Annotated in this window: 58 protein-coding genes (2 of these 58 cut by a window edge); 26 read left to right on the top strand and 32 right to left on the bottom strand. The window is 70.5% G+C overall.

Annotated features, from left to right (window positions below):
* The 3 genes in view from ACWEGE_RS05670 to ACWEGE_RS05660 are tightly spaced (at most 18 nt apart) and all read left to right on the top strand, a layout consistent with a single transcriptional unit that may run on beyond the window.
* A protein-coding gene (locus ACWEGE_RS05670; RefSeq protein ID WP_449659249.1) for an FAD-dependent monooxygenase crosses the window boundary here: on the top strand, nt 1–759 show its 3' portion. 399 nt of this gene lie to the left of the window's left edge; the window shows 759 of its 1158 coding nt (coding positions 400–1158); its start codon lies beyond the left edge, outside the window; the stop codon is at nt 757–759.
* An 18-nt stretch (nt 760–777) separates the two neighbouring features.
* Entirely contained in the window at nt 778–1800 is a 1023-nt protein-coding gene (locus tag ACWEGE_RS05665) for a VOC family protein (RefSeq protein ID WP_449659248.1), read from the top strand.
* 14 nt (nt 1801–1814) lie between these two features.
* On the top strand, nt 1815–2594 hold the full coding sequence (locus ACWEGE_RS05660; RefSeq protein ID WP_449659247.1) for an IclR family transcriptional regulator: 780 nt from the start codon (nt 1815–1817) through the stop codon (nt 2592–2594).
* A 7-nt stretch (nt 2595–2601) separates the two neighbouring features.
* Here the strand turns inward: ACWEGE_RS05660 and ACWEGE_RS05655 are convergent, their stop codons facing one another.
* A complete protein-coding gene (locus tag ACWEGE_RS05655) occupies nt 2602–2979 on the bottom strand; it encodes a winged helix-turn-helix transcriptional regulator (RefSeq protein WP_449659246.1) in 378 nt (125 codons plus the stop codon).
* A gap of 81 nt (nt 2980–3060) precedes the next feature.
* On the opposite strand from ACWEGE_RS05655, the gene ACWEGE_RS05650 reads away from it, so the two are divergent.
* From ACWEGE_RS05650 to ACWEGE_RS05640, 3 genes are read left to right on the top strand one after another with little or no spacing between them, the layout of a single operon-like run.
* The gene (locus tag ACWEGE_RS05650; RefSeq protein WP_449659245.1) at nt 3061–3696 is read left to right on the top strand and encodes an isochorismatase family protein; all 636 of its coding nucleotides are present in this window, start codon (nt 3061–3063) and stop codon (nt 3694–3696) included.
* Between the two features lie 26 nt (nt 3697–3722).
* Entirely contained in the window at nt 3723–4622 is a 900-nt protein-coding gene (locus ACWEGE_RS05645; RefSeq protein WP_449659244.1) for an LLM class flavin-dependent oxidoreductase, read from the top strand.
* Nucleotides 4623–4624: 2 nt separating this feature from the next.
* Entirely contained in the window at nt 4625–5710 is a 1086-nt protein-coding gene (locus ACWEGE_RS05640; RefSeq protein ID WP_449659243.1) for an LLM class flavin-dependent oxidoreductase, read from the top strand.
* A 12-nt stretch (nt 5711–5722) separates the two neighbouring features.
* Here ACWEGE_RS05640 and ACWEGE_RS05635 read toward each other — a convergent pair whose 3' ends face one another.
* The 8 genes from ACWEGE_RS05635 to ACWEGE_RS05600 form a co-directional block, all read right to left on the bottom strand.
* Nucleotides 5723–5953, bottom strand: coding sequence for a hypothetical protein (locus ACWEGE_RS05635; RefSeq protein ID WP_449659242.1), 231 nt, complete (start codon nt 5951–5953; stop codon nt 5723–5725).
* Nucleotides 5954–6159: 206 nt separating this feature from the next.
* Entirely contained in the window at nt 6160–6357 is a 198-nt protein-coding gene (locus ACWEGE_RS05630; protein WP_449659241.1) for a hypothetical protein, read from the bottom strand.
* A gap of 88 nt (nt 6358–6445) precedes the next feature.
* Nucleotides 6446–6649 (bottom strand): tautomerase family protein, encoded by a 204-nt coding sequence (locus ACWEGE_RS05625; protein WP_449659240.1) that lies wholly within the window; start codon nt 6647–6649, stop codon nt 6446–6448.
* Nucleotides 6650–6671: 22 nt separating this feature from the next.
* The gene (locus tag ACWEGE_RS05620; RefSeq protein ID WP_449659239.1) at nt 6672–7433 is read right to left on the bottom strand and encodes a 2-keto-4-pentenoate hydratase; all 762 of its coding nucleotides are present in this window, start codon (nt 7431–7433) and stop codon (nt 6672–6674) included.
* Complete coding sequence (locus ACWEGE_RS05615) at nt 7430–8209, bottom strand: 2-keto-4-pentenoate hydratase (protein WP_449659238.1); 780 nt, start codon at nt 8207–8209, stop codon at nt 7430–7432. Before ACWEGE_RS05615 ends, ACWEGE_RS05620 begins: the two co-directional genes overlap by 4 nt.
* The gene (locus tag ACWEGE_RS05610) at nt 8206–9636 is read right to left on the bottom strand and encodes an aldehyde dehydrogenase (protein WP_449659237.1); all 1431 of its coding nucleotides are present in this window, start codon (nt 9634–9636) and stop codon (nt 8206–8208) included. The genes ACWEGE_RS05615 and ACWEGE_RS05610 overlap by 4 nt, the downstream gene beginning before the upstream one ends.
* Nucleotides 9633–10658 (bottom strand): 4-hydroxy-2-oxovalerate aldolase, encoded by a 1026-nt coding sequence (dmpG, locus tag ACWEGE_RS05605; protein ID WP_449659236.1) that lies wholly within the window; start codon nt 10656–10658, stop codon nt 9633–9635. Before dmpG ends, ACWEGE_RS05610 begins: the two co-directional genes overlap by 4 nt.
* Entirely contained in the window at nt 10655–11560 is a 906-nt protein-coding gene (locus tag ACWEGE_RS05600; RefSeq protein WP_449659235.1) for an acetaldehyde dehydrogenase (acetylating), read from the bottom strand. The genes dmpG and ACWEGE_RS05600 overlap by 4 nt, the downstream gene beginning before the upstream one ends.
* Nucleotides 11561–11696: 136 nt before the next feature.
* On the opposite strand from ACWEGE_RS05600, the gene ACWEGE_RS05595 reads away from it, so the two are divergent.
* Complete coding sequence (locus tag ACWEGE_RS05595) at nt 11697–12767, top strand: DODA-type extradiol aromatic ring-opening family dioxygenase (RefSeq protein ID WP_449659234.1); 1071 nt, start codon at nt 11697–11699, stop codon at nt 12765–12767.
* Between the two features lie 418 nt (nt 12768–13185).
* On the opposite strand, the gene ACWEGE_RS05590 is transcribed toward ACWEGE_RS05595, so the two are convergent.
* From ACWEGE_RS05590 to ACWEGE_RS05580, 3 genes are read right to left on the bottom strand one after another with little or no spacing between them, the layout of a single operon-like run.
* Entirely contained in the window at nt 13186–15633 is a 2448-nt protein-coding gene (locus ACWEGE_RS05590; protein WP_449659233.1) for an excinuclease ABC subunit UvrA, read from the bottom strand.
* 11 nt (nt 15634–15644) lie between these two features.
* Complete coding sequence (locus ACWEGE_RS05585) at nt 15645–16490, bottom strand: NmrA/HSCARG family protein (RefSeq protein WP_449659232.1); 846 nt, start codon at nt 16488–16490, stop codon at nt 15645–15647.
* Nucleotides 16487–17311 (bottom strand): alpha/beta fold hydrolase, encoded by an 825-nt coding sequence (locus ACWEGE_RS05580; protein WP_449659231.1) that lies wholly within the window; start codon nt 17309–17311, stop codon nt 16487–16489. Before ACWEGE_RS05580 ends, ACWEGE_RS05585 begins: the two co-directional genes overlap by 4 nt.
* 161 nt (nt 17312–17472) lie before the next feature.
* Here ACWEGE_RS05580 and ACWEGE_RS05575 point away from each other — a divergent pair, with 161 nt between their 5' ends.
* A complete protein-coding gene (locus ACWEGE_RS05575) occupies nt 17473–18330 on the top strand; it encodes an oxidoreductase (protein ID WP_449659230.1) in 858 nt (285 codons plus the stop codon).
* Here the strand turns inward: ACWEGE_RS05575 and ACWEGE_RS05570 are convergent.
* On the bottom strand, nt 18278–19564 hold the full coding sequence (locus ACWEGE_RS05570) for an MFS transporter (RefSeq protein ID WP_449659229.1): 1287 nt from the start codon (nt 19562–19564) through the stop codon (nt 18278–18280). The genes ACWEGE_RS05575 and ACWEGE_RS05570 overlap by 53 nt on opposite strands.
* Before the next feature lie 132 nt (nt 19565–19696).
* Nucleotides 19697–20608, bottom strand: coding sequence for an ABC transporter substrate-binding protein (locus ACWEGE_RS05565; RefSeq protein WP_449659228.1), 912 nt, complete (start codon nt 20606–20608; stop codon nt 19697–19699).
* Nucleotides 20609–20731: 123 nt separating this feature from the next.
* On the opposite strand from ACWEGE_RS05565, the gene ACWEGE_RS05560 reads away from it, so the two are divergent.
* The 4 genes from ACWEGE_RS05560 to ACWEGE_RS05545 are packed head-to-tail and all read left to right on the top strand — an operon-like array spanning nt 20732 to nt 25407.
* Nucleotides 20732–21682 (top strand): NAD(P)-dependent oxidoreductase, encoded by a 951-nt coding sequence (locus tag ACWEGE_RS05560; protein ID WP_449659227.1) that lies wholly within the window; start codon nt 20732–20734, stop codon nt 21680–21682.
* Entirely contained in the window at nt 21675–22919 is a 1245-nt protein-coding gene (locus ACWEGE_RS05555; protein ID WP_449659226.1) for a M24 family metallopeptidase, read from the top strand. Before ACWEGE_RS05560 ends, ACWEGE_RS05555 begins: the two co-directional genes overlap by 8 nt.
* 9 nt (nt 22920–22928) lie before the next feature.
* Nucleotides 22929–24362, top strand: a complete 1434-nt coding sequence (locus ACWEGE_RS05550; protein ID WP_449659225.1) for an NAD-dependent succinate-semialdehyde dehydrogenase — start codon at nt 22929–22931, stop codon at nt 24360–24362.
* 25 nt (nt 24363–24387) lie between these two features.
* Complete coding sequence (locus ACWEGE_RS05545; protein ID WP_449659224.1) at nt 24388–25407, top strand: LacI family DNA-binding transcriptional regulator; 1020 nt, start codon at nt 24388–24390, stop codon at nt 25405–25407.
* A 24-nt stretch (nt 25408–25431) separates the two neighbouring features.
* On the opposite strand, the gene ACWEGE_RS05540 is transcribed toward ACWEGE_RS05545, so the two are convergent.
* Together ACWEGE_RS05540 and ACWEGE_RS05535 are read right to left on the bottom strand one after the other, a co-directional pair.
* On the bottom strand, nt 25432–26094 hold the full coding sequence (locus tag ACWEGE_RS05540) for a GntR family transcriptional regulator (protein WP_449659223.1): 663 nt from the start codon (nt 26092–26094) through the stop codon (nt 25432–25434).
* Nucleotides 26095–26112: 18 nt separating this feature from the next.
* Complete coding sequence (locus tag ACWEGE_RS05535) at nt 26113–26613, bottom strand: VOC family protein (protein WP_449659222.1); 501 nt, start codon at nt 26611–26613, stop codon at nt 26113–26115.
* Between the two features lie 98 nt (nt 26614–26711).
* Here ACWEGE_RS05535 and ACWEGE_RS05530 point away from each other — a divergent pair, with 98 nt between their 5' ends.
* Together ACWEGE_RS05530 and ACWEGE_RS05525 are read left to right on the top strand one after the other, a co-directional pair.
* The gene (locus tag ACWEGE_RS05530; RefSeq protein WP_449659221.1) at nt 26712–28895 is read left to right on the top strand and encodes an alpha-ketoacid dehydrogenase subunit alpha/beta; all 2184 of its coding nucleotides are present in this window, start codon (nt 26712–26714) and stop codon (nt 28893–28895) included.
* Between the two features lie 3 nt (nt 28896–28898).
* Nucleotides 28899–30065, top strand: a complete 1167-nt coding sequence (locus ACWEGE_RS05525; protein WP_449659220.1) for a dihydrolipoamide acetyltransferase family protein — start codon at nt 28899–28901, stop codon at nt 30063–30065.
* A 59-nt stretch (nt 30066–30124) separates the two neighbouring features.
* On the opposite strand, the gene ACWEGE_RS05520 is transcribed toward ACWEGE_RS05525, so the two are convergent.
* A complete protein-coding gene (locus tag ACWEGE_RS05520) occupies nt 30125–31489 on the bottom strand; it encodes an amidohydrolase family protein (protein WP_449659219.1) in 1365 nt (454 codons plus the stop codon).
* Nucleotides 31490–31620: 131 nt separating this feature from the next.
* On the opposite strand from ACWEGE_RS05520, the gene ACWEGE_RS05515 reads away from it, so the two are divergent.
* Both ACWEGE_RS05515 and ACWEGE_RS05510 read left to right on the top strand, forming a co-directional pair.
* Nucleotides 31621–33144, top strand: coding sequence for an aldehyde dehydrogenase family protein (locus ACWEGE_RS05515; protein WP_449659218.1), 1524 nt, complete (start codon nt 31621–31623; stop codon nt 33142–33144).
* Between the two features lie 181 nt (nt 33145–33325).
* Complete coding sequence (locus tag ACWEGE_RS05510) at nt 33326–33568, top strand: DUF2630 family protein (protein WP_449659217.1); 243 nt, start codon at nt 33326–33328, stop codon at nt 33566–33568.
* A gap of 56 nt (nt 33569–33624) precedes the next feature.
* On the opposite strand, the gene ACWEGE_RS05505 is transcribed toward ACWEGE_RS05510, so the two are convergent.
* From ACWEGE_RS05505 to ACWEGE_RS05485, 5 genes are all read right to left on the bottom strand, one after another.
* Nucleotides 33625–35331 (bottom strand): alpha/beta fold hydrolase, encoded by a 1707-nt coding sequence (locus ACWEGE_RS05505; protein WP_449659216.1) that lies wholly within the window; start codon nt 35329–35331, stop codon nt 33625–33627.
* Between the two features lie 46 nt (nt 35332–35377).
* The gene (locus ACWEGE_RS05500) at nt 35378–36265 is read right to left on the bottom strand and encodes a nuclear transport factor 2 family protein (RefSeq protein WP_449659215.1); all 888 of its coding nucleotides are present in this window, start codon (nt 36263–36265) and stop codon (nt 35378–35380) included.
* Between the two features lie 117 nt (nt 36266–36382).
* Nucleotides 36383–36859, bottom strand: a complete 477-nt coding sequence (locus tag ACWEGE_RS05495) for a MarR family winged helix-turn-helix transcriptional regulator (protein WP_176177403.1) — start codon at nt 36857–36859, stop codon at nt 36383–36385.
* 68 nt (nt 36860–36927) lie between these two features.
* On the bottom strand, nt 36928–37401 hold the full coding sequence (locus tag ACWEGE_RS05490) for a MarR family winged helix-turn-helix transcriptional regulator (RefSeq protein WP_449659214.1): 474 nt from the start codon (nt 37399–37401) through the stop codon (nt 36928–36930).
* Nucleotides 37398–38549 carry an alpha/beta hydrolase gene (locus tag ACWEGE_RS05485; protein WP_449659213.1) on the bottom strand — a complete coding sequence of 384 codons (1152 nt, stop codon included), beginning with the start codon at nt 38547–38549 and terminating at the stop codon, nt 37398–37400. Before ACWEGE_RS05485 ends, ACWEGE_RS05490 begins: the two co-directional genes overlap by 4 nt.
* A gap of 58 nt (nt 38550–38607) precedes the next feature.
* Here ACWEGE_RS05485 and ACWEGE_RS05480 point away from each other — a divergent pair, with 58 nt between their 5' ends.
* Both ACWEGE_RS05480 and ACWEGE_RS05475 read left to right on the top strand, forming a co-directional pair.
* The gene (locus ACWEGE_RS05480; protein WP_449659212.1) at nt 38608–38862 is read left to right on the top strand and encodes a hypothetical protein; all 255 of its coding nucleotides are present in this window, start codon (nt 38608–38610) and stop codon (nt 38860–38862) included.
* 301 nt (nt 38863–39163) lie between these two features.
* On the top strand, nt 39164–40309 hold the full coding sequence (locus ACWEGE_RS05475) for an FAD-dependent oxidoreductase (protein ID WP_449659211.1): 1146 nt from the start codon (nt 39164–39166) through the stop codon (nt 40307–40309).
* 1 nt (nt 40310) lies between these two features.
* Here ACWEGE_RS05475 and ACWEGE_RS05470 read toward each other — a convergent pair whose 3' ends face one another.
* From ACWEGE_RS05470 to ACWEGE_RS05445, 6 genes are all read right to left on the bottom strand, one after another.
* Nucleotides 40311–41189 carry a patatin-like phospholipase family protein gene (locus tag ACWEGE_RS05470; RefSeq protein WP_449659210.1) on the bottom strand — a complete coding sequence of 293 codons (879 nt, stop codon included), beginning with the start codon at nt 41187–41189 and terminating at the stop codon, nt 40311–40313.
* A complete protein-coding gene (locus tag ACWEGE_RS05465; protein WP_449659209.1) occupies nt 41186–43093 on the bottom strand; it encodes an FAD-dependent oxidoreductase in 1908 nt (635 codons plus the stop codon). The genes ACWEGE_RS05470 and ACWEGE_RS05465 overlap by 4 nt, the downstream gene beginning before the upstream one ends.
* Nucleotides 43094–43317: 224 nt before the next feature.
* A complete protein-coding gene (locus ACWEGE_RS05460) occupies nt 43318–44022 on the bottom strand; it encodes an alpha/beta fold hydrolase (protein ID WP_449659208.1) in 705 nt (234 codons plus the stop codon).
* 93 nt (nt 44023–44115) lie between these two features.
* Nucleotides 44116–45372, bottom strand: coding sequence for an NAD(P)/FAD-dependent oxidoreductase (locus ACWEGE_RS05455; RefSeq protein WP_449659207.1), 1257 nt, complete (start codon nt 45370–45372; stop codon nt 44116–44118).
* A gap of 902 nt (nt 45373–46274) precedes the next feature.
* Nucleotides 46275–46517 (bottom strand): acyl carrier protein, encoded by a 243-nt coding sequence (locus tag ACWEGE_RS05450; RefSeq protein ID WP_449659206.1) that lies wholly within the window; start codon nt 46515–46517, stop codon nt 46275–46277.
* Nucleotides 46518–46533: 16 nt separating this feature from the next.
* Entirely contained in the window at nt 46534–47379 is an 846-nt protein-coding gene (locus ACWEGE_RS05445) for a manganese catalase family protein (RefSeq protein WP_449659205.1), read from the bottom strand.
* 251 nt (nt 47380–47630) lie between these two features.
* Here ACWEGE_RS05445 and ACWEGE_RS05440 point away from each other — a divergent pair, with 251 nt between their 5' ends.
* From ACWEGE_RS05440 to ACWEGE_RS05430, 3 genes are read left to right on the top strand one after another with little or no spacing between them, the layout of a single operon-like run.
* Complete coding sequence (locus ACWEGE_RS05440; protein ID WP_449659204.1) at nt 47631–48083, top strand: OsmC family protein; 453 nt, start codon at nt 47631–47633, stop codon at nt 48081–48083.
* A 5-nt stretch (nt 48084–48088) separates the two neighbouring features.
* Complete coding sequence (locus ACWEGE_RS05435; protein ID WP_449659203.1) at nt 48089–48412, top strand: hypothetical protein; 324 nt, start codon at nt 48089–48091, stop codon at nt 48410–48412.
* Nucleotides 48385–48546 (top strand): hypothetical protein, encoded by a 162-nt coding sequence (locus ACWEGE_RS05430; protein ID WP_449659202.1) that lies wholly within the window; start codon nt 48385–48387, stop codon nt 48544–48546. Before ACWEGE_RS05435 ends, ACWEGE_RS05430 begins: the two co-directional genes overlap by 28 nt.
* 3 nt (nt 48547–48549) lie before the next feature.
* Here ACWEGE_RS05430 and ACWEGE_RS05425 read toward each other — a convergent pair whose 3' ends face one another.
* The 3 genes from ACWEGE_RS05425 to ACWEGE_RS05415 all read right to left on the bottom strand — a co-directional run bounded on the left by ACWEGE_RS05425 (nt 48550) and on the right by ACWEGE_RS05415 (nt 49937).
* Complete coding sequence (locus tag ACWEGE_RS05425; protein ID WP_449659201.1) at nt 48550–48789, bottom strand: hypothetical protein; 240 nt, start codon at nt 48787–48789, stop codon at nt 48550–48552.
* A complete protein-coding gene (locus ACWEGE_RS05420) occupies nt 48786–49112 on the bottom strand; it encodes a hypothetical protein (protein WP_449659200.1) in 327 nt (108 codons plus the stop codon). Before ACWEGE_RS05420 ends, ACWEGE_RS05425 begins: the two co-directional genes overlap by 4 nt.
* A gap of 399 nt (nt 49113–49511) precedes the next feature.
* Nucleotides 49512–49937, bottom strand: a complete 426-nt coding sequence (locus ACWEGE_RS05415) for a DUF6292 family protein (RefSeq protein ID WP_449659199.1) — start codon at nt 49935–49937, stop codon at nt 49512–49514.
* Nucleotides 49938–50080: 143 nt separating this feature from the next.
* Here ACWEGE_RS05415 and ACWEGE_RS05410 point away from each other — a divergent pair, with 143 nt between their 5' ends.
* From ACWEGE_RS05410 to ACWEGE_RS05395, 4 genes are all read left to right on the top strand, one after another.
* The gene (locus tag ACWEGE_RS05410; RefSeq protein WP_449659198.1) at nt 50081–51076 is read left to right on the top strand and encodes an acyl-CoA desaturase; all 996 of its coding nucleotides are present in this window, start codon (nt 50081–50083) and stop codon (nt 51074–51076) included.
* A gap of 14 nt (nt 51077–51090) precedes the next feature.
* Nucleotides 51091–51870: a GAF domain-containing protein gene (locus tag ACWEGE_RS05405; protein WP_449659197.1), complete on the top strand. Its 780-nt coding sequence runs from the start codon at nt 51091–51093 to the stop codon at nt 51868–51870.
* Nucleotides 51857–52603, top strand: a complete 747-nt coding sequence (locus ACWEGE_RS05400) for a GAF and ANTAR domain-containing protein (RefSeq protein WP_449659196.1) — start codon at nt 51857–51859, stop codon at nt 52601–52603. The genes ACWEGE_RS05405 and ACWEGE_RS05400 overlap by 14 nt, the downstream gene beginning before the upstream one ends.
* Before the next feature lie 133 nt (nt 52604–52736).
* On the top strand, nt 52737–53393 hold the full coding sequence (locus ACWEGE_RS05395) for a phosphoribosyltransferase (RefSeq protein WP_449659195.1): 657 nt from the start codon (nt 52737–52739) through the stop codon (nt 53391–53393).
* A 22-nt stretch (nt 53394–53415) separates the two neighbouring features.
* Here the strand turns inward: ACWEGE_RS05395 and ACWEGE_RS05390 are convergent, their stop codons facing one another.
* A complete protein-coding gene (locus tag ACWEGE_RS05390; protein ID WP_449659194.1) occupies nt 53416–54054 on the bottom strand; it encodes a hypothetical protein in 639 nt (212 codons plus the stop codon).
* 18 nt (nt 54055–54072) lie between these two features.
* Here ACWEGE_RS05390 and ACWEGE_RS05385 point away from each other — a divergent pair, with 18 nt between their 5' ends.
* Nucleotides 54073–54224: the 5' portion of a hypothetical protein gene (locus ACWEGE_RS05385; protein ID WP_449659193.1), read on the top strand. It continues 16 nt past the right edge of the window; the window shows 152 of its 168 coding nt (coding positions 1–152); it begins with the start codon at nt 54073–54075; its stop codon lies beyond the right edge, outside the window.

The following is a 54224-nucleotide window of genomic DNA, read 5'->3' as shown; positions in this document are numbered from 1 at the left end:
CGGGAGGGGGACACGAGCACGCTGACGTTCGCCGACGGCTCCACGGCCACGGCCGGGCTGGTGGTCGGCGCCGACGGCATCCGCTCGCGGGTGCGCGGGGCGATCACCGACGCGGCGCCCGTCTACTCGGGCACGAGCGGGTTCCGCGGCCTGGTCACCCGCGACGCCGTCCCCGACCTGCCCGATCCGGACGCCGTCCAGTTCTGGATGGGCCCGGACGCGCACCTGCTGCACTACGCCACCGGCGAGTTCATCAACTTCCTCGCCGTCATCGAAGGGCCGGACCGGTGGGAGGCGCCGGGCGGCGTGTCGCCGGCTCCCGACGGCACGCTCGCCGGCATCTTCCGGGACTGGCACCCCGCCATCCGGACCATGGTCGGCGCGGTGCCCCAGGGCCCGCGGTGGGGCCTGTTCGCCCTGCCGCCGCTCGACCGGTGGAGCGCGGACGGCGTCGTCCTGCTCGGCGACGCCGCGCACGCGATGCTGCCGCACCACGGCCAGGGCGCCAACCAGACCATCGAGGACGCCGCGGTCCTGGCCGGCTGCCTGCACCGCTACGACGGCGTCCAGGTGGCCTTGCGGCACTACGAACGCCTGCGCCGCTGCCGGACCCGGCAGGTCCAGCGCAGCTCCTGGGTCACCTCGCCGCTGCTGCACCTGCCCGACGGCGACGCCGCCGCGAACCGGGACCGGCGGCTGCACCACCTCGTCGACGACTTCAGCTGGATCCACGCCTACGAACCGCTGCTCCCGGCCTGAGTACCCGAAAGGCACCCGATGACCACAATGGACACCGCCGCCGCTCGCTTCGAGCTGGCGCACATGGCGCACGCCGAGCTGTACACCCCGGACCTCGAAGGCAGCCTCTGGTTCTTCACCCAGCTGCTCGGCATGCGCGAGACCGGACGCCAGCAGGGATCTGTCTACCTGCGCTGCTACGAGGACCCCTACCACCACAGCCTCAAACTGACCGAGCGGGACCGGCCCGGCCTCGGCAACGTCGGCTGGCGCACGACCTCGGCCGAAGCCCTCGAACGCCGCGCCGCCGCCCTCGACGCCGCCGGCCTCGGCCTCGGGTGGACGAAGGGCGACCTCGGTGTGGGCCGCACCTTCGCGTTCCAGAGCCCGGACGGGCACCCGATGGAACTGGTCTGGGACGTCGAGAAGTACGCCGCGCCCACCGAACTGCGCAGCCGCATCCTGACCCGCCGCTCCAAGCGGCCGCTGCAGGGCCTGCCGCCGCGGCGGCTCGACCACGTCAACCTGATGGCCTCCGACGTGACCGTCCAAAAAGAACTGTTGGAGCGCACCCTCGGGTTCGGCACCCGGGAACGCGTCGTCGACGGCGCGTCCGGCGGCACCGAGATCGGGGCGTGGATGAGCGTCAACGCGCTCGGCCACGAGATGGCGATCATGCGAGACCAGACCGGGAGCAAGGGGCGGCTGCACCACCTGGCGTTCTGGTACGGCGTGCCCCAGCACAACACCGACGCCGCCGAGCTGTGCCGCGAATACGGCATCCAGATCGAAGCCGGACCGGACGTGCACGGCATCACCCAGGGCGCCTTCCTGTACGTCTTCGAGCCCGGCGGCAACCGCATCGAGCTGTTCGGCAACTCCGGCATCCTGCAGTTCGAACCCGACCACGAGACCGTGACCTGGGACCTTTCGGACTTCGACACCGGGCTGGCCATCGGCGGCGGCACCCTGCCCGCCGAAACCTACTTCGTCTACGGCACGCCCGGGATCGACGGTCAGGACAAGCTCCTCGCCGGCTGGCAGGACCGGGCGCTGGTCTGAAAGCGGCGACGACGATGCCCGAACCAGTGCCGTCCGAGGATTCGGTGCTCGGCCGCAGCATGCAGCTGCTGGACGCGTTCCGCCCGGACGACGACGCCCTCACCCTGGCCGAGCTGCACCGGCGGACGGGGATGCCGAAGCCCACCGCCTACCGGCTGCTCACCCAGCTCGTCGGCTGGCGGCTGCTGGCGCGGGAGGCGAACGGCTACCGGCTGGGGCTGCGGTTGTTCGAGCTCGGCCAGCTCGTCCCGCGCCAGCGGGGGATCCCGGACCTCGTCTCGCCGGTGCTGACCCGGCTGCACGCGAACACCGGGCTCACCGTGCACCTGGCGGTGCTCGACGGGACGGACGTCGTCTACCTGCACAAGCTGGCGGCGCCGGACGGGCCGCCGATGTCCTCGCGCATCGGCGGCCGCCTGCCCGCGCACTGCACCGCGGTCGGCAAGGTCATGCTCGCCCACGCGCCGGCGGAGCACGCCCACGCCGTCCTCGACCGGGGTCTGCACCGGCAGTCGCCGCGCACGGTGGTCACCCCGGCGATGTTCCTCGGCCAGCTGGACGCCGCTCGCCGTCAGGGGTACGCCCGGGACGACGAGGAGGCGAAGGTCGGCATCACCTGCGTGGCGGCGCCGCTGTTCGACGCCGGTCATCGCGTGGTCGCCGCGGTCTCGGTGACCGCCCGGACCTCTGATGCCCGGCACGCGACGTCGGTCCGTGCGGTCCGCCTGGCCGCGACGGCGGCTTCGCAACGGCTGTCCGCGTGCAGCCTCGGTGATCGTGCGCTGGCCGGGTGAGGCTGTCTCAGGTCGTTTCGACGCCGTGCTCCGGAGCGGTCAACGGGAGGGCCCGGCCGTCGGCGTCGGTCGGGGCGCCGGCCCAGATCCGCAGGGCGTCCATGGCCGGACCGAGCCCCGCGCCGCGCTCGGTGAGCCGGTAGGTGACCGACACCGGCGGCCCTTCCCCGACCTCCCGCTCCACCAGGCCCGCCTCCTGCAGTTCGGCCAGCCGCTCGGTCAGCACTCGCCGGGACAGCTGCGGGACGGCCGCGGCCAGCTCGCTGAAGCGCGCCGGCCGTTGCAGGAGCAAGTCGACCAGCAGGCCCATCCACCGCTTCCCGAGCAGGGCGAACACGTGCTCGGTGTACTGGCACAGGTGGAGGGGAGAGCCGGTGTCGTGCATGCCACAAGCCTACGCTTGCGGAACTAAGTTTTAAAAAGTAACTTGGTTTTATCAGGTTCCCTCCGCATGAAGGAGATCGTCATGAACACCTATCCCGCCGCCCGGCTCGACCGCAGCCGGGCCGCGCTCCTGCTCGTCGACCACCAGGCCGGGCTCCTGCTCGGCGTCCACGACCACGACCAGGAAGAACTCAGACGCAACGTCCTCGCGCTCGCCAAGATCGCGCAGGCCCAGGGGCTGCCGGTGATCGTGACCACCAGCGCGGACACCGGTCCCAACGGCGGCTTGCTCCCGGAACTGCAGGCCGTCCTGCCCGACGCGGAGCTCGTCCGGCGCCCCGGTGAGATCGACGCCTTCGACAACGCCGAGTTCGCGGCGGCGGTCAAGGCCACCGGCCGCGACCAGCTGATCGTCGCCGGGATCAGCACGGATGTGTGCGTCGCGTTCGCCGCGCTGTCCGGGGTGGCCCGGGGCTACCAGGTCCACGCCGTGCTCGACGCCTCCGGCACGTGGAACGCGCTGGCTTCCCAGGCCGCGGCGCTGCGGATGCAGGCCGCCGGCGTGGTCCTCAACAGCACCGTCGCGGTGGCCGCCGAACTCCAGCACGACTGGCGTGAACAGGGCGGGCAAGAGCTGGCCGGAATCTTCGCGGAGCACGCCCTGCCGTTCTACGGCTCGCTGCTGTCCTTCGCGACGCCTCAGCCGGCCGGAGTCTGATCCGGTCCTCGGGAAGGAGAACGACCATGGCACTTCCGGTCCTGTTCGGCGCCAACGTCGACCCCGTGTGGCAGGAGCCGAAAGCACCGCTGCGCCAGACGCTGGCGGCCGAACGGCTGGGGCTCGACCTGGTGACGGTGCAGGACCACCCGTACCAGGCCGCCTTCTACGACACGTGGACGCTGGTGACCTACCTGGTGGCCAGCACCGAGCGGATCACGCTGGTGCCGACCGTGTCCTCACTGCCGCTGCGTCCACCCGCCGTGCTGGCCAAGTCGGCGGCCAGCCTGGACGTGCTGTCCGGCGGCCGGATCCAGCTGGGCCTCGGCGCCGGCGCGTTCTGGGAGGCGATCGAGGCGATGGGCGGGCCGCGGCGCAGCCGGAAGGAGGCGGTCGACGCGCTGACCGAAGCCGTTTCCGTGGTCCGGGCGATGTGGAGCGGCGAGCGCAGCGTGCGCACCACCGGCAAGCACTACGCGGTGTCCGGCGTGCATCCCGGCCCGCACCCCGGGCCGGGTCTGGGGCTCTGGCTCGGCGCGTACGGACCGCGGACGCTGGCGCTGACCGGCGCCCGAGCCGACGGCTGGCTGCCGTCGCACGCCTACCTCGGGCTCGACCGCCTTCCGGATGCGGTGCGCCGGCTGGACGACGCGGCCGCCGAAGCCGGCCGGGACCCGGCGAGCCTGCGCAAGATCTACAACGTCTCCGGACACATCGGCGGTGCCGATCGCGGCGCGTTCCACGGGCCACTGTCCCGCTGGCGCGACGACGTCGTCACGACCGTCGTGGAGCACGGGATGAACGGCATCGTCTTCTGGCCGGGCGATGACCACGAACGTCAGATGTCGGTGTTCGCCGAGGAACTGGTCCCGCTCGTGCGCGAAGACCTCGCCACGCGTGACCCGGCCCGGCAGATCGAGGAGTGATCATGCAGTTCGGAGTTTTCACGATCGGCGACCTCGCGCGGGATCCCGCGACCGGCGCCGTGCCGACCGAATCGGAACGCATCCGATCGATGGTGCGCCTCGCGCGCAAGGCCGAGGAGGTCGGCCTGGACGTGTTCGCGACCGGCGAGCACCACAACCCGCCGTTCGTGCCCTCGTCGCCGACCACCCTGCTCGGCTTCATCGCGGCGCAGACCAGCCGGATCCTGCTGTCGACGTCGACGACGTTGATCACCACGAACGACCCGGTCAAGATCGCCGAGGACTACGCGATGCTGCAGCACCTGGCCGACGGCCGGGTGGACCTGATGCTCGGCCGCGGCAACACCGGCCCGGTCTACCCGTGGTTCGGCAAGGACATCCGCGACGGCATCGCGCTCGCGGTGGAGAACTACGCGCTGCTGCGGCGGTTGTGGCGCGAGGACGTGGTGGACTGGGAAGGCAAGTTCCGCACCCCGCTGCAGGGCTTCACCTCGACCCCGCGGCCCCTGGACGGCGTCCCGCCGTTCGTCTGGCACGGCTCGATCCGCAGTCCCCAGATCGCCGAACAGGCGGCCTACTACGGCGACGGGTTCTTCCACAACAACATCTTCTGGCCGCCCTCGCACACGCGAAAAATGATCGAGCTCTACCGGGAGCGGTTCGAGCACTACGGCCACGGTGCGGCGGAGCAGGCCATCGTGGGTCTCGGCGGCCAGACGTACGTCCGCCCGAACTCCCAGGACGCCATCCGCGAATTCCGGCCGTACTTCGACCGTTCCCCGATCTACGGCGGCGGCCCCTCGCTCGAGGAGACGATGGACCAGACCCCGTTGTCGGTCGGCAGCCCCCAGCAGGTCATCGACCGCACGATGCGCTTCCGCGAGGACTTCGGCGACTACCAGCGCCAGCTGTTCAACGTCGACGGCATGGGCCTGCCGCTGAAGACCGCGCTGGACCAGCTCGAGATCCTCGGCGGTGAAGTGGTTCCGGTGCTGCGGAAGGAGATGGACTCGTTGCGGCCGTCGCACGTCCCGGACGCGCCGACCCACGCGTCGCTGAAGGCCGCCGCCGAGCGGGCAGGGGAGTGACCGGCCGCACGGTCAACTCGGTTGCTGCCGCTCCGCGGTGGGCAACAGCGCCTGGAACCTCGTGTCGCCGGGTTCGGACTCGCCCCTCAGCGTGCCGGCACCGTTCATCGCCGCGACGGCGTTGTCGATGAGGTTCCTCCACGCCTGGTTCAGCTCGGCCGGATAGGCGGGGATGCGTGGCAGTCGGCGGTCGTAGTGTTCGACCACCCGGATCCGCGGACCGATCTCGTCGGCCGTGGTCACGCCTGCGCCGGCGAAGATGGACGGTGCCTCCGGACCTTGCTCCAACGCGTGGGTTTCCAGCCAGCCGCCGAGCTCGTCCTCTCGATCGGCACGTTGCAGCGCGGTCGAGGAAGGAACCGACGACAGTCGGCCCAGGCGAGCAGGCTCGCGCCGCCCTCCACACCGAGCACCTTGAGGAAGCCGGGCGGCCCGCCGCGGTGCTGGACCTACGGCCAGCCGGTTTCGCCGACGGTGCCGAGGTAGAAGCTGTCCCGCTCGGCGATGAAGCCGATCTCGTCGTCGCCGAGGACACCGTCGGTGTGCCAGCCGCTGGTCATCCGCTGGACGGCGGAGTAGCTGCCGTACCGCTTCTGCGCGGCTTCGACGGACGGCGTCGTCAGTGTGGTGAGGTACCGGTGCGGCATGGTGGCCTCCGAAGGTCGGTTCGGTCGCGTACCGGACCCATGGTGATCGGGATGGCGACCGGCAGCGCCCGTCGAATGACGGTGACGGTTACCGGGCACCGGTCTCGCGAAGGTGCGCCATCGAGTCGCCGCCGATGAACCAGTGCTCGGCCCGGCATTCGGTGAGCACGACGCGAATCGATTCCCGCTTCGCGCCGATGGCCTGCTCGGCGGCGGTGGTGAGTGCTTCGCCCAGCGCGCGGAGCTGCTCGGGGGAGCGCCCTTCGACGAGCGTCACCTGGATGAGGGGCATGTGTGTGCCTTCCGGTAGTGGTTCAGCGGCAGCCCAGCTCGACCGAGCCGAGCCGGTCGATCGAGGCGACGACGACATCTCCCGGAGCCACGGGGACCGCCGCGGTCAGCCCACCTGACAGCACGATTTCACCCGCCTGCAGACCCTCGCCTTCCGCCCACAGTTGCCGTGCGAGCCAAGCCACGGCAGAGGCAGGGTGCCCGAGTACCGCGGCACCGGATGCTGTGGCCGAGACTTTTCCGTTCTTCTCCAGCACCACGCCCACCAGGCGGAGGTCGGTGCCCTGCGGATCCACCGGTGTTCCGACCACGTACCGGCTGGCGGAGGTGTTGTCGGCGACGACGTCGGCCATCGTGAACCGGTAGTCGGTGTAGCGGGAGTCGAGTACTTCGATCCCGACCGCGACGCCGCGGCAGGCGGCGAGCACGTCCGCGGTGGTGACGTGCGGTCCGGCGAGTTCGCGGCCGAGGATGAAGACGACCTCCGGTTCACACCGCGGCTGGATCAGCTTTGCCGTGTCCAGCGAGTCGCCCAGGTCGATCGCGTCCGCTGCGGCGAGGTATCCGTACACGGGGGAGGAGACGCCGACCTGGGCCTGCTTGGCCCGGGACGTCACCCCGAGTTTCCGGCCCGCCAGGGGACCGGCGGCCGAACGCAGCTCGCGCTGCACGCGGTAGGCGGTCTCGAGGTCGAGTTCGGGGGATCCGGCGGACAAGCTGGGGATGGCGGTGCGGTCGGCGACCGCTTTCGCCAGCTGCGCGGCCCATTTGCCGACGTTGTTCATTCGCTCACCCTCACGGTCACCGGCCCGAGCCGGTCGAACTCGGCGCGGAAGACGTCCCCGGCCGCCATGGGTACGGCCGCGTGCAGCGCGCCCGTCATGATCAGGTGCCCGGGTTCGAGGGCTACTCCATCGGCGCCCAGGACGTTGGCGAGCCAGGCGACGACGGCGACCGGGTCACCCAGGGCAGCCGCGCCCGCGCCGGTGTCGATCACCTCGCCGTTGCGGGTCAACGTCATACCCACGAGCCGGGTGTCGAACCCATCGATCGGGACGATCCGGCTCGACGTGGCCACCGCGCCGTTGGACGCCAAGTCGGCCACCGTGTCGGCGAGCCGGATGCGCCAGTCCGCGATCCGGGAGTCGACGATCTCCATCCCGGCCACTGCACCGGCGATCGCCGCACTCGCTTGCGTGACGGTGACTCCGGGGCCTTCGAGGCGGTCGCCGAGGACGAACACGATCTCGGCTTCGAGCTTCGGCGCGATGAACCGGCTGAGCGGGATTTCGTCGCCGTCGCGGTAGACGGTGGACAGCAGCACCGGCCCGTAGTCCGGCGAATCGACGCCGATCATCTTCTGCATCGGCTCGGAGGTCAGCCCGACCTTGTGTCCGACGATGCGGTCGCCGTCGGCGAGCAGCAGGTCGATCAGCTCGCGTTGCACCGCGTAGCCGTCGGCCATCCCGAGAGCCGGCTCGTCGTCGGTGAACGGCGGGATCGGGGTCCGGGTGCGGCGGGCGTCGTAGAGCGCGCGGGCCTTGTCCCGCGTGCCTTTCACGGCTGGTCCTGGATGGCCATGACCACGGCTTTGGGCTCGGTGAAGAACTCGCGGCTGAAGTTACCGCCTTCCCGGCCCCAGCCCGAGTCGCCCACACCGCCGAACGGCGCCCGCAGGTCACGGACGAAGAAGCAGTTCGTCCACACCGTTCCCGCGCGCAGGGCCGCGGAGACCCGGTGGGCACGGGAGAGGTTCTCGGTGAACACCATGGCGTTGAGGCCGAACGGCGAGTCGTTCGCCGACCGGACGGCCTCGGTCTCCGTGTCGAACGGCGTGATCGTCACGACGGGCCCGAAGACCTCCTGGCACTGCAGCGGCGAACCCGCGGGGACCTCGGACACGATCGTCGGCCGGATCACCCAGCCCTCGCCGTGCCCGCCGGTGAGCACCTTGCCGCCGGGGTCGTCGAGGTAGCCGGACACCTTGCGGAAGTGGGTTTCCGACGCCAGCGGACCGACCTGCGTGGCCGGGTCCCGCGGGTCGCCGATCACCAGGGCCTCGGCGGCGGCGACGAACCGCGCCGTGAACTCCTCGAGCACCGGACGCTCGACGAAGAGGCGGGAGCCGGCCAGGCAGACCTGCCCGGCGTTGGTGAAGATCGCCTTGATCGACCAGCCGACGGCGTTGTCCAGGTCGGCGTCGGCGAACACCAGGTTGGCGCCCTTGCCGCCGAGTTCGAGGCTCACCGGGGTCAGGTTGCGCGCCGCGGCGGCGGTGATGATCCGGCCGGTGCCGGACTCGCCGGTGAAGGTGATCCGGTCGACCCGCGGATCGGTGGTGAGAGCCTCACCGGCCGACGCTGGGCCGTTGCCGTGCACCACGTTGAACACGCCGGGCGGGAATCCGGCTTCCAGCGCGAGCCGGGCCAGGATCGTCGCGCTGGCCGGGGAGTCCTCCGCCGGCTTGAGCACGACGGTGTTGCCCCAGGCCAAGGCGGGTGCGACCTTCCACGTCTCCAGCATCAGCGGGAAGTTCCAGGGCGCGATCGCGGACACCACTCCGGCCGGCTCGAATCGGGCGTAGGCGTGGTGCCCGGTGTCCGACGGGTAGGCCTCGGAGGTCGCGAGCCGGGCGTGGTCGGCGAAGAACCGGAAGTTCCGCGCCGCCCGGGGGACGTCCTTGTCCCGGGCGTCGGCGACCGGTTTGCCCATGTCGTGGGAGTCGGCGAGCGCCAGCTCGTCGGCGTGCTCCTCGACGAGGTCGGCGAGCCGGTGCAGCAGCGCACCGCGTTCGGCGTACCCCATGTGCGGCCACGGTCCCTCGTCGAACGCGCGCCGGGCGGCGGCGACCGCGAGGCCGGCCTCGGCCGGTCCGCCGAAGGCCACGTCGGCCCACGGCTCGCGCGTCCACGGGTCGATCGAGTCGAACCGCGAGCCGTCGAGCGAGTCGCGCTCCCGGCCGTCGATGATGTGCCCGAACGAGGTCATCGCCGCTCACCCGCCAGTTCGATCGCCACGTCGATGATCATGTCTTCCTGGCCACCGACCAGGCCGAGCTCCCCGCACCGCCGGAGGATGTCGGGGGCGGGCACCTGGTACCGCTCGGCGGCCGTCTCGGCGTGCAGCAGGAACGACGAGTACACCCCGGCCCAGCCCTGAACGACGGCGTTGCGGTCCATCTTCGGCCACCGGGTCAGGTAGGGGCGCACGACGTCTTCGGCCGCGTCCAGCAGGGCGGCGACGTCGAGCCCGGTGTCGATCCCGAGCCGGTCGAACACCGCGGCGAGGACCTCGGTCGGGCTGTTGCCCGCTCCGGCGCCCAGTGCGCACAGCGATCCGTCGATGTACCGGACGCCGGCCTCGTGCGCGATGACGGAGTTGGCCACGCCGAAGGACAGGTTCTGGTGGCCGTGGTAGCCCACCCACGCCTCGTCGCCGACCTCCGCGACGAGAGCCTCGAACCGGGCGCGGGCTTCATGCATGAGCAAGGCACCCGCAGAGTCGGTGCAGTACGGTGCCTGGCAGCCGGCGTCGACCATGATCCGGGCCTGCTTCGCCAGGATTTCCGGCGGGACGCGATGGGCCATCATGAGGAACCCGGCGGTCTCCATCCCGAGGTCGCGGGCGGCGGTGAAGTGCTGCGGGGAGACGTCGGCCTCGGTGGCGTGCGTGGCGACCCGGACCAGGTCGGCGCCGTGGTCGCGCGCCCGCTTGAGGTCGTCGACCGTGCCGATCCCCGGAACGAGGAGCACCGCGATCTTCGCCTGCTTCGCTTCCTCGCGGGCGGCGGCGATCAGGCGCATTTCGTCGGTGAGGGAGAAGCCGTAGTTGAACGACGAGCCCCCGAGCCCGTCGCCGTGGGTGACCTCGATGACCTCGACGCCGGCCCGGTCGAGGGCCCGCACGGTGTCGCGGACCTGCGTCTCGGTGAACCGGTGGGCCATGGCGTGCGAGCCGTCGCGCAGGGTGGTGTCGACGATCCGCACGGCGTGCGGCAGTGCGGGCCTCATGCGGACACCCCCAGCTTCGCCCGGGCCATCAGCTCGCCCACGCGAGCGGCGGCGGCCGTCATGATGTCGAGGTTGCCGGCGTAGGGCGGCAGGTAGTCGCCGTTGCCCTTCACTTCGAGGAACAGCGCGACGCGGGCGTGCCCGCCCCAGGCCTCGCGGGGTTCGTCGAACTGCGGCTCCGCCCGCAGCGCGTAGCCGGGGACGTACTCCTGGACCTGCGCCACGAGCTCGTGGACCGAAGCGATGATGGCCGCGCGGTCGGCGTCGGCGCCGATCATGCAGAACACGGTGTCCCGCATGATCATCGGTGGCTCGACCGGGTTGAGGATGATGATCGCCTTCCCGCGGCCGGCCCCGCCCACTTCCGCGACGGCGCTGCCGGTGGTCTGCGTGAACTCGTCGATGTTCGCGCGGGTGCCGGGTCCGGCCCCGCGCGAGGCGACCGACGCGACGATCTCGGCGTAGGGCACCGGGGTGATCCGCGAGACCGCGTGCACCATGGGGATCGTGGCCTGCCCACCGCAGGTGATCATCGAGACGTTGGGCGCGTCCAGGTGCGCGTGCAGGTTGACCGGCGGGCACACCATCGGCCCGAGGTGGGCCGGGGTGAGGTCGACGGCCTGGATCCCGGCCTCCGCGTACCGCGGTGCGTTGGCGATGTGGGCCTTCGCGGACGTCGCTTCGAACACGATCTCCGGCAGCGGGTCCTGCCGCAGCAGCCACGTCACGCCCTCCGCGGACGCCTCGATGCCTTGGGCACGGGCCCGCGCCAGGCCGTCGGACTCCACCACGCCGACCACGTAACGGACGTCGATCAGCTGGCTTCGCTGCAGTTTGGCCAGCAGATCGGTGCCGATGTTGCCCGGCCCCACGATCGCCGCCGTCACTTTCGTTCGGCTCATACGACCCAGGTTCGCCTCCGTGTCCGCCGAACCGAAGCCGGCCGTTTCTCTCACCGAAACGGTCGCCGTTGACGCTGCCGCGGCGCCGGTATTCACTGCGCTCCTCCCGACGGACACGACGATTGCGAGGCACACCGTGGGCGAAATTCTCGGGATCGGGGTGACGCACTACCCGCCACTGTCCGGAGTGGACGAGGACATGGCGTGGCTGCTGCGGACGAACCTCCAGGACCCGCTCGTGCCCGAGCACGCCAAGGATGTGGCTTCCTGGCCGGAGCGGATGCGGGAGGAATGGGGTGCCGACGAGGGCCGGGCCGCGGCCGGCCGGCACCGGGAACAGCTGGTGTCCGCGCTCGACCACTGCCGCGCAGAAATCGACGCCTTCGAACCGGACGTCGTCGTGATCTGGGGCGACGACCAGTACGAGAACTTCCGCGAGGACATCATCCCGCCGTACGCCGTCCTCGCCTACCCGGACCTGACGATCAAGCCGTGGGCGACCATGGCGCACTCGTCGGGGATGGACGACAAGCCGAACGTGTGGAACGAAGGACCCGACACGGCGCTGGCGGTGAAGGGCGCGCCGGACATCGCGCGGTCACTCGCCAAAGCCCTGCTCGAACAGGGGATCGACGTCTCGTACGCGTACCGGCCGCTCCACCAGGAGGGATTCGCGCACGCGTTCCTCAACACCCTGCTCTACCTCGACTACCACCGCCGGGGGTTCCCGTACCCGGTCATCGCGTTCCCCCTGAACTGCTACGGCTCCCTCGTTGTGGCGAACAAGGGGTTCGCGGTGTCCCTCGGCGAGACGCCCGGGCAGCTGGACCCGCCGTCGCCGCCGCCGTGGCGGTTCATGGAGGTGGGTCGGGCCGTGGCGCGGGCGTTCGCCGCCACCGACCTGCGGGTCGCCCTCGTCGCGTCCTCCAGCTGGAGCCACGCCTTCAACACCGACAAGACGTGGCGGCTGCAGCCCGACGTCGCCGCCGACCGCGTGCTGTACGACGCGCTGACCAAGGGCGACTACGACTTCTGGCGGGACCGCACGACCGCCGAGATCGAGGACAGCGGGCAGCAGGAGCTGCTCAACTGGTACACGTTGGTCGGGGCCATGGAGGAGCTCGGCCGGCCGAAGCCGGACTGGAGTGTGTTCGAGGAGTCCTACGTCTTCAATTCCTCCAAGGTGTTCGCGGTCTACCGGCCGTGAAACCGGACCAGCACCGCATCCTCCGGACCGCGGCCAGGGCCCTGTCCGGGGCGGGACTCGTCACGGCGTACGGGCTCTGCTCGGTCCGCCGCGACGAGTCGACGTTCCTCGTCACGCCGGCCGTCCCGTTGGCGGCATCGCGCGGGTGCTGCCCGCCGCGGTGCGGGCGCTGTCGGCTCTCGGGTGCACCGCCCGCCCGCTCGGCGGTCCCGGGACGTACTTCGCCCCGGGGCCGCCGTTGTGGCCCGATCCCCGGCTGGTCCGGACGGAGATGGCCGCGGCGGCGGTGGCGGAAGCACTGGGGGACGCGCCGGCGATCGCGCTCCGTGGCAACGGCGCGGTCGTCGTGGGGGAGTCGTTGCCGCGAGCGGTGGTCCTGCCGCAGTTCCTCGAGACGGCCAGCGCATGTGGTCCTACCTCACTCGCGACGATCCCGGAGCCCGACGCGTTCGGCGAGGTACGGGCCGGTGACGCCGGCAGGGTCGGCGGCGACTTCGTCCGGCGTCCCCTGGGCGACGATGCGGCCGCCGCCGGGGCCGCCGACGGGGCCCAGGTCCAGCACGTGGTCGGCCGCGGCGATCAGGTCGAGGTCGTGGTCGATGACGACGACGGTGGCCCCGGTGTCCAGGAGGCGGTCGAACACCGCCACCAGGGTGCGGATGTCGGCCGGGTGCAGTCCGGTCGAGGGCTCGTCGAGCACGTACAGCACGTCGCGCTGGCTGCTGCGCAGGCGCGCGGCGATGCGCAGGCGCTGGGACTCCCCGCCGGACAGGGCCGGTGTCGGCTCGCCGAGCCGCAAATACCCCAGCCCCACCTCGGCCACGGGTCGCAGCGGCCGGACGACGGCGGGTACGTCGGCGTAGCGTTCCAGGGCTTCGCCGACCGTCAGCTCCAGGACGTCCGCGATGGTGAGACCGTCCACACGCGACTCGAGCGTCTTCTCGCCGAACCGCGCGCCGTGGCACGTGGGGCACTCCACCGCGATGTCGGGCAGATACTGCACGTCCAGGTCGATCGACCCGAGGCCCTTGCACGTCGGGCACTGGCCCTCCTTCGTGTTGAAGGAGAACTGCCCGGCCGTCTGGCCGGTCGCGGCGGCGAACCGGGCCCGGATGGCGTCGAAAGCACCGGTGTAGGTGCCCGGCGTCGACCGGGCGTTGAGACCGATCGGCGTCGCGTCGATCTCCACGACGCCGCGCAGCTGCCCCAGGTCCAGCCGGGCGACGTGGCCGGGCAGTGGCGTGCCGGCCAATCGGGCCCGCGCGGCGGGGACCAGGCTTTCCAGCACCAGGGCGGTCTTGCCCGCGCCGGACGGCCCGGCGATCGCGGTGAGCCGGTTGAGCGGGAACGCGGCTGTCACGCCGGAGAGGTTGTGGAGGCGGCTGACGGTGATGGTGGCCGCTTCGCCGGTGCCCGGCCGGGGCACACGTTCGACCGTCTCGCGGCCCGTAAGGAACGGGCCGATGATGGACCGCTCGTCGGCTTCGATCTCGGCCGGGGTCCCCTGGGCGACGACCGTGCCGCCCTGCCGTCCGGCGCCGGGACCCAGCTCGATGATCCAGTCGGCGGTGCGGATGACGTCGAGGTCGTGCTCGACCAGCACCACCGAGTTGCCGTTGCGCACCAGGGCGTCGATGGCCTTGCGCAGGCCCGCGACGTTACTCGGGTGCAGCCCGACGGACGGCTCGTCCAGGACGTACAGCATGCCGGTGGTACTCGCGTGGACGGTCGAGGTGAGCTCGATGCGCTGCCGCTCGCCCGTGGACAACGTCGCCCCGGCCCGGTCCAGCGCCAGGTAGCCGAGGCCGAGCTCCAGCAGCGGGGCGAGCGCGCCGGTGAGCTCGCCGACCAGCCCGGTGGTCAACCGGGCCAGCTCGGCCGGCATCAGCGCGGGCAGGCGGGCGGCGAACGCGGCGAGGTGGTCGAGGTCCAGCGCGCCGAGTTCGGCGAGGTCGCGGCCGTCCAGGTGGCTGGTCAGGGCCTCGGGCCGCAGCCGGGAGCCGTGGCAGACCGGGCAGGTGTGCGTGACGAGGAACTTGCTGTTCCCCGAGCGGCGGGCGGCGGTGATGGCGTTGTCGTAGGTGACGTCCAGGGTCACCTGCCTGCCGTTGCGGCCCGAGACGACGACTTGCTGCTGCACGGGTTCGCCGTGCATGACGAAGTCCTGCTCCCGGGCGGTGAGGTCGCGGTACGGCACGTCCAGCCGCACCCCCAGCTCGCCGGCGGCGTACCGGCTCAGCCGCCGCCCGCCGACGTTCCACGACAGCACCGCGCCCTCGTCGAGCGTCTTGCCCGGGTCCGGCACCAGCGCCGCGGGGTCGACCTCGGTGCGCACGCCCGTCCCGTCGCAGCCCGGGCACGCACCGAGGGAGTTGAACGCGAACGACTCCGCGCCCGGGTGTTCGAACCGCACCCCGCACACCGGGCACCCGATCTCCATTCCCTGGGTGGCGACCGTCGGTGGCACGTCGTGGCCGTTGGGGCAGCGGTGGGTGCCCAGGCGCGACATGATCAGCCGCAGGACGTTGAAGACCTCGCTCATCGTCCCGACCGTGCTGCGCGGTCCGGGGACCGGTGGCCGTTGCCGCAGCGCGAGCGCCGGGGGCAGGTGGTCGATGCGGTCGGCGTCCGGCCGCTGGGCCTGGCCGATCCGCCGCCTGCTGTAGGTGCTGAGGCCCTCGAGGAACCGGTGCAGCCCTTCGGCGTACAGCGTCCCCATGGCGAGCGAGGTCTTTCCCGAGCCGGACACCCCGGCCACCGCCACCGTCCGCCACAGGGGCACGTCGACGTCGAGGTCGCGCAGCGAGTTGTGCCGCACGCCGCGGACTTCGATCGCGCGGGGGAGGTGGTCCGGCCGGGGTGTCATGACGGGTTTCCTCACGGGTTGGCGCCGGACAGGAACGCGGGGAACGACCGGATCCCGGGCCGCAGCGCCGAGGTGGTGGCGAAGTCGGCCCGGTAGCCCGGTGTGGTCGCGAGCCAGGTGTACATCGCCCGCCGGTCGGCGTCGGGGACCGCGTCGATCGGCGCCGGCTCGAACCGGGTGGGGCGGCCCGCAACCTCGGCGAAGGCCGCCGCCATCTGTTCGGGCGTCAGCTCGTCGCCGGCGATCTCCAGCTGACCGCCCGGAATGGCGCTCGGGTCGAGCACCGCCCGGGCCGCGATCGCGCCGATGTCGTCGGAGGCGATCATCTGGACCGGCACCCCCGGCGCGAAGGCGTACCGGAAGACCTGCCCGTCCGCCTCGTCCGTGACGACACCGGCCCGCATGAGGTTCTCCATGAAGAAGACCGGCCGGATCACCGTCAGCGGCACGCCGGTCGCGCGCAGCCGCTGTTCGATCGCCCACTTGCTCTCGAAGTGCGGGATCCCGGTCGCCCGGTCCGCCCCGCCGACGGAGCTGTAGACCACGGACGGCACTTCCGCGGCCACGACGGCGTCCGCGATGGCCGATCCCTGCCGGACTTCCTCCTCGGCCCCGTCGGCGGTGTATGTCGTCATCGCGAAGACCGCGGCCGCGCCCCGGAACGCGGCCACCAGCGAGTCCAGGTCGGACAGGTCGGCGCGGACGGTGTCCGCGCCGGCTTCCCGGATCCGGTGCGCGCTCCGGCCATCGGGGTCGCGGACCAGCGCGAGGACGTCCGCGCCGTGCTTGAGCAGGTGGCGGGCCACCGCGCCGCCTTGGCGGCCGGTGGCGCCGATCACCGCGATCGGGCCGCTCATGAGCGGATGAATTCGAGCAGGTCGGCGTTGATCGTGTCGGCCTGGGTGGCGGGCATGCCGTGCGGGAACCCCGCGTAGGTCTTGAGGGTGCCGTTCTGCAGCAGCTTGGCCGAGAGCGGGCCCGAGTCGGCGTAGGGCACGATCTGGTCGTCGTCGCCGTGCATGACCAGCGTCGGCACGGTGATCTTCTTCAGGTCCTCGGTGAAGTCGGTCTGGGAGAAGGCGACGATTCCGTCGTAGTGGGCCTTGGCGCCGCCTTCCATGCCCTGGCGCCACCAGTTGCGGATCAGGCCCTGGGAGGGTTCGGCACCGGGGCGGTTGAAGCCGTAGAACGGGCCGGAGGCCAGGTCGAGGTAGAACTGGGCCCGGTTGGCGGCCAGCTGGGCCTGCAGGTCGTCGAAGACGCTCTTGGGCAGGCCGCCGGGGTTGGCTTCGGTCTGCACCATGAGCGGCGGGACGGCCGCGATGAGCGCCGCCTTGGCGACCCGCGATTCGCCGTGGCGGGCGAGGTAGTGCACGACTTCGCCGCCGCCGGTGGAGTGGCCGACGTGGACGGCGTCGTGCAGGTCGAGGTGCGCGGTCAGCGCGGCGAGGTCGTCGGCGTAGTGGTCCATGTCGTGCCCCTCGGCGACCTGCGATGAGCGGCCGTGTCCGCGCCGGTCGTGGGCGATGACGCGGTAGCCGTGCTGGAGGAAGAACAGCAGCTGGGTGTCCCAGTCGTCGGCCGAGAGCGGCCAGCCGTGGCTGAACACGATCGGCTGCCCGGTGCCCCAGTCCTTGTAGAAGATCTCGACACCGTCAGTGGTGGTGATCGTCGGCATGATGCGCTCCATTCCCAGTGGCGGAAGCCCTCGCCATCCGAAGGTGTCACCATCTTCGGCCCGCCGTTGCCGGGGCAGGGCCCGTCAGATGACTGTTCCGTCGACGGTGTACCACGAAATGCTACAGTGGTGAGGCACTTGATTTCAGAAAGGACCCGATCGTGAGCAAGACTTGGTTGATCACCGGCGCGTCCCGCGGCTTCGGGCGCAGCCTCACCGAGGTCGCCCTGGAGGCAGGTGATTCGGTTCTCGCCACCGCACGGCGGCCCGAGCAGCTGGAGGACCTGGTAGCTCGGTACGGCACCCGGATCCGCCCGTTCGCCCTCGACGTCACCGACGCCGCCGCGGCAGTCCGCGCCGTCGAAGAAGCCGCGAACGCCTTCGGTCGCCTGGACGTGGTCGTCAACAACGCCGGCTACGCGAACAGTGCACCGATCGAAGAAATAGCGGAAGCCGACTTCCGTGCCCAGATCGAGGCCAACCTCTTCGGTGTCGTGAACGTGACCCGAGCCGCGCTGCCGGTCTTCCGTGCGCAGCGTTCCGGCACGTTCGTGCAGTTCTCCTCGATCGGCGGCCGGGTCGGCGGGACGCCCGGGATGGGGGCCTACCAGACCGCGAAGTTCGCGGTCGAAGGCTTCTCCGAGGTGCTCGCCAGTGAGGTCGCCCCCTTCGGCGTGAAGGTGATCATCGTCGAGCCGGGAGCGTTCCGCACCGACTGGCAGGGCGCCTCGATGACCCGGCACGCGGTCGGCCCGGACTACGAGGCCACCGTCGGCGCCATCCACCGGTACCGGGACGAGCACGACGGGAAGCAGCCCGGCGACCCGGTCCGCGGGGCGAAAGCCGTCGTCGACGTCGTCGGATCGGACAACCCGCCCCGGCGGTTGATCCTCGGTGGCGATGCCGTCGCGGCCGCGGTGAAGTCCGCCGCGGAGCGGACGGCCGAAACCGAGCGCTGGGCCGACGTCAGCCGTTCGGCTGATTTCCCCCTCGAAGAGCGCGAGCCCGTCGCGGTTTGATCAGCTTTCGCGCGTCGAGGAACCACAGCGGGATCAGCGTGGCCAGTGGCAGCACCGTCAGCTGCCACAACGCGGCCCCGCGCCAGCCCAATGCGCCCACCAGGGACGCGAACAGGAGACCGGAGAACGCGGCGGCCACGTAGTAGGTCGAGACGAACATGCCGGCCGCGCGTCCCACGTGCCGCGGGCGCACAGCCCGTTGCATGGTGCTGTTGAGGGTGGTGAACGCGGAGCCCGCGATGAACGTGGCCAGGATGAACGACATCGTGTACTGCCACGCGTGGCCGGGGGAGCCGTTGAACACCAGCCACGCGCTGACGGCCACGCCCAGGTAGGTGCTCAGCAGGATGGTGCGCGGGTTGTAGCGGTCGGCGAGCCAGCCGGTGAGGATCGACGTCGCGGCGCCCGCCCCGATGACGCTCGCGGCGACCGCCGCCTCGGCGGCGGTGTAGTGCAGCTGCGTGCGCAGGTACGTCGGGTACAGCCCGAGGAACCCGTAGAACACCAAACCGGCGGAGACGCACGCCAGGCCGAGCATCGCGGTGTTGCGGTTGAACGTCGAGGCGGGCACGTGCTCGGCGGGCAGCTCGACGCCGCGCGGACCGGCCGCGTCGAGATCGGTCACCCCACGCCGCACCAGCAGTCCGATGAGGACGGCCAGAACCAGGCCGGCGGTACCGTAGAAGAAGAACGGGGTGTGCCAGCCGCCGAAGTGCTGGGCCATGGACGTCCCGGCGAGCGGGCCGAGGAACACGCCGGCGCCGAACACCGCGCCGAGTGCGCCGAATGCGAAGGATCGTCGCAGCGCGAAGAAGGAGCCGACCACCGCGTACAAGGCGGTGGCCTGCATGCCCTCCCCGGCGCCGGAGAGGAGCCGGTACACGGCCAGGTCGGCGAAGCCGGACGACAGCGGCGTCACCAGCGTGCCCGCGGAGTAGAGCGCCACGCTGACCACGAGCACCGTTTTGCGGGACGCCTTGTCGACCAGGTAGCCGGCCGGCAGGCCGGCGACGGCGATGCCGAGGGTGAAGCCGGTGGCGAGCAGGCCGCCCTGGGAGAGGCCGAAACCGTGCTCGGCGCTGATTTCCGGCAACAGCGGGTAGAAGACTTGCCGGTCCATGGCGTTGATGAGGTACGACAGGACGAGCAGTGTCCATCCGCCGATCGCAGTCGCCGGAGAGACCCGGCGTGCGGCGGGGGGTGCGAGGGGACCGGTGCTGGGCGAGATTTTCACGGGATGACCCTTCCGTTCGCCGGAGCGGGGGAGCGTGAATGCGATCGATTGCAGAAATGTAGGCTCTGGCCCAGGCAGGGTCAATGCCGAATTCAAGGCGTTGGCGCGCAAACGATCGTGACCCAGCGTGGCTCAAGGGGCGCGGAGCAGTGAGTAGTCGATCAGCCCGCTCGCCACTGCCTGTTCCGCGGTGACCGGCGCATCGGCCCGGGAGTGGCGGATCCGCAGGTGGACCACGGTGTCCAGTTCGGCGCGGGTGAAAAGCCCGTCGGTCACGAGGCCTTGGGCGGGATCCGCGAGGGTGCTCAGGTGCTGCTCGGCGGCGCCGCCGAGCAGGCCGAGGCGGTCGGCGATCGCGGCCAGTGCCACGTCGCGGTGTTGCCCGGCGGCCAGTGCTCGCGCCACCGTCGTCGTGACCTCGAGCAGCCGGCCGAGGGCGGTGGCGTGGCCGGCCATCCCCTCGGCGGTGGCGGTCAGGACCGTTCCCGCGTACGGCCCGATCGACGTGACCGACGCGGTACGGCGTGCTCCTTGTGCCTCGGCAACCAGGTCGTTTCCCGCGTTGAGGATGGTGGTGTCGATGGTGCCTTCGATCAGGGCCCGGGCGCGCTTCGGTGTGGCGCCGAGACTGATCACCTCGTAGTCGATGCCGCGGGTCAGTCCGGCGCGGGCGAGGAGTTCGAAGGCGATGAACGCGAACCCCGAGCCGGGCACGTCGACGCCCAGCCGGCTGCCGCGGGCAGGCGCTCCGACGCCGGGAGCGGTGTAGAGGCCGAGGCCCAGGCCGCGGTCGATGGCGCCGAGGATCCGCACGTCGCCGGTCCGGCCCAGTGGATTGCCGGGGACGCACCGGTAGGCCAGGACGTTGTCGGGGTTGGTGAACGCGGCGTCGAGGTGACCATCGAAGAGGTCGGCGAACTGCTGGGCCGATGTTCTCGCCGGGACTTCCGTCACCTCGAGCCCGGCGTCGCGGAGCTGACCGGTCGCGGCGGCCACGGACAGCAGGACCGAGGGGCTGAACGTGCCCAGCCTGATCGAGTGCACCAGGGTGTCACCTTTCACCGGAGTTGCCGAACGTTCGCAGACGAGTTTTCGGGCGAGGACTTGACGGCAGCCTAGCCGTCGCTGCACTCTGACTGCAAACGATTGCACTTCGGAGGTGTTGTCATGGTGACCCCGACGCCCGGATCCACGACGATCGGCTGGATCGGCACCGGCCGGATGGGCGCCGCGCTCGTGCGCAGGCTGCTCGCCGCCGGCTACGACGTCGCGGTCCACAACCGCACGCGGGCCAAGGCCGAGGAGCTGGTCGCCGCGGGCGCCACTGTGGCCGACCGGCCGGTCGACCTCGCCGGGCGCGACGTCGTCTTCACGATGGTCTCCGCCTCGGCCGACCTGGAGCAGGTCACCTCCGGCGACGGCGGCTTGTTCACCGACGCCACGCGCGCGCCGAAGGTGCTGGTGGACTCCTCGACCGTGTCCGCCGAAGCTTCGGCTGCCGTGCGGGTCGCCGCGGCGAAGCGCGGCACCGAACTGCTGGCCGCGCCGGTGAGCGGCAACCCGAAGGTCGTCGGCAGCGGCAAGCTGACCCTGGCCGTGTCGGGCCCGCGTGCGGTGTTCGACGACGTCGAACCGCTGCTGGCGGCGCTCGGCCGCGGCGTGACCTACGTCGGTGAAGACGAGGTCGCCCGGCTGGTGAAGATCTGCCACAACGTCTTCCTGGGCGTCGTCACCCAGTCGCTGGCCGAGATCACCGTGCTGGCCGAGAAGGGCGGCGTGAGCCGCGAGGCGTTCCTGTCCTTCCTCAACGACTCGGTCATGGGCTCGGTGTTCAGCCGCTACAAGACTCCGGCGCTGGTCAACCTCGACTTCACCCCGACGTTCACCATGCCGTTGCTGCGCAAGGACTTCGACCTCGGCCTCGCCGCCGCCCGCGAGCTGGAGGCGCCGATGCCGGTGGCCTCGGCCGCGGCCCAGCTGGTCGCCTCGGCGGTCGGCGCCGGCCTGGTCGACCAGGACTTCGCGGTCCTCATCGAGGAGCAGGCCCGCCGGTCCGGTCTGACACTGGTGCCGGAAAACGCGGCTGTCAGCGACGGCCTGGAGCCCGCCGATGCCTGAGGGACGCCCGATTCCGGCCCCCGGGCACGGCGCGGTCGACTTCGAGGAACGCGTCGACTTCGCTCGCCTGCGCGAATACCGCCTCGCCCGGGCCCGCGCCTCGCTGGAGTCCAGTGAGTGCGGCGCGTTCCTGCTGTTCGACTTCTACAACATCCGGTACACCACCCAGACCTGGATCGGCGGCGCGCTGGGCGACAAGATGACCCGCTACGCGCTGCTGACCCGTGACGGCGAGCCGATGCTGTGGGACTTCGGGTCCGCGGCGAAGCACCACCAGCTGTACTCGCCGTGGCTGCAGCCGGAGAACTGCCGCGCCGGCATGCTCGGCCTGCGTGGCGCGATCTCGCCGGAAGCCGGCCTGATGCGCGAGGCGGTCACGCAGCTCAAGGACCTGCTGACCCAGGCGGGAGTGGCCGGTTCGCCGGTCGGGGTGGACATCGTCGAGCCGCCGTTCCTGTTCGAGATGCAGCGGCAAGGGCTGAAAGTCGTCGACGCGCAGCAGCTGATGCTCGACGCGCGCGAAATCAAGTCGGCCGACGAGATCACCTTGCTGTCGCAGGCGGCGGCGATGGTCGACGGCGTGTACCAGGACATCGTCGAGGTGCTCAAGCCCGGCGTCCGTGAGAACGAGATCGTGGCCCTGGCGAGCAAGCGGCTCTACGAAATGGGGTCGGACCAGGTTGAAGCGATCAACGCGGTTTCGGGAGAGCGGTGCAATCCGCACCCGCACAACTTCTCCGACCGCCTGATCCGCCCGGGCGACCAGGCGTTCTTCGACATCATCCAGTCCTACAACGGCTACCGCACCTGCTACTACCGCACCTTCGGCGTCGGCAGCGCGACCGACTCCCAGCGCGGCGCGTACCGGCGGGCGCGCGAGTGGATGGACGCCGCGATCGAGACGGTCAAGCCCGGCGTGGGCACCGACGAGGTCGCGCGCGTCTGGCCCGCGGCCACCGAGTTCGGGTTTGCCGACGAGATGGCCGCCTTCGGCCTGCAGTTCGGTCACGGCCTCGGGCTCGGCCTGCACGAGCGGCCGATCATCTCGCGGCTCAACAGCATCGCGCACCCGGTCGAGATCAAGCCCGGCATGGTCTTCGCGCTCGAGACCTACTGCCCGGCTTCGGACGGGTTCTCCGCCGCACGCATCGAGGAAGAGGTCGTCGTCACCGAGACCGGGGCCGAGGTCCTGACCAAATTCCCGGCGCAGGACCTGTTCGTCGCCAACCCGTACTGAGGAGCCACCTTGAAGGTCCCCGAAGAGCTGTTCATCGGTGGTGTCTGGCGGTCTTCCGCCGACGAATCACGCATCACCGTGGTCGATCCGGCCACTGCGGAGCCCCTCGCAACCGTCGCGAACGGCACCGTCGAAGACGGTCTGGCCGCCGTCGACGCGGCCGCCGATGCCCTGCCCGCGTGGGCGGCGACCGCGCCGCGACGGCGGGCGGAGGTCCTGCAGCGCGCGTTCGCCCTGATGCACGAGCGCGCCGCCGAGCTCGCCGAGCTCATCGTCCGCGAGAACGGCAAAGCGCTGCCCGACGCGCTCGGCGAAGTCACCTACGCGGCCGAGTTCTTCCGGTGGTACGCCGAGGAAACCGTGCGGCTGGCGGGCACCGTGCAGACCGCGCCGGGCGGCGCCAACCGCATCCTGGTGCTGCGGCAGCCGATCGGTGTGAGCGTGCTCGTGACGCCGTGGAACTTCCCGGCCGCGATGGCCACGCGGAAGATCGGGCCCGCGCTCGGTGCGGGGTGCACCGTGATCCTCAAACCGGCTTCGGAAACGCCGCTGACCGCGCTCGCGATCGCCGCGATCCTCGAAGAGGCGGGCGCGCCCGCGGGCACCGTGAACGTCGTGCCTTCCACCCGATCGGACGCCGTCGTCGGCGCGATGCTCGAGGATCCCCGGGTGCGGAAGCTGTCGTTCACCGGATCCACCGAGGTCGGCCGCCACCTGCTGCACGCCGCGGCGGACAGCGTGGTCAGCACCTCGATGGAATTGGGTGGCAACGCGCCGTTCCTGGTCTTCGACGACGCCGACCTGGACGCGGCGGTGGACGGGGCGATGGTCGCCAAGATGCGCAACGGCGGCCAGGCGTGCACCGCGGCGAACCGGTTCTTCGCCCAGCGCGCCGTTGCCGCCGAGTTCGCCCGGCGGCTCGCCGGCCGGATGGGCGCGCTGCGCGTCGGGCCGGGGAACGCCCCCGGTGTCGAGCTGGGCCCGCTGGTCAACGCGGCGGCCGTGGCGAAGGTGAGTGAGCTGGTCGACGGCACGGTCGCCAGCGGCGCCCGCGTGCTGACCGGGGGAGAACGTCCGGACGGCGCCGGCTTCTACTACCCGGCCACCGTGCTGGCCGAGGTGCCGGCCGGTGCACCGGTCCTGGCGGAGGAGATCTTCGGCCCGGTCGCCCCGATCGTCACCTTCGACACCGAAGAGGAAGCCGTCCGGCTGGCCAACGACACCGAGCACGGCCTCGTCTCCTACGTCTACACCGGAGACCTCGCCCGGGGTCTCCGGCTGGCGGAGGCCCTCGAGTCCGGGATGGTGGGGCTCAACCGAGGGCTGGTGTCGGAACCGGCCGCGCCCTTCGGCGGGGTCAAGCAGAGCGGGCTGGGCCGGGAGGGCGGGCACGAAGGGCTGCTCGAGTACACGGAGTCGAAGTACGTCGCGGTCAGCTGGTGACGTGCGCTCTCTCTATGCTGACCCCATGGACAGGGCCCCGACGATCAAGGACGTCGCCGAGCGGGCGGGGGTGCACGCGGCCACCGCCAGCCGCGCGCTGAACCCCGCCACCCGGGGAATGGTCAACACCCGGACGGCCAACCGGGTCCTGGAAGCCGCGCGGACGCTGGGGTACGCCCCCAACTCCGCGGCGCGCAGCCTGCGCACCCGGACGTCCTCGGTCGCCGGGGTGATCATCCCGGACCTGCGCAACCCGGTGTTCCCGCCGATCGTGCGGGGGATCGAGGACGAGCTGCGGGAGGCCGGGTACATGGCGCTGGTCGGCAACACCGACGGCGACCCGGAGCGCGAACGCGAACTGGTCACGGCCATGCGCGGCCGCCAGACCGACGGGTTCATCCTGGCCACCAGCCGCCGCGGCGACACCGTCCGCACGGAGGGCGGGGTGCCCGTGCCGACGGTGCTGGTCAACCGCCGCACCGACGCCGGCGACATCCCGTCGGTGACCGCGGACAACGCGGCGGGCGTCCACCTGCTGGTGCGCCACCTCGCCGGGCTCGGGCACACGCGGATCGGGCACGTCGCCGGTCCGCGCGAGCTGTCCACCGGGTGGGAGCGTTACCGCGCGTTCCTCGACGCCACGACGTCGCTGGGGCTGAACGCCGGCAGCGAACCGGTCGAGTTCGCCGAGGCGTTCACCGAGGCGGCCGGCCACGCCGCCGCCGCGCGGTTGTTCGCGGCGCATCCGGAGCTGACCGCGGTGCTGGCCGGCAACGACCTCCTCGCGCTCGGCTGCTACTCCGCGCTGGCCGAGCTGGGCCGGTCCGTGCCCGGTGACGTGTCGGTGACCGGGTTCAACGACATGCCGTTCGTGGACCGGCAGCGACCCGCCTTGACCACCGTCCGCATCCCGCACTACGACATCGGCCGGGAAGCCGCCCGGCTGCTGCTGGAACGCATCGGTTCCCCCGCCGCGCCGGCGAAGCGCGTGGTGCTGCCGGTGGAACTCGTGTCCCGGGACTCGACCGGCCCCGTCGCGAGCTGAACCGGCCGAGGCCCGTTCCGGTGGTCACCAGGTTTCCGGCTCGAACACTTCCGGGTGGCGTTCCAGTTCGATCCTCGTGCGGCGGATGTGGAGCTCCAGCACCTGCTCGGCCGATTCGAGGTCCCCGTCCCGCAGGGCCTGGATCAGCAGCCGGTGCTCCGCGCCGATGATCCACGAGCGGCTCCGGCCCGCGAGCCGGGTGAAGGCGCGGCGGTAGGGCTGGGTCGCGTCCCACAGGCGGGCGACGATGCCGGCCGCTTCGGCCGCGTCGTGGTGGCGGTAGGTCAGCCAGTGCAGCCGGCGGTCGAGGACGAGGAACTCTTCGACGTCGTCGGTGCGCTCGATCTCGCCCTGCACCGCGTCCAGCTCGGCGAAGTCGGCATCGGTCAGGTGCGGCGCGGATTCCGCCAGCAGCAGCGGTTCCACGCGTTCGCGGATGCGGTAGCTCAGCCGGCACTCGCGCAGGTCCATGCTCGTCACCCAGGCGCCCTGGTTGGCGCGCACCGTCACGAGACCGCCCGAAGCGAGGATCCGCAAGGCTTCGCGCACCGGCAGGCGGCTGGTCGCCAGTTCCTCCGCCAGCTCGTCCTGCTTGATGCGGGTGCCCGGGGCCAGGCGGCCGGACAGGATGCGGTCGCGCAGCTCGTCGGCGACCCGCTGGCTGGCCACCGAGCTGACCTCGGACACCATCGCGCTCCTCTCGGCTCAGGCGAAGCCGCCCGGGTCGTGGTCGTAGGCCTTGCCGTCCGGGTAGGACACTAGCTCACACTGCAGTCCCCACGGCGCCAGGAAGTACACCCACCGCTGCCCGAGGTGGGGGCCCTTGCTCGCGGTCGGTTCGCCGAGCACGCGCAGCCCGCGCTCGCGCAGGTACGCGACCGCCGTGTCGAGGTCTTCGACGTAGAACGCCAGGTGGTGGCCGCCCACGTCGCTGTTGAGCGGCGGATCCGTGCGCTGCCCCGGCGCGGAGTACTCGAACAGCTCGACGCGGGTGCCGTCGGGCAGCCGGACGAACTGGATCCGCGAAGCCACCGCACGGTCGGGCACGTTGAGGTGCTCGCTCATCCAGCCGCCCTCGTCGCGCAACGGACCCAGCGTGTACTGGTACTCCGCGCCCAGCACGTCGACGAAGAAGTTCCGGGCCTGGTCGAGGTCGGGCACCGTCAACCCGACGTGATCGGCTCGAGTGAGTCCGGGTACGGCCATCACCGCTCCTAATGGATCCATTTCTCTTGTCTTTGCCGAGGATAGCGCGTTTACTGGCCCTGCGATGCACTGAAATGGATCCAATGAGGAGGCAGAGTATGCCCGCCCGGGAGCCACTGGCCCCGCGTCCGGCGTGGACGCGGCTGAGCACGACCGAAGACGACTGGGACACCGCCGACGGCGACCTGCTGCTGCGCCTGCTCGGGCACGCGGTCTGGATCCGCGCGTTCGAGGAGTACGTGCTCGAGCTGGCCGGCCAGGGCCTCGTCCACGGGCCGGCGCACTCCAGCGTCGGCCAGGAAGGCGGGGCCGTCGGCTCGATCCTGCCGTTGCGCAGCGACGACCTGGTCAACGGCTCCCACCGCGGCCACCACCAGTTCCTCGCCAAGGCCTTCGGGCACGTCGCCACGCCCGTGCCGGGGCGGCTACCCGAGCTGACCACCGACGTCCGCACCGTCCTGCGGCGCACGCTGGCCGAAATCTGCGGTCTCGCCGACGGCTACTGCGGTGGCCGGGGCGGCTCCATGCACCTGCAGTGGCGGGAGGCAGGCGCGATGGGCACCAACGCCATCGTCGGGGGCGGCGTCCCGCAGGCGGCCGGCTTCGCGTGGAACCAGAAACGAGCCGGCACGGACGCCGTGACCGTGACGTACTTCGGGGACGGCGCGGTGAACATCGGCTCGGTGCTCGAGACCTTCAACCTCGCTGCCGCCTGGCGGCTGCCGGTGTGCTTCTTCATCGAGAACAACCGCTACGCCGTCTCCACCCCCGTCGAGCAGGCCACGGCGGAGCCACGACTGTCCGGCCGCGGTCCCGGGTTCGGCATCCCCAGCTGGCAGGTCGACGGAATGGATCCACTCGCCGTGCATCTGGCCATGACCGAGGCACTCGGGCACCTGCGCGGCGGCGACGGTCCGGTGATCGTCGAGGCCGAGGTCTACCGGTACTTCCACCAGAACGGCGCCTACCCCGGCAGCGCGTTCGGCTACCGGACCAAGGAAGAAGAGCAGGCGTGGCGGCAGCGCGACCCGATCGACCTGCTGCGCCGGCACGTCGAGCGGCGCGAACTGGCCACCGCCGCGGACGTCGACGCCGCGCGGGACGAGGTGACCGCGGTGCTGCGCGAACTGGGTGACGCGGTCCTCGAGCCGGATCCGAGCGGCAAGCCGGGACAGCGGCGGATTCGCGCGGCCGCGTGGCCGTCGACCGAATTCGTGGACTTCGGCGTGCGTGGTGACCTGTCCGAATTGGACGGCAGCCGGTACGCCGAGGAGGCCGACGTCGAAGGCGGCCTCGTCCAGCGCCGGTTCGTCGACGTCGTCAGCGATGTCCTCGCCCGCCGGATGGAGGCCGACGAGCGCGTGGTCGTGCTGGGGGAGGACGTGCACCGGCTGCGCGGGGGCACCAACGGCGCGACCCGCGCGCCGCAGGAGCGGTTCCCCGACCGGGTGCTGGGCACGCCGATCAGCGAGAACGCCTTCACCGGCCTGGCCGGGGGGATGGCGATCGACGGCCGCGCCCGCCCGGTCGTCGAGTTCATGTACGCGGACTTCATGTGGGTCGCCGCGGACCAGTTGTTCAACCAGGTCGCGAAGGCCCGGCACATGTTCGGCGGCCACGGCAGCGTCCCGTTCGTGCTGCGCACCAAGCTCGCCGCCGGCACCGGCTACGGCTCGCAGCACTCCATGGACCCGGCCGGGATCCTCACCACGGCACCGGGCCTTCGGGTGGTCGCGCCGTCGACGCCGTTCGACTACGTCGGCCTGCTGAACACCGCACTGGCGTGCGAAGACCCGGTGGTGATCCTCGAGCACGTCGACCTCTACACGACCACCGGCACCGCGCCCGCCGAAGACCTCGACTACCGCCTGCCGGTGGGACGGGCCGCGGTGCGGGCCGAAGGCGACGACCTGACCATCCTCACCTACCTGTCGATGGTCCGGCACACCGCCGAAGCGCTCGAGCAGGTGCCGGAGGTGCGCGCCGACCTCATCGACCTCCGGTGGCTCGACTTCGCCAGCCTCGACTGGGACACCATCGAACGCAGTGTCCGCAAGACGAACCGGGTGCTGATCGTCGAGCAAGGCGCGTGGGGCACCTCCTACGGCGGGCGGCTCGCCGACGAAGTCCAGCGCCGCCTCTTCGACTGGCTCGACGCGCCGATCGAGCGCGTCACCGGCGGCGAAGCATCGCCCAGCATCAGCAGGGTCCTGGAACGCGCGGCCATCGCGCGCACCGACGAGGTCGTGACCGCCCTGCGTCGCATCGCGAAGGAGCTGTGAACCATGGTCGCGCTGTTGCGAGTGCCCGAAGTGGCCGCGGGGGAGACCCAGGCCGTGCTGGCGCAGTGGCTGGTCACGCCCGGCGTCGAGTTCGCCGCGGGCGAGGCGATCGCCCTGCTGGAGACGGACAAAGCCGCGGTCGAAGTCGAGGCCGAAGCGGGGGCGCAACTGTTGCGGACGCTGGCGGAGCCGGGGACGACGGTCGAGGTGGGTGCCCCGATCGCCGTTCTGGGCGCCCCGTCCGAACGCGACGACGTCGACGGCTTCCTCGCCGCGTCCGGCCTCACCGGACCGGTGAGAACCAGCGAGCCGACGAGGGTCTTCAGCAGCCCGCTCGCGCGGAAGATGCTGAAGGAGGCGGGGATCAGCCCGGACGTGGGGACCGGCACCGGGCCGAACGGCAGGATCGTGCGCCGTGACGTCGAGCGGGTCATCACGGAGACGCGCGAATCACCCGACGTCCCTGCTGTCGTGGCAGCGCCCGCGTCCGAGGCGTTCACCGAGCTTCCGCACTCGCGCCTCCGAACGGCGATCGCGAACCGGCTCACCGTGGCGAAACAGACGGTGCCGCACTACTACTTGCGCCGCACCGCTCGCGTCGATCGGCTGCTCGGCCTGCGTCGCGAGCTCAATGCCGTCTCGCCGGTGAAGATCTCGGTCAACGACCTCGTGGTCCGCGCGCTGGCGGCCGGCTACCGAGCGGTGCCGGAAGCCAACGTGACCTGGACCGAACAGAACCTGCGCCAGTACGCCCGGGTCGACCTCGGCGTGGCGATCGCCTCCACGCGCGGCCTCGTCACGCCGGTCCTGCACGACGTGCTTGGCACGGCACCGGGCGAGGTGGCGGCGCGTGTGCGTGACTTCGCCGCCCGCGCGGACGAGGGCCGGTTGCGGCAGCACGAACTCGAGGGCGGCGTGGCGACGGTGAGCAACCTCGGCATGTACGGCGTCGACGAGTTCGCGGCCATCGTCAACCCGCCCCAATCCGCGATCCTGGCGGTGGGCGCGGCCAAACCGGCACCGTTCGTCGTGGACGGTGCAATCGAGGTCGGCACCAGCCTCGCGTTGACCCTGTCCGTGGACCACCGCGCGGTGGACGGGGCGTTGGGGGCGCGATTGCTCGACGCGGTCGTTCGCGCGCTGGAGAACCCGATGAGCTTGCTGGTCTGAACGGACGGAAAACCCGGCCCACCATCCTTTCCGATGGCGGGCCGGGCTTTTCGGGTGCTTCAGTCCGGCGGCAGGAGCCCGGCGCGGCGGCCGAGGGCCTTGGCGTGGTCGCCGGCGCGCTGCAGGAGCTCGGCGACGTGCAGGTGGTCGACGCGGGTGAACCGGCCGTCCTCGAGGAGCTGCTCGCCGTTGACGAAGACGTGCTTGGCGTCGGCTCCCCGGGTGGCGTGCACGAACGTGGCGAGGGGGTGGTGGCTCGGGCCGGCGTGGAGCGTCGTGAGGTCGAAGACGGCGATGTCGGCGGCGTAGCCGGGGGCGAGCCGGCCGAGGTGGCCGTCCGCGCGGACGGCGCGGGCGCCGTCTTCGGTCGCCATGGTGACGAGCTTGCCCAGGTCGATCGTGCTGGGGTGCTGGTGGAGCTGGTTCTGCAGGAGCCGGGTCCACTTGATCTGCTCGAGCATGTCGTTGGTGAGGTCGACCATGGGGCCGTCGGTGCCGAGGGCGACGCGGACGCCGTTGTCGAGCATCCGCTTCACGGGCGTGATGCCGCCGCCGCGGGCGGCTTCGGAGCTGGGCGTGTGCGCGACGGTGCTGCCGGAGGCGGCGATGAGGTCGAGGTCGTTGCGCAGCGGGTTGATGGTGTGGGCGAGGATCCAGCGGTCGTCGAGGACGCCGAGCCGGTGCAGGAACTGCACGTCGGTGCGGCCGGTCTCGAGCACCCACCGGAGGTAACCCTGTTCGCGGGACATCGTGCCGCCCGCGATGTGGGAGGTGACGAAGGTGTCCTTTTCGGCGGCGAGGGCGTGGCCGCCGGTGATCATCTCCTCGGAACTGGTGCCGAGCGCGACCCAGTGCGCGGTGGCTTCGAGCACGAATCCGACGCGGATGCGGCCTTCGGCCGTTCCGTCCCACTTCTCGAAGGATTCGAGGGCGCCCGCGTACCCGGTCTCGGTGTCGTGCGGGCGGATGACCTTGGCGAAGAACTGGCGGATCCCGGTGTCGGCCACCGGGCCGAGGATGGCTTCCTCCTCGGCGACGGTGGTTTCGTTGACCTGGTGGTTGACGGAGCTGGTGGTCCCGCCGCGGAGCATGTCGAGGCCGGCCAGCTTACTGGCCACCCGCAGGTCGTCGACGGTCAGCCGGTCCTTCAGCGGGACCAGGCACTCGGCGATCCACTGCTCCAGGAGCACGTCGCCGCCGAGGCCCTTTCCGTAGACGTACCAGTCGTGCTGGTGGGTGTTGACCAGCCCCGGCAGCACGATCGAACCGCGGGTGTCGATCACCCGGTCCACGTCGTCGCGGCTCAGCGTGCCCGCCGGGCCGAGCTGCGCGATCGTCGTTCCCTCGATCACCAGGTCGCCCGCGGCCAGGAGATCCGGTCGACCGGAGGCGACCACGTGACCTCCGCTGAGCAACGTCCTCATCCGACTGCCTCCTGCCGAGACCGAACTATCGCAAACGATTGCATTATCGTATGGGCCGGGTAACCTGTGGTCAATGGCGACCAGAACGGAGTTCTGTCGCAATCGTTTACATCGCTTGAAGGGACCTCATGATGTCCGACGTGCCGGATCCCGTCCTGACGGCCGACGGCCGCGGGCCGTTGCCCCGCACCCGCTGGGGCTCGTTCGTCGGTGGCAAGTGGGTCACCCCCGACGCCGCGCCGGCCTTCGCCGTTCTCGAACCCGCCACGGGGGACCATCTCGCCGACGTCGTGGAAGCCGACGCCGAAGTGGTCGACCAGGCCGTTCGCGACGCCCGCCGCGCCTACGAAGGGGAATGGGGCAGGCTGACCCCACGTGAACGCGGCGGTCTGCTGCGCAAGGTGGCCGCCCTGATCCGCGAGCACGCCGAGGAACTGGGCGAGCTGGAGGCGCGGGAGGTCGGCAAGCCGCGGCGCGACGCGTTGCGCTTCGACGTGTCGTTCAGCTCGGCCGGGTTCGACTACTACGGCGGCCTCGCCGACACGCTGCACGGCGACGTGCTCGACCAAGGGCCGATCGAAGCGCGGGTGCACTACGAGCCCTACGGCGTGGTGGCGGCGATCCTGCCGTTCAACTGGCCGCCCCTGCACTTCACCAAGAAGGCCGCGCCCGCGTTGGCCGCGGGCAACACGATCGTGATCAAGCCGGGGGAGCAGGCACCGCTGGCCGTGCTGCGGCTGGTGGAGATCGTGAACCAGGTGCTGCCCCCGGGCGTCGTGAACGCCGTGTCCGGCCTGGCCGCCGGGCCGGTGCTCGCCGGGCACCCCGGCGTCGAACGCATCACGTTCACCGGGGCCACCAAGACCGGTCAGGCGGTGCTGCGCACGGCCGCGGAGAACCTCACCTACGCCACCATGGAGCTGGGCGGCAAGAACGCGCTGATCGTCCTCGACGACGCCGATCTCGGGACCGCCGTCGAGGTGGCCGTCGAAGGGATGTTCTACAACCAGGGCGAGGCCTGCACGTCGACGTCCCGGATCCTCGTCCACCGGTCCCTGCACGACGAGTTCGTCGGCCGGTTCGTGGCGGCCACCGCCGCGCTGAGGGTGGGAGACGGCCTCGACCCGAAGACCGACATCGGGGCCATGGTCGACGCCCGCCAGCAGCAGAAGGTCCTCGGCTACATCGAGACGGCCGTCTCCGAAGGGGCGAAGATCGCTTACCAAGGGGAAATCCCGGTCGAGGAGCGGCTCAGCCGCGGCTTCTGGGTCGCGCCCACGGTGCTGACGGCCGTGCGGCCCGACCACACAGTGGCGCAGGAGGAGATCTTCGGCCCGGTCGCGTCGATCATGGTCTACGACACCGACGAAGAGGCCGTGCGCATCGCCAACGGGACCGCGTACGGCTTGACCGCCGCGCTGATCACCCGTGATCACTTCCGCGCCTCGAAGCTCGCCAGGGACCTGCAGGCCGGCATGATCTTCGTCAACAACTACCTGCGCCGTTCCTTCCTGGGATCGCCGTTCGGGGGAGTGAAGGGCAGCGGGTTCGGCCGCGAGAACGCGGCGGAAACCCTGCACGAGTTCGTGCGCGCGAAGAACGTCCGCTTCCCGTCCGGCCGGGCGCCGATCCCGGTCTGGCCGCCGACCGACTGACGCGCGCTCGAGCTCGACCACCCGGCCGGGCCATCCCCCTCGGATGGCCCGGCCCGGCTGTGCCGGTCCAATGCCCGTCAAATGACTGGAGCACCGACGGTCGCACGGCGGCCGCCCTTGCGCGGCCTGTCCGGCCGGGTAGCGTCGGCGCCGGCAAATCCCCTTGCGGCAGGAGAAAACGATGGCGGACGGCGAAATCCTGGGCCGGATCGACGAGCTGATCGCGGAGGAGCACGAGCTTCGGTCGCGCTCGGTCGGTGTGGGACTGGGAGGTGGCGACAAGGACCGCCTCTCCGTGGTCGAGCAGCAACTCGACCAGTGCTGGGACCTGCTGCGGCAGCGGCGGGCGAAGACGGAGTTCCACGAGAACCCGGACGGCGCCGCGGCCCGCCCGATCTCCCAGGTCGAGTCCTACTGGCAGTGAAGCCGGACTTCGGCGCCCGTGGCCGGACCCGACGTTGCCGGGCCCGGCCACGTGGGTCAGCGAACCGAGTTCACCCGGCTGATCGTTTCCTGGAGTTCGGCGGCCAGCTCGCGTAGAGGGCGATGCGTGAGCTGTGTCGCTGCCGAGCTGGGGCCCAGCACGGGACCAGGCGTCGCGTACACCTGACTTTCACCCGGAAGTAACTGCCCGGGACAGACCTCGGAGCCCGGCCGGATACCGTTCAGCAGGTATCCGTTGACGGCGTTCTCGACACACGAGTCTCCGGTCAGCGCGTACTGGCCGTGGAAAGGCGAGTCGTCCACGGACACCAGGCTCGCGCCAGGAGCCTTCCGGACAGCAGCTGCGCCCTGTTCATAGCCGGTCTGCGGGTCGAACTCACCTTGCACGACCAGCACCTTCGCCACGGCGGATGCCGGAAGATCCGGCAACGCCTCCCGAGGAGGCTGCGACCACGGGCCGCAGACCTCGGACAAACCGTATGCCCATCCGTCCAGCGGATAGCGTGGGCCCTGGTGATCGCTGAGCCGCCGGTACCACAGCGCGGATTCGGTCGGCTGGTCGTTGCACGCGACGGAGAACCGGGTTCCGGGCAGCGTCGTGAAGTCACTGCGCAGGAAGGAGCCGAAGAACTCGGCAGTGACGTCCCGGTAGGACATGTGGAGGTTGCGTTGTGCGTACGCCTCCAGTTGAGCATGGAGGTCCGCGGACACCGGCGTGAGCGAACCACCTCTCAGCTCCTTGGCCGCCGCGAGGACCAGGATCGCGTCGGAGTACCAGAAACTGGGGTTGCCGGCGCCGACGAACGCCTGGTCGAAGTCGTCTCCGGAAAAGCCCAGCCCCTTGTAGTGCGCCCGCACCTCCTCCCAGGTCTTCGCCGCCGCCTCCTTCGTGGGCCCGACCAGCTGTGGCCATTGCCGGGCCAGCCACGGCAGGAACAGGTCGTCCAGCCAGCGCTGGTCGGCGACGGGAAAGAAGGAGAAGGCGTCGGCCAGCCGGCCCTGCCAGTCGGTGCTGGAGTCGAGCACCACCTTTCCGGCGCTGCCGGGGAACATCGAAGCGTACTTCGCGCCGAGCCAGGTGCCGTAGGAGTAGCCGAGGTAGTTCAGCGTGGATTCACCGAGCAGCAGCCGGACTAGTTCCACGTCGTGCGCTGTCTGCCACGTGGTGATGTACGGCGCCAGGGGATTCGCCTGGCACGCGTTCGCGATCGCCCGCGGGATCCGCTGGTGCTCGGCGATGTTCGCCGGCGATCTGTCGCGCGCGTCCAGATCCGTTCGCTGGGGTAGCTGGTCGGCCGGCACGTGGCAGAGGTAGGGCTGCAGGCCCTCCTCGGGCGACCCGGCCACGCCGGTGCCGCGCGGATCCATCCCGATGATGTCGTAGACGTCGTTGACCGCGGGCTCCAGGGCCGCGATCTGCCCGGCGACCGGTGTTCCCTGGGCACCGGGACCACCGGGATTCGTCAGGAGGACACCGGCGCGCCTCCCGGTCGCCTTCACCCGGCTGATGCCGATCCTCAGTTCGTCCCCGGCCCGCGGGTGAGCCCAGTCGCGCGGCACTCTCACCAGTGCGCATTCGGCAGGCTTGGCCCCGGCGACCGGAGCGAACCCGCAGGTGCCCCAGCTCAGCTCCTGGGTGGCGTAACCGTCGAACGGGCTCCTGCCGGCAGCGGCTGTGCCCGTGAGCTGGGTGGCGAGGATGCCTGCCGCGGCGATGACGACGATCCCTTTTCCTACCCGCAAGACAATTCCTCCGCAAACGTGCGTCGCTTCATCGTCGAGCCCGTTGTCAGGCCGTGATACGCGGGGTGGTCATCGGGTTGCCGTTCGCACTCTGGTCCGCGGGCACTTCTTTCTGGATGTTCTGCCAGTGTTCGACGATCTTGCCGCGGTCGAGGCGGAAAATCTGGATGGCGATGACGGGAGTGGGCGCGATCCCGGTGATCCGGGCGTGGACGACGACTTCGTCGCCTTCGCTCATGACCAAGCCGGGTTCGTAGGAAAAGCCGGCGGGCAGGTTGCGTACCGCGGTGCGCAGGGCCGCGGTTCCGTTGGCCGCGAAGGGGGCGTGCTCGACGTAGGGATCGCGCCAGTAGCGGTCGATCGCGGTGAGGTCCCGGTGGCCGTAGAGCCGGTCGAGAGCCTTGATGACGACCCGTTCGTTGTCCTGGCGCGGGTGCTGCGCGGGTGGCGGGGTGGAGATCATCGAGTTGCCGCTCACGGTTTCGGACGCGGGCACTTCGTCCTGGATGATGTCCCAGTGCTCGACGATCCTGCCCCGGTCGAGCCGGAAGACGTCCATGATGATCTTGGTGGTGTCGCCCAGCCCGGTGACCCGGGCGTCGACGGTGACGAAGTCTCCGTCGGCGAGGGTCTGGAACACGTCGTAGTGCAAGTTGGGCAGGCCGGTGATCGCCGCTTTGACCCCGGCAAATCCATTGGCGATGTCGGGGTTGTGCTGGATGTAGGGCTCGCGGTAGTAGCGGTCGACGGCGCTGAGGTCGTGTTTGTTGAGAAGCTCGTCCACGGCTGCCAGTGCCACTCGCTTGTTCAGCCTTTCCTTGACGGTCAGCCGGTCTGCCGAGTGGGTGGGCGTCGCGGCCCAGGCTGGAGCCGGCAATCCGGTGAGGGTCAGCGCGAGCGCAGCGACGACTGTGATGCTTCGTTTCACATTCATGAAAGACCCCTGATCAGGTTGTTGAACCTTCACTCAGGACCGTACCAGCAAACACTTGAACATTAAAATGTTGGTCAGGGCAAGGTGCCGGGAACAATCGGGAACGTCGTCGAGCGGTCAGTCTCGCTGAGCGAGGGCGTTACCGGGGTCCAGCCGATCGAGGATCCGGCCGAGGGACTCGCTGAGCGGACCGACGTGGGCGGGATCGATCGCGTCGATCACCAGTTCCCGCACGTCGCGCCGGTGGAGCGGAGCCGTTTCGGCCACGAGCTCCCAGCCCTCGTCCGTCAGCGTGGCCAGCACGACCCGGCCGCTGTCGGGCGACTGGGACCGTTCGACGTAGCCCCGTCGCTCCAGCCTCGTCACCATGTGCGACATCCGCGACGGCGTGGCGTTCGTGCGCGCCGCCAGGTTCGACATCGACATCGTCCGGCCGGGAGCCTCCGACAGCCGGGAAAGGGCCACGTACTCGAAGTGGCTGAGACCGGCCGAGCGCAGCAGCCGGGCGTCCAGCTCGCCGATGAGCAACGTCGACACCGCCGCAAGCCGGGTCCACATGCGCATTTCGGCCTGATCGAGCGGCGGCACGTCCATCGGCCCAATCTAATGGCAGGCCCGCGGCCGGCAGCGGCAGAGGTGGGCGTGGGTCGTGGATCCGCCACTCAGTGCTCGCCGCGCGAGCCGAGGAGCGCGCGCTGGTGCTCGGTGATGTCGATGAGCCGGTGCTTGAACCGCTGGTACTCGTCCTTCCCCAGGCGTTCGGCGTGGCGCCGCTGGATGGCGGCCATGATCTCGTCCGCCGTCCGCATCTGGGCGAGCCCGCGCTCGGTGGGGCAGACGAGCTTCGCCCGGCGGTCGCTCTGGTCAGGCCGCCGCTCGAGGTACCCCAGGCCCTCCAGCTCGTCGAGGAGAATGCCGATGTTCTGCTTGTGCTGGCCCGAGAGCTTCGACAGGTCGGTCGCCCGGACACCGTCCGGGTCGAGGTAGGCCAGCACCGCGCCGTGGCGGGGCTTCAGGTCGTCGAAGCCCCGCTCGGCCAGCGTCGAGAACAGCTCCCGCTGCACGGCGAACAGCAGCCGGCCCGCGAGCACGCCCAGGTCGGGGTTCGTCGCGTTCCGTTCCGCGCGGGTGGTCATCCGCCGCTCCGGGCGAGCGTCTCGCGGATCCACTCGGTGATCTCCGCCCAGACCGGGTGTCCGGGGTGGACGACGTCGAAGTGGGTGCCGCCGTCGACCTCGAGGTAGCGGGCGGTGCCGCCCTCGGCGGTCGTCTTCTCGGCGTAGCGGCGGCTCCACTCGGCGGGTACGGCCTCGTCGGCGGTGCCGTGCACGGCGAGGACCGGGACGCCGTCACCAGCCAGTTCCACCGGCGAGGTCCAGGCGTAGTGTCCGTCGGCCAGCAGCGGCACGATCCCGCCGCCGACGGCGTCGGCCACCGCGGGCCACACCTCGGGCCGGGCGGGTTCGGGCGCGTCCTTCGGCGGCTCGGCGTCCGGGTCGGCGAGCACTTTCCCGAAGCCCGCCGCGTCCGCCGCGCGCAGGTCGAGCGCGCCGGCCAGCTCGACCAGGCCGACCGGGGTGATCTTCGGGTGCGCGCCGGGTGCTTCGGGCGGGAGCGCGCCGCGGTGGGCGGCCCAGGTGGCCAGGTGCCCGCCGGCGGAGTGGCCGAGGAGGACGACGCGGGTGGTGTCGAGGGCGGGGTCGAGGCCGTCGAGGGCGTCGATCGCGGCGGCGACGTCGAGGAAGGTGCCCGGCCAGCCACCACCGGGCTCGCCGATCCGGCGGTACTCGACGTTCCACACCGCATAGCCGCGCCCGACGAGGTCGTCGACGACGTCGGTGATCTGGCGGCGGTCCCACATGGCGGTCCAGTAGCCGCCGTGGAGGACGGCGACGACGGGGAACGGGCCGTCGCCTTCGGGCAGGTACAGCTCACCGACCTGCGACGGCTCGGGGCCGTAGGCGACGGTGCGGACCCGCCGGGTGCCGTCTTCGGCGTCGTCATAACGCACGCCGCGCTCGGCGCCGACCAGCGAGTCGATGGTGGCGAAGAAGGCTCCGATCGCGGGCAGGTTGGCGCCCTTGGCCTTCGACTCGTCCCAGGCGGCGTCGTCGGTCCACTCGACGAAGTCCAGCCACGTCCGCTCGTCGAGGCGGACCAGGCGCGCGGCGAGGAAGCCGCGCCGGTCCTCCCGGAACGCGGCCACCATGCCCGGGCGCGCGGCCAGCATCGCCTCGGTGTTCTCCGGTGCCACGGTGAAGGTGGTCAGCTCGATGACCGACATCGTCAGCTCCTCAGTCTGCGGTCCGCCAGATGGTCCTTACCTATGATAGTCATAGATCATGACTAAAATCGACCCTGTGGCGGCCGGGTCGCTGCGGTTCGGCGTGTCCCTCACCCCGGCCCTCGACATCGCGTCCGTACGCGCTCGCGCACTGGCCGCCGAAGAAGGGGGCTTGGACCTGGTCGGTGTTCAGGACCACCCCTACGTGCCGTCCTATCTGGATGCGTTCGTGGTGCTGGACCAGAAGACGGGGCTGGCTGGCGCGTCGTTATGCCGCTCGGACGGCTGGCCGCCGAACCGGCACCTGACTTGAGCGCGAGCACGATCACATCGTCGAGGGCCGGCACGGCCGCCGTGTACATCAGCCGAAAGCAGCTCTCGGCCCTAGGTCGAACAGAGGCAGGCGGTAGTGGTATGGCCAAGTACGTCATCGTGACCACTTCGTCGCCGTCTGACTGTTGCAGGTGGAGAGGCCGGTAACGACTCAAGACCCGTACGAACCCGGTGCGCGGGCTACCCGAGCAACTCCGGCCGACGATCGGATGAGGCTGATGAATGGATCCACGTTGCGTGTCCGCCACAGCGGGCCGGCTTCCTCCCCCGAATCCGGCCGCGTGGCGGTCGTGGGCGGTGGGCTCGCCGGACTGGCTGCCGCCGCGCTCCTCGCCGAAGAACGCAGATGGGACGTTACGGTTTTCGAGAAAGGCGACGTGTTCGGCGGCAGAGCTGCGGAAACAGCCGGCGAAGGAGAACACTGCACCCGACTGCTGCTCCCTGACTACCACGCGACACGAGAGCTGCTCTCCCGCATCCCGGGGGCGGACGGGTACGCGACCGTGGCGGACTCCATCACCCGGGTCGGACGGATGGAATGGGGTCCGCACGGGAGCTGGATTGAACTCGATCACATGAACCGGTTCCGCGCGTCCGGGATTTCGATGCGTGATCACTGGGCGATGTACAGGCAGGGCAGAAAGAAACCGATCGTGGCCGCGATCCACGGACCGAACCAGAACACCTTCGGCAGCTGGCGGCAGTATTCACCGGCCAGCGTGGTGGTGATGCTGCGCAACGCCTGGAAGACGGAACGGATCTTTTCGTTTCCCGGCTCGACGCACCACTTCCTCGTGGCGCCGCTGCTGGCTCACCTCGAAGCTCTGGGCGTCGAACTCCGTGCGGGCCACGCGGTCACCAGGATCGACTTCACAGAATCATGCGAGGACATCTTCGACGCCGTCATCATCGCCGCGTTCCCCAGCGATCTCGCCGCTCTGCTCGACGCGAGCGGTGTTGCCCATCGCTTGCCGCAGTCATTGCGCCACGCACACTGCAAGGTGCTGACCATCCCGCTCGATCCGCGGGAGCGTGTGCTCGCCGACCCTCGTCCCCGCCTCTACTGCCGCGCCGGCATTGCCGTTCTCCTCCAGCCGCACGTGTCCCGGTGTGTTGTCCTGTGCACCCGGGCCGAGTCGACCGACGACGCCTACGTGCTCGCACTGGTCCGGCAATTCCTGGCGCTCGAGCACCAAGTCGGCGACGTACTGACCCGGGCGAACCAGGCGCCGGGCGAGGCGGTGTGGTCGGCGACCATGCCGAAAGCCTCGCGGGTTCTGCGCGACAGGCCCGCCGGGATGTGGCTGGCCGGGTCATGGCTTGCCTCCGGATATCCCTACGACTCGGCGGAGTCGGCAATCCGTTCCGCCCGGCTCGCCGTCGAAGGCCTGAGCCGAGCGGCAGGCAATCGCCTGGCAAGGTCGTGAATCAAGCGACGAAACCATCGTCTTTGATCGGCATCCGAGCGTGCGATGCGGCCGGGTGGCCGTCCAAGAACGCTTCCACCGCTCGTTGCGCGTCGCGGATCAACGTCCCGGCGTTGGTGAAGTCGAACCCCTTGATGTGACCTCCGGGCTGTCCCGGCAGGCACAGCACGGGCATGCGCGTGCGGGCGTACTCGACGTCGTTGACGTGTTGCCTGTTGAGGGCAGCGGCGAACGCCGCGGTCATCGAGTCGCGGACATCCCGGGGCTCGCCGCGGGCGGCGATGCGGGGCCGGCCGTCGAAGAGAACGAGGGAGGCCGCCCCGAGCTCGATGGCCTGTCTGACGGGGGTGTTCGCGACGTACCCACCGTCGGCGAGTAGCTCGCCACCCCGGCGGACCAACGGGAACACGCCGGGGATGGCACATGTGGCGAGCAGCGCGTCCAGTAGGTCGCCTTCGTGGAGGACGGCAGGTTCGCCGGTACGGAGGTTCGTCGCGACGCAGGCGAACGGGACGGCGAGTTCCGCGAACGACCGCGCTGTCACCTCCGACGCGAACAACTCGGCCAGGCGGCCGTTGCGGAACATGAAGTGGCCGCCCAGGAGGTTTCGCACCAGCCGGAGCCGCGAGTCGCCGATCACCCGGGAACGGTCACACGTGGTCCACACCTCGATCAGGTGGTCGACGGCACCGTCCGGGTCGTCGGCCAGCACGACGCCGTTGAGCGCACCGGCCGACGTCCCGACGACGAGGTCGGGTCGGATGTCCGCATCGAGGACCGCGGCCAGCATGCCGACCTGCGAAGCGGTCGAGGCAGCGCCACCGCCGAAGACGAACGCGGTCGGACGGCGCAGTTCCGGCAGTACCGATGTAGTGGTCACGCGGCGGTCGCCTCCCCGGTCTCGGCGGCCACGGAACCGCCGGTCTCCAGCGCGCGGACAGCCGCCCGGATCTGCTCGGTGAGCTCCTGGCAGGTCTGGCCGGCGGGATCGATCGGCGCACCGATCCTGATCACCACCCGCGGCCTCCGCCGGCGCAGGATCGGCCACGGCCGCGAACCGGCCCAGACCTGCTGAGCGCCGGCTGCGCCGATCGGGACGACGGGGACGCCGGTCGCCAACGCGATCATCGCGGCGCCGCGGCCGTATCCGGCCGTCTCGGCCTCCTCCGGCGTGGTGATCCGGCCTTCCGGCATGATCGCCACGGACTCACCGGACCGGATCGCGGCCACCCCGGCGTTCACGGTGGCTTCGGAGCGGCGGAAAGCGGGGAGTGCGCCGGTCGCGTGGAGGACCTTGCCGAAGGCGCCTTTGTGGAAGTATTTCTGTGCGATGACCAGCCGTGGTGACACACCGAGATACCGGAATGCCAGCACTCCCGCGGGAACGTCGAAGATCGAACGGTGGTTGGCCACGTAGACGGCCGGTCCCTCGAGCGGCCAGGACTGCCCGCTGACGTCCTCGAAGCTCACGGCGGCCAGCAGCGGCACCAGGCCGGCTGCCGTCGCTTTCACGACCTCTCGCAGCGCACGGTCGGCAAGGGGCCGTGCCGGCGCGTTCGGGTGGGGCCGGGGAACCTCCCGGAGCGGTCGTGCCGCGGCGGGCAAGCCGAGCATCGATCGAGGCGTGACCTTCGGATGAGCTCGTGCCAGCCGAGCCACCGCGTAGTACGCCGATCGGCAGGCCCCTTCGGCGGAGTCGAGCGGATAGCTGTTGTCCGTGTAGCTCCCGGCGAACAGGACACTGCCGCCCAGCGATGCCTCGAGCCGGCGAGGATCGACGTACTCTCCGACGAAGACCGCTTCCGACGGTGACAGGTTCGTCCGGGTCCGGACGCGCAGCGGCGGGTACTCGAGCTCCAGCTGCGCACGAACACGAGTCACGATGTACTCGTCTTCTGTCGAAGGGGGAAAAGCCGCCAGCGTGACGCAACGCTGCTCGGCCGGCTGCACGACCGTGGTGACACCGCCACCGGCGTGAATCCGGACATCGTCGGACTCGAGGACCTTCTCCCGCGGATCCAGATCGATCGTGAAAGCTTTGCAGTGGGTGTGGCGACGGCAGTCCATCGGACGTGGCACCCCAGATCTGTCGAGGAGCGCATAGGCATCGTGCACGAATCCTGTGAAGATGACGGCGTCGAAGCGTTCTCGCTTTCCCGCTACCGCTATATCCACACCAGCGAGGCCGGGTTCGATCTTTTCGACGAGGCTGTTCTTCCGAAACTCCACGCCCCGCCCGCGCAGGAACCCCACCCAGGGCTCGATGAGCCAGTCATCGGTCGAGCCGGGAAGTGCGTAGGTGATCGCCTCGCTGCGTGAACTCGCCATCGCCCGCACGAGAGACCGCGCGGACCAGTTCCAGATCGACCCGAAGATGTTCGACGATCGCACGCTGCGGCGGGCAACCAGGATGGCTTGCCAATTCGACCGCGCAATGGCGAACTTGTCCCGTACGGACAAACCGGGTGTTCGAGCGAGAAAGGCGTAGATGTGGTCGATTTCGATCCAACGTCCGTCACTGCGGCTGGCGAATCGCCGACATCTTCGCAGGGAATCCAGCACGCTGCCGCCCGCGCCACCTGGAATCTCCCGGAACAGGCTCAGCAGGTGCTGGTAGTCGGCTAGGAACAGCCGGGTACAGTGCTCGCCCGCCTCGGTCACGTTGGCGCGTCCACCGAACTGCTCACCACCCTCGACGACCACCACCGACACCCCGGGGCTGTCCGTCAGGTAGTGCGCGGCGGACAGGCCTGAAACACCCGATCCGACAACACAGACTCTCACTAAAATTCCTCCTCGAACGGCGCTGCTGGGAATACTCAGCCCCGCAAACAGTCGCTGAATATTCCCCTGCAAATTAATGTTGTGGACGATGTCGACATAGTCGATAGGGAGTTCGTAGCTGTTACGGTCGATCCTGTAGATCGCCTGAATGCAGCAACATGTTGGCCGCCGTCATGGAATAGCGTAAGAACGGAAGTAACCGAAACGGATACCGGCTTGCGAACTCAACGATGCAGGAACGTGAAGACGGCTTCTTGAAATTCGGCGGCACGAGTACTGTGCACTCGATGGCCCGCTTCGATGGTGACCAGCGAACAGTCCGGAATCAGTGCCATGGCCTGCTGCTGTCGGCCGAAGGGTACAAAGCTGCCGGCTCCGCCGTGAACAACCAAGGTGGGCGCCGTGATGGAGGAGAGCGAAGACCACCAGTCCGGATCCGGCGCGCGAAACTGGCGCGCCAGCGATCCGATCATTCTGCGGTCGAACGACCACCACCGTGTGAGCATCCCCCACTCCAGGGAAAGACGGCCGAGGGCGATCCGCGGATCAGCGATCGCGGCCGGTGCGACTCGCAGTGGTGGCCGGGTTTCCTCGAGGACCAGTTTCCCGACGCGGTCGGGCCACCGCTGTGCCACCATCGTCGCGATCCGGCCGCCCAGCGAATGGCCCACCAGGTTGAATCGGCTGACGCCGAGGTGCTCCAGCAGGGACTCCACATCGAGTTCGAAGTCTTCGAAGGTATAGCTGTCCCGGTGGCTGCTCGCCCCGTGGCCACGGAAGTCCGGTGCAATGACGGGCAACTGTGCTGCTGCGAGCGCCAGGGCGAACGAGCGCCAGGTGGCGCCGCTGCTCGCCAAGCCGTGCAGCAGGACGACCGGCGGTCCGGACCGCGGGCCGAGCCGTCGATAGGCGAGCTTGGTCCCGTTCACATGTGCACGTTCGGGAGTCGGCCACTCCATCGGACACTGCCCTTCACACCGTTCCAACGCGCCGTGGGGGCGAATCGGTCCGCGGATCGGTCGTCACCAGGCCGCCCCGAACTTCTGCGCTGCCCGGACGCCCGAGGCGCAGCCGTCTTCGTGGAACCCCCAGCCATCGTAGGCCCCCGCATAAGCCAGTCTGGCCCCACCGAGACTGCGCAATTTCGGCTGAGCGGCCACCGAAGCCAAGGTGTACAGCGGGTGCCGATAGGCCATTTTCGCGATCACCGACGACTCGTCGACCACGCCGGCACCGTTCAAGGTCACCACGTGGTCAACCGGCGCTTCGAGTCCCATCAGTCGGTTGATGTCGTAGCTCACCACGCCGGCGCTCCCGGCGGCGCAGCCGGACCGGGTGTAGTTCCAGCTCGCCCGCGTCCGGCTCCGGCCCGGCAGCAAGCGGGAATCCCGGTGCAGCCAGGTCTCGTTGCCGGTGTACTCGAACGCAGACAGCACCCGCCTCTCCTCGCTGGTCGCTCCGGGCAAGAGGGCCAGTGCCTGATCGGCGTGCGTGGCCACGACGACTCGATCGACCCAGCAGGTTTCTCCTCCTTCGGTCACGATCTCGGCCCCGTCGAAGTGCCGCCGGACCGCGCGAACAGAGGTGCCCGAGCGAATTTCCGGCAGCGTCCCGGCAATGCGCTCGACGTAGGTGCGAGCGCCTCGGACGATCGTCTGCCACCGCAGCGATTCCGTCGGAGACAGCATCCCGTGGTTGTGCAGGAATTTGAACAGATAGGCCGCGGGGTATCGTAAGGCGTCGATCGCCCGCACGGACCAGACCGTGGAAACAAGCGGTATCGCGAAGTGCTCGACGAAGTACCGGGAGTGCCGACCCGTCACGAAGATGTCCTGCAGCGTTCGCCGCTCGTCCGGCGTCGCCAGGAAGGCCTGCGCCGACCTGTAGAATCGCCATATCTCGGCTAACATCCTGACATAGGGTCCGACGACGGCGCTGCCGCCACCAGGTATCATCCCTTTTCGCCGTTTTCCGCCGGCATACTCGAGGCCGCATCCCAGGCAGCGAACACTCAGGGACATCTCCGTCTCACGAGTGCTGACCTGGAGTTCCCGCAGTAATCTCACCAGAGTGGGGTAGGTGGTGGAGTTGTGCACGAGGAATCCCGTGTCGACCCCGAATTTCCCCCCATCAGGGGTGCATACGTCGTGGGTGTCGGCATGCCCGCCCAGCTTGGCCGATTGTTCGAAGAGCAGCACATGATACTTGTTGCGCAACAGGTATGCGGCCGTCAAGCCGGAGATTCCGGCCCCGACAACTGCGACCCGCTCCCGAGTCATCCACCACTCCGTTCGACCGTCGGCAGGCACTTTCGTGACTGTGCGTTCGGGGGCCGCACCACGCGGATAAGGTCCGCGTTGGCACTCCGGCCTCCCTCGGCCACGACCAAATGTCGTCAGCGGAACCGCCGATGTTACGCTCGCCATCCACTCGTAATCCGAGGCGCGGAGATGGGTTGAGACCTTCCTGGTCCGGCTAGTACAAACGGCACCACCGGTCGGCGCACCCCGGTGGGGAGATGGCCAGGCACCTGCGAGAAAAGCCGCGGGCGCGCTCGAGGCGGACCGGTTGTTCCGGCTCGATCCGTGCGGCCGTCGGAGCCGGCCGGTGTCACAATGCCCGAAAGACGTCGACCGGCTACGGGACAATCGACTCGGCCTGCCCGGCACGCGCGGCGTTGCTGTGTGTGCCGGGCTTGGCGAGGTCGGAGCAGACTGGCATTGGTCGAACTGGAGAAGTGCCGCGCCAGCGGCTGTTAGCTGGCGGCGATCATCCTGCTGGGCAGCTTGACCGAGGGGCTCCTGCTCGACGCGGCGGAGAACCGTATCGCCAGCACGGTGCGTGGCTTGTTTTCCAGTGCCCCCGGAGTTCTTCCTGGCTCACGTCGACATCCACATTCTCGACGAGCTGGACGAACGGCAGGAGATCGCCCGTCGGACCCGGAACGGGGCGGACGGAGCCGCGCTCTCGAACTGCTGCTCACTGCGGACCTGGTCGACGCCGACACGGCAGCCGCCTACGCCTGGATCAACCGCTGTGTCCGCAGCTGGGCTCGACGCTGTCGTAGACCAGCTGGCGAAGAAAGCCTGTCCGGCCCGGCTTGCCGAAGTCCTCACACGGTTCCGGTCGAGAAGGGGCGCGGCCGGCTCCCGTTCCGGTGCGGAGCGGGAGCCGGCCGACGTCAGGAGACGGCCGGGCCTGATTCGGAACTGCCCGAGAGGTCCTTGAGGAATTCGTGGCATTGCCGCGCGCGGGCCGAGTCCTCGTCCATCACGCGACGGAAGAAGTCGGCGATGTCCGTGCGGCCGGCGTTGTCGGCGTCGCGGACGTACTGGCCGTAGTCGTGTCCTGCCTTCAGTGAGTGGTACTGGACCGATACGAGGTCGAATGTGACGTCGTCGAATCCGGTTTCTCCGGTAGCCATCGTTGTCCCTTCCCGTTCACTTCGTTTTGGCTTTGGCGGTGGCCTTGGCGTCCTGCAGGGGCGAATAGGTGCCGTAGAGGGCGGGGTCGGGGGCGGGTGCGGTGGCGGGGCCGCCGAGGGGTTCGGGGTCCATCAGGTATTCGATGCCGGCGTCGGTGGTCCAGCTGGTGCCCTTGGGGCCGTCGGGGCCGTCGGAGAGGTGCCAGATCGTGTGGTTGTGGGTCTGGTCTTCTTCGTCGAGCAGGGCGTTGGGGGCGATGTCGTCTTCGAGGCCGTCGGCCTTGAGCTCTTCGATGGCGGCCAGCCACTGCTTCTGGTGGACGGTGTCGCGGGCGAGGTTGAACTTGAGCATCGCCTTGACGCCGGGGTCGTCGGTCATGTTGTAGAGGCGGGCGGTCTGCAGGCGGCCCTGGGCTTCGGCGGCGGCGTTGGCGCGGAAGTCGGCGAGCAGGTTGCCGGAGGCGACGATGTACTTGCCGTTCCAGGGCGTGCCGTTGCTGTCGGCGGGGAGCGCGCCGCCGCCGGCGACGATGGCCTGCTGGACGTCCATGCCGCCGATCATCGCGGCCATGACGGGGTCCTTGACGGCTTCGGCGGTGACGGTGGCGGGGGCGCCTTCGAGCAGGCGGGCGACCATGGTGGCGAGCATCTCCACGTGCCCGATCTCTTCGGTGGCGGTGTCCATGATCAGGTCTTTGTACTTGCCTTCGATGCGGCAGTTCCAGCCCTGGAACAGGTACTGCATCGTCACGGTCATCTCACCGAACGCGCCGCCGATGAGTTCTTGGAGCTTGTGGGCGTAGACGGGGTCGGGCCTCTCGGGCTTGGCCTCGAACTGCAGCAGCTTCGTGTGACGGAACAAGATTTCCTCCGTGGTCGCGTCCGTGTCCGGTGGTTGCGGGTACGTTCCCGGTTAGCGGACGGTTAACCGCGCGGGGTGAATGCGGCCGCGGGTCGTGTGAAAGGGAGTCGCGCGGGTATCCGGCGGCGGATCATGCCCCCGTGCGAGGAGTCAGCCGTGTCCCAGTCCGCCCAGCAGCAAAGCCCACCAGGGATCGGCTGCGCGGTGGCGATCGCGCCGCGCATCGTGGTCACCGGCGGGGAGCCGATCCGGTGACAAGCAACGACCTGTATTCGGCGGAGGCGACCTCGAGCCGGGGCAGCGTCCGGATCGACGGGCGCGGCGACTTGGCCTACGCGGTCGGCGAGCCGGGCGACGGCTCGGCGGATCCGCTGAACCCCGAGCGCCTCTACGCCGCCGCGCTGGCCACCTGCCTGCACCAGTCGTTGACGGTCGCGGCGACGTCGTTGGCGGTGGAGCCCGGGGAGAGCGTCGTCACGGCGAAGGTCACGTTGGCCGCTCGTGGCGACGGCGGTTACGAGCTGCGGACGACGGTCGAGGTGTACCTGCCGGGCGCGACCACCGACTCGATCTACGACGCCGTGACCCGCGAGGCACTGAGGTTGTGCCCGCTGGTGGGCGAGAAGGTCGCGGTGACGTTCGACCGCGAGCGCGGCCTGGCGCTGCAGAACCACCAGGGGCCGGCCGACCCCGGGCAGAACTGACCGCCGTGCCGGTGACCCACTGCGTGCGCCACGGGCTGGTGCGGGCGCTCGCGGCCGGTCACGACCGGGCGGACCGGCGCCCGGTCGTGCTTTTGCCGGGCCTCGCCGGTCCCACGTTCCCGCCGCCGCTGCGCGGCCTCGGTCGCCTGTCGGGCGCGTTGCTGCGGGATCTGGTCCACGAGTCACCCGCGGCGCTGCCGGGCACGGTTCCGTACTACTTCCGGGCGGGACCCCGGCGGCTGCTGCGGTTCGTCAAGTCCGCCCAGCGCGATGCACCCGAACGAGCGATACCGCTGACGCGTTGCCCCGTGCAGGTGCTGCGAGGCTGAGCCCGGCCGGCTGGGCGCGGTCGCTCGCCGACGCGGCGCGGCGGGGGAGCCTGGTCACGGTGCCGGGCGCGCACACGTTCCCCGCGACGTCCGGCGGCCTGACGTCGCGGTTGATCACCGAGTTCGGCGCCTGAGGCTCAGCCGCCGCGTTGGACGACGGCCGTGGTGAGCGTTGCCGCGATCAGTTCGAGCTCGTGGTCGGTTGCTTCTTCGCCGTCGAGCTGCGCCCGCAGGTCGGTGCGGGTGATGACGTCGCTCGCTCCGGGGGTTTCGGTGTCGGCCGGCTCGACCTCCATCCGGCCGCCGGTCAGCACGAGCACGGGGTCCGGCAGCGAAGACCCGAGCAGGCGGCGCAGGTCGTCGATGGTCACCTTCACGTCGACACCGGCTGGGGGACGGCGCCGAGCCGCCGTCGCAGCTCCGGCACGAAATCCGGATCCGTCCGGGCCAGCGTCTCCAGATCGACCTCCCGAGGCAGCGCGAGAGCGGTCCGCAGTGCGCCGTCGATGACCAAGCCGGCCGCCGCCAGCACCAAGCCGGCGTCGTCGACCGGGCGCAGGTCCGCGAAACCCGGTGACCACCGGGGCAGCACGAGGTCGAACTTGCCGGCCAGCCCGCCGCGGCAGCAGTACCGCACCCGGTACCGCGCGTCGTCCACGAGCCGGACCTGCCAGACCGTGCACGCCGTGGTGAGAGACATGACCTCCGGTACCCGGTGACGTGCTGGACAAACGGCGGCACCAATCGCAATCGCCTCTCCCGGTCATTGCTCAGGGCGGCATTCGGCCGGCTGTGGTCCACCTGGCCGGCAGCACAGTGGCGTCGTACTGGAAACGGCCGTTCTGGTGGACGGGCACCGCCTGGCACCCCGAGCCGCTCGACACGCCCGCCAGCTCGTCCGACAGGGGCCGTTGGTGGTTCACGCGGGGCACCTCCCCGATCTCGGGCGAGAGGCGAATACCCACGCCCGGGTGACCCAACCGAGATCCGGCGGGCGACCGGCTCGGATTTCGCCGCGTCGAGACCCGCCTTCCGTGATCGGCCCGCACGTGCAAGGCGACCTGGGACAAGGCGTTGCCGCTGTTCCTGGAGCGCTCGGTCAGCGGCCTGGGGTGTCGCGGAGGTAGGGCTTCAGCCGCTCGGCCAGGGACCTGCGCGTCGCGGTGATCGCCGGGCCGGTCGGTGGCTGGCTCGCGGAAGACCCGGCCGCGGTGTCGGCGACGAAGCGGGCCACCGCGTCCGGGGCAGGCACCACGTCGTCGCCGTGGTGGGCGAGGACGATCGGGGCCGAGGTGGGATCGGTTTCCACCGCGAGCGACCACCCCCGCCGTTCGTTCCACACCAGCATGACGTCCTGGTCGGGCCGGCCGGGCCACCGCCGCGGCAGGCCGAGGTAGGCGGTGGCCGTGTCGCTGATTTCGACCGTGGTGCTCTCGTGCGGGACACCGACCGCGGCCGCCACCGCTCGCACGTACTCGCCGAGAGCGCGCTCGAGGGTTCGGGTGTCGGGTTCGCCGTGTTCCATGCCCACACGCTAGAGGGCCTCCCGAAGGCGCGTCGGATGGGTCGGGGGGCCTTCACGGGGTTTAGACCGCAGTCAGCGGGCTACCCGCACCTCGATCGCCCCAGACCCCGGCGGACCGGTACGTCACGGAAGGGGCGATCGATATGACACCAACGCTGCAACGTCCACCCAAGGCCGCGGAGCCGATGCTGGCGGGCGAAAAGTCGGGCACCGAAACCGTTCTGGTCAAGCTGTTCGCGGTCGTGCCGCTGCTGGCTCTGGCCGCGGCGGTGCCCTTCGCGTGGGGCTGGGGCCTCGGCTGGACCGACGTCGCCCTGACCATCGGGTTCTACTTCCTGACCGGCCTCGGGGTGACGATCGGCTTCCATCGCTGTTTCACCCACGGCGCTTTCAAGGCCCACCGTGGCCTGCGGATCGCGCTCGCCGTCACCGGCAGCATGGCGATGCAGGGCCCGGTGATCGGCTGGGTCGCCGACCACCGCCGCCACCACGCCTTCGCGGATCGCGACGGCGACCCCCATTCCCCGTGGCGCTACGGCACGTCCGCCGCGGCCCTGGCCAAAGGCTTCTGGCACGCGCACATGGGCTGGTTGTTCGACCGGGAGAAGACCAACGCGCAGCGTTTCGCCCCCGACCTGCTCGCCGACCGCGACATCGCCCGGATCGACCGCTGGTTCCCAGGCCTGACCGTCCTCACCCTGCTCAGCCCGGCACTGATCGGCGGGTTGGTGACGATGTCCTGGTGGGGCGCGCTGACCGCGTTCTTCTGGGCGAGCCTGGTGCGGGTGGCGGTGCTGCACCACGTTACCTGGTCGGTGAACTCCCTGTGTCACTTGATCGGCGAGCGGCCCTACGCCGCTCGTGACAAGTCCGCGAACTTCTGGCCGCTGGCCATCGCCTCGATGGGCGAGTCGTGGCACAACTCCCACCACGCCGACCCCACCGGCGCCCGCCACGGCGTCCGCCGCGGCCAGCTCGACATGTCGGCGCGCCTGATCTGGCTCTTCGAGAAGCTCGGCTGGGCCACCGACGTCCGCTGGCCCAGGCCCGAACGCCTGGCCCGCAAGCTCAACCCCGGCTACCCGGCAGCTCCCCGCTGGTTCGGCAAGCCGGAGCGCGGTCATGACCGCCGTATGTGACGAGTTCGTTCGCGGTGGCTGAGGTCGAGGTCCTGCGCGCGAGCGTGCTGGCCGGGCTGGGCGAGGACGGGGCCGGCAGCGGGGTCGACGTCGTGGGCCGGGTGTGCCGGGCCTGTGTGCGCTTGCTGCCGGTGGACGGCGCGGCGGTGTCGGTGGTGGCGGGCGCCGGGCACCGCGAGATCGTCTACGCCAGTGACGAAGTGAGCACGGCGTTGGCGGAGTTGCAGTTCTCCCTCGGTGAAGGACCGTGTTTCGAGGCACAGACCGCGGGCGGGCCGGTCCTGGTACCGGATCTGGCCGCCGGGCCCCCGGCAGGGTGGCCGGTGTTCGCCGCCGAGGCCGCGGCGCTCCCGGTGGCCGCGGTGTTCACGTTCCCGGTGCAGATCGGGGCGGTGCGGGTGGCGACCCTCGACACCTATCGCACGACGCCGGGGTCGCTGACCGCCGGCGAGCTGTCGATGGCGTTGCAGGTGGCCGACGTCGCGGCGCTCGCGTTGTCCGGGTTGCGCGACGGAGGCGGCCGCTGGCTGGACGGGGACGGGCGGTGGATGGAAAGCGCGGGGATGCGGAACCGGGAGGTGCACCAGGCCACCGGGATGCTGATCGCGCACCTGGACCTGCCCGCCTCGGCCGCGCTGGCCCGGTTGCGGGCGCACGCGTTCGGCCACGGACGTCCCCTGCTGGAGGTCGCGGCCGACATCGTCGCCGGCCGGCTGCGATTGGCCGAGGAGTTCCGGCGGGGACACCATGAATCAGCCGACGATTCAGGAGATGGTGGTCATGCCCGACCGTGAACGACAGGTGACCCGGGCGTTCGTGGCGCTGGCGGACACGCTGGTCGACGACTACGACGTCGCCGACCTGCTGCACACGCTGGTGCAGCAGTGCGTGGAACTGCTCGACGTCGCGGCGGCCGGGCTGACGCTGGCCGACGAGCGGGGCGGCCTGCAGGTGCTGGCGTCTTCCACCGAGCAGGCGCGCCTGCTGGAGCTGTTCCAGCTCGACATCGACGAGGGTCCGGGCGTCGAGTGCTTCACCACCAGCGCACCGGTCCTGGTGGCCGATATCGCCGCGGCGGCGGCGCGCTGGCCGCGGTTTGCGGCCGAGGCGGCCGAGGAGGGGTTCGCGTCGGTGCACGCGGTGCCGATGCGGCTGCGCCGGCAGACGATCGGGGCGCTGAACCTCTTCGGGCAGCGGCCGGGGGAACTGTCGGCCGACGACATCGCGCTGGCGCAGGGTCTGGCCGACACCGCGACCATCGGCATCCTCCACGAACGAGCCTTCCGCCAGGGGGAGATCCTGTCCGAGCAGCTGCAGACCGCGCTGAACAGTCGGGTGATCATCGAACAGGCCAAGGGCGTGCTGGCCGTCAGCGGGCAGCTGGGCATGGACGCGGCGTTCACGGCCTTGCGCGCCTACGCCCGCCGCAACAACCTCCGGCTCGGCGACGTGGCCCGCGCCCTGGCCGACCGGAACCTCACCCCCGCGGTCGTGCTGGCCTCGTCGACGGTGCGCCACCCGCGCTGAAAAATCCTTTGTGGACCGTCGAGCGAAAGGGTGCCGAACGGTCCGGTTGTGGTGACCAACGGCCCTCACGTCCGTGGACGTGGTGCGGTCATGCTGGGAGACGGCCGAGCGGCTTCGACTCCCAGGAGTGCCCATGCGGTTCCGTGATCGCCGGGAGGCGGGCGAGCGACTGGCCCTCCGCCTGCGCCAGCTGCGTGGCGACCGCGCCGTGGTCCTCGGGCTGTCCGAGGGCGGGCTCGTGGTCGCCGCCGAGATCGCCGACGTCCTCGGGGCGCCGCTGGACATCCTGCTCACCTCCCGGATCGAGGCCGCCGGACCGCCTCCGGTGCTGCTCGGTGCCGTCGGTGAGGGCGGCCTGGTCGTCTGGGACCACGGCGCGATCCGCCGGTTCGACATCTCGACGGACGGGCTCGCCCGGCTCGTCGACGGGGCGCGGGGCCGCTTGGCCCGGCAGGTGGCCGGCTACCGGCGCGAGGTCGCGCCGGTGCCGATCGCCGGCCGGACGGTCGTGCTCGCCGACGACGGCGCCGCGACCGGTACGACCGCGCACACGGCCGTCCGCGTCCTGCGCGCCCGCCAGGTGCGCCGGATCGTGCTGGCTGTCCCGGTCGCCCCGGCACCCGTCCTCGACCGGCTCGCCCGCGAGGTCGAGCAGTTCGTCTGCCTGCGTCCGCTGCCCTGGCTGCACGCGGTCCGCAACAGCTACCGGAAGTTCCCGGCGGTCGACGGCGCCGCGGCGCTCGAACTGCTGCACCGCGAACCCCGCCTGCCGACCGAGGTTCCGCGGTGACGTCCACAGTGGACGACCACGTTCAGCTCGGCAGGCGCACGGCGATCTCGTCACCCAGGGTGGCGCCGCTGGCCAGGTCGAGGTGGTCGCCGCTCCAGAAGCGGCCCGGGTCGTACCAGTTCGGCCGGCGGCCCGGGGGCAGCAGGCCCATGGCTTCGTAGGTCAGCGCGACGATCTCGGCGCAGTAACCGGACTCGAGGCCGGCGTCCCGGGCGGTGTCCCGCTTCCGGGGCGGCAGCCGTCCGCCGAGCCAGCGGGACGCGAGGCGCGCGGTGGAGGGGAACGGTGTGCCGTCGAGCCGCGCGACCGTGCGCAGGGCGGCGTCCTCCATCTCCGCGGTGACCGGGTGGTCGAGCTGGCGCAGCCAGACCCGCTGGTGGTACCGCTCGGCCCAGACGAGCACGGCCTGGCGCAGGTCGTGCAGCTGGGCGCCGCGGTGGTGGCTGCCCGACCAGACGTCCGGCAGCGAGCGGCCGAGCTCCGCGTGCCACATCAGCGGCGGCAGGTCCTCGATCACCACGGCCATGCCGACGTGGTTGACCGGGCTGTTCGTGACGACGCGGATCGTGCGGTCGGCCGCGGAGCGGCCCCGGAACAGCCACAGGTCGCCCGTGCGCGTCACGGCCACGGCTTCGTCGAGATCGAGCTCGGTCCCCGGCACGCCAAGTAGCCTAGGCCCATGCGCTGGTGGAAGACACTGGGACTGGCCGGGCTCGTCGGGGTCGCCGCGACCGGGGTGGTGATTGCGCGCCAGGAACGACGGCGGCGGGCCTACACCCCCGACGAGATCCGGGAACGCCTGCACGCCCGCCTCGCCGCCACGCCACCGGG

This window comes from Amycolatopsis sp. NPDC004747 (genome assembly GCF_053601335.1).
Note: the sequence above shows the minus strand (reverse complement) of the source record. Positions and strands in the feature narration are given on the sequence as shown.

What these genes read in the sequence shown, in the direction of transcription:
- ACWEGE_RS05545 (WP_449659224.1), top strand. Translation starts at nt 24,388, where the DNA reads ATGGACAGGGCCCCGACGATCAAGGACGTCGCCGAGCGGGCGGGGGTG.
- ACWEGE_RS05555 (WP_449659226.1), top strand. Translation starts at nt 21,675, where the DNA reads ATGCCTGAGGGACGCCCGATTCCGGCCCCCGGGCACGGCGCGGTCGAC.
- ACWEGE_RS05450 (WP_449659206.1), bottom strand. Translation starts at nt 46,517, where the DNA reads ATGGCTACCGGAGAAACCGGATTCGACGACGTCACATTCGACCTCGTA.
- ACWEGE_RS05625 (WP_449659240.1), bottom strand. Translation starts at nt 6,649, where the DNA reads ATGCCCCTCATCCAGGTGACGCTCGTCGAAGGGCGCTCCCCCGAGCAG.
- ACWEGE_RS05495 (WP_176177403.1), bottom strand. Translation starts at nt 36,859, where the DNA reads ATGGACGTGCCGCCGCTCGATCAGGCCGAAATGCGCATGTGGACCCGG.
- ACWEGE_RS05535 (WP_449659222.1), bottom strand. Translation starts at nt 26,613, where the DNA reads ATGGCCGTACCCGGACTCACTCGAGCCGATCACGTCGGGTTGACGGTG.
- ACWEGE_RS05455 (WP_449659207.1), bottom strand. Translation starts at nt 45,372, where the DNA reads ATGACTCGGGAGCGGGTCGCAGTTGTCGGGGCCGGAATCTCCGGCTTG.
- ACWEGE_RS05665 (WP_449659248.1), top strand. Translation starts at nt 778, where the DNA reads ATGACCACAATGGACACCGCCGCCGCTCGCTTCGAGCTGGCGCACATG.
- ACWEGE_RS05610 (WP_449659237.1), bottom strand. Translation starts at nt 9,636, where the DNA reads ATGACCTCGTTCGGGCACATCATCGACGGCCGGGAGCGCGACTCGCTC.
- ACWEGE_RS05580 (WP_449659231.1), bottom strand. Translation starts at nt 17,311, where the DNA reads ATGCCGACGATCACCACCACTGACGGTGTCGAGATCTTCTACAAGGAC.
- ACWEGE_RS05500 (WP_449659215.1), bottom strand. Translation starts at nt 36,265, where the DNA reads ATGAATGTGAAACGAAGCATCACAGTCGTCGCTGCGCTCGCGCTGACC.
- ACWEGE_RS05660 (WP_449659247.1), top strand. Translation starts at nt 1,815, where the DNA reads ATGCCCGAACCAGTGCCGTCCGAGGATTCGGTGCTCGGCCGCAGCATG.
- ACWEGE_RS05415 (WP_449659199.1), bottom strand. Translation starts at nt 49,937, where the DNA reads ATGGAACACGGCGAACCCGACACCCGAACCCTCGAGCGCGCTCTCGGC.
- ACWEGE_RS05420 (WP_449659200.1), bottom strand. Translation starts at nt 49,112, where the DNA reads ATGTCTCTCACCACGGCGTGCACGGTCTGGCAGGTCCGGCTCGTGGAC.
- ACWEGE_RS05590 (WP_449659233.1), bottom strand. Translation starts at nt 15,633, where the DNA reads ATGACACCCCGGCCGGACCACCTCCCCCGCGCGATCGAAGTCCGCGGC.
- ACWEGE_RS05585 (WP_449659232.1), bottom strand. Translation starts at nt 16,490, where the DNA reads ATGAGCGGCCCGATCGCGGTGATCGGCGCCACCGGCCGCCAAGGCGGC.
- ACWEGE_RS05510 (WP_449659217.1), top strand. Translation starts at nt 33,326, where the DNA reads ATGGCGGACGGCGAAATCCTGGGCCGGATCGACGAGCTGATCGCGGAG.
- ACWEGE_RS05600 (WP_449659235.1), bottom strand. Translation starts at nt 11,560, where the DNA reads ATGAGCCGAACGAAAGTGACGGCGGCGATCGTGGGGCCGGGCAACATC.
- ACWEGE_RS05530 (WP_449659221.1), top strand. Translation starts at nt 26,712, where the DNA reads ATGCCCGCCCGGGAGCCACTGGCCCCGCGTCCGGCGTGGACGCGGCTG.
- ACWEGE_RS05485 (WP_449659213.1), bottom strand. Translation starts at nt 38,549, where the DNA reads ATGTCGGTCATCGAGCTGACCACCTTCACCGTGGCACCGGAGAACACC.
- ACWEGE_RS05560 (WP_449659227.1), top strand. Translation starts at nt 20,732, where the DNA reads ATGGTGACCCCGACGCCCGGATCCACGACGATCGGCTGGATCGGCACC.
- ACWEGE_RS05520 (WP_449659219.1), bottom strand. Translation starts at nt 31,489, where the DNA reads ATGAGGACGTTGCTCAGCGGAGGTCACGTGGTCGCCTCCGGTCGACCG.
- ACWEGE_RS05525 (WP_449659220.1), top strand. Translation starts at nt 28,899, where the DNA reads ATGGTCGCGCTGTTGCGAGTGCCCGAAGTGGCCGCGGGGGAGACCCAG.
- ACWEGE_RS05410 (WP_449659198.1), top strand. Translation starts at nt 50,081, where the DNA reads ATGACACCAACGCTGCAACGTCCACCCAAGGCCGCGGAGCCGATGCTG.
- ACWEGE_RS05620 (WP_449659239.1), bottom strand. Translation starts at nt 7,433, where the DNA reads ATGAACAACGTCGGCAAATGGGCCGCGCAGCTGGCGAAAGCGGTCGCC.
- ACWEGE_RS05645 (WP_449659244.1), top strand. Translation starts at nt 3,723, where the DNA reads ATGGCACTTCCGGTCCTGTTCGGCGCCAACGTCGACCCCGTGTGGCAG.
- ACWEGE_RS05395 (WP_449659195.1), top strand. Translation starts at nt 52,737, where the DNA reads ATGCGGTTCCGTGATCGCCGGGAGGCGGGCGAGCGACTGGCCCTCCGC.
- ACWEGE_RS05480 (WP_449659212.1), top strand. Translation starts at nt 38,608, where the DNA reads ATGACTAAAATCGACCCTGTGGCGGCCGGGTCGCTGCGGTTCGGCGTG.
- ACWEGE_RS05640 (WP_449659243.1), top strand. Translation starts at nt 4,625, where the DNA reads ATGCAGTTCGGAGTTTTCACGATCGGCGACCTCGCGCGGGATCCCGCG.
- ACWEGE_RS05515 (WP_449659218.1), top strand. Translation starts at nt 31,621, where the DNA reads ATGTCCGACGTGCCGGATCCCGTCCTGACGGCCGACGGCCGCGGGCCG.
- dmpG (WP_449659236.1), bottom strand. Translation starts at nt 10,658, where the DNA reads ATGAGGCCCGCACTGCCGCACGCCGTGCGGATCGTCGACACCACCCTG.
- ACWEGE_RS05400 (WP_449659196.1), top strand. Translation starts at nt 51,857, where the DNA reads ATGCCCGACCGTGAACGACAGGTGACCCGGGCGTTCGTGGCGCTGGCG.
- ACWEGE_RS05655 (WP_449659246.1), bottom strand. Translation starts at nt 2,979, where the DNA reads ATGCACGACACCGGCTCTCCCCTCCACCTGTGCCAGTACACCGAGCAC.
- ACWEGE_RS05490 (WP_449659214.1), bottom strand. Translation starts at nt 37,401, where the DNA reads ATGACCACCCGCGCGGAACGGAACGCGACGAACCCCGACCTGGGCGTG.
- ACWEGE_RS05650 (WP_449659245.1), top strand. Translation starts at nt 3,061, where the DNA reads ATGAACACCTATCCCGCCGCCCGGCTCGACCGCAGCCGGGCCGCGCTC.
- ACWEGE_RS05630 (WP_449659241.1), bottom strand. Translation starts at nt 6,357, where the DNA reads ATGCCGCACCGGTACCTCACCACACTGACGACGCCGTCCGTCGAAGCC.